Raw genomic sequence first — 55,881 nt, forward strand, 5'->3', positions numbered from 1 at the left:
AATCTGCGTGTCCCGGTCTCGGTCTTGAAATCTGGCGTTTCATTTCACTTTCTTCTTCTTCTGTAATCGGTGCAGCGCCCATGATTTTTGTCCAGTGAGTCCAATCTTTATTCTCTACAACGAGCGCGATAGGTGAACCGAGTGTCCGGCCATGCCGCACGCCGCTCGTGATCTTCGCTCTGTCCGTTTCAATCTGCATGCGGCGTCCGCGGCCGTGCCCTTTTTGACGTCTGGCAAGCTCAAAATTAATGTCTTCTTCAGTTATATAAAGCCCCGCAGGCACACCTTCTATAATTGTCGTCAGCTGCGGACCGTGTGATTCTCCGGCTGTTAAGTATCTCATTTCTTTCTTCTCCCTTCATCGCATTAACGCTTTTAAGTAAAACTATACCACAAGTTTTCATTAAATGTCTTCTATCTTTTTTGATAAAAAAATGTATCAGTGCTCTCAAGGCCGAATTTTTCCGGGCTGAAAATTTGCTCTGTACTGCCGACAAACAGAATTCCGTTCTTTTTCAGGCTGCCCGCCATTTTCACATACAGCTCCTCTTTTGCTTTTTCAGTAAAATAAATAAAGACGTTGCGGCAGACGATCAGGTCAAAATCCTGTTCATAGCTGTCGGCAAGCAGGTTGTGCCGCTTAAACCGGATGTTTTTCTGAATCTCTTGTTTTACTTGATAGCTGCTGTCAGCCTGCTTGGTGAAATAACGGCTTTTCACGGAAGCCGGCACCTCTTGCAGCGAGCGTTCCTGATAGATGCCCCGCTTGGCTTTGCTTAGCGCCTTTTCATCAATATCTGTCGCCAATATATCAAATCCGGCCAGTCCCGTCTGCTGATTGAGAATCATAGCCAAAGTATAGGGCTCCTCTCCCGTTGAACAGGCCGCACTCCATATTTTTAACGGTTTGTTATGCTTTATTAACGGAAGAATTGAGGTTTCAAGAACTTCCCACCGTTTATAATTTCGGTAAAATTCAGAAACATTGATCGTCATTCTGTCCAATGTTTCGTTTAATAAAAGCTTGTCCTTTTCCAAAGCGGCGGCAAATTCCTGAAAATCTCTGAACCCCTTCTTTTCATAAAGGGACGTCAGCCGCCTTTTCATCTGTGCTTCTTTGTATAAAGATAAATCAACGCCGGTTATTTGTTTCCACTTGGTGATAAAAATGTCGTAAGGCTCCATTGCTTCTCTCCCAATCTCGCTGTCTTTTGTCCTAGTATAGCCTGTTTTCTTTCTAATTTGTACGATTTCAATAAAAAAATCAGCCCGCAGGCTGATTTGTGAGAAATGAAAAGACAGGGCAGCGCAGCCTCTGTCTTTCATAAATGATGTAAACCTTTTCATAATACGAGAAAAAGAAAGGCTGACGGCTTAGTACACCCAGTCGGCCATTAATTTTTGATACGGTACAAGCTCTTCCTGTTTAAAGAAAATGTGAATTTCCCGCTCAGCGCTTTCTAAGGAGTCTGAACCGTGAATGATATTTTTGCCGACAAACATGCCGTAGTCACCGCGGATCGTGCCCGGCAGTGCATCTTTCGGGTTCGTTTTTCCGATCAGCTGTCTTGTGATCTCTACTACATTTTCCCCTTCCCATACCATTGCAAATACGGGTCCTGATGTAATGAATTCCACAAGCTCGCCGAAAAACGGCTTCCCTTTATGTTCAGCATAATGGTTTTCAGCCATCTGTTCTGAAACTTGCATCAGCTTGGCTCCTGCCAATTGTAAGCCCTTACGCTCAAATCTGGATAAAATCTCTCCGATCAGCTGGCGCTGTACGCCGTCCGGTTTTACCATGATAAAAGTTTTTTCCATAAGATTCTCCACCCCATCATTATGTATAGGCTTTCAAGTTGCACACCGAAATCGTAACATCTTTCTGACAATTAATCAATCCAGGGCGGAGAATGTTCACATCTTGTTCGTAAAAGGAATTTAAAATTTCCGTTTGCCGATATATTTGGCGATGGCGGCCAATGATGAGCGCGCACGTCCTCTCGGCAGTGTATTCAGTTTTTCAAACGCTTTTTTTAAGTACCTGTCACTGACGGCCATTGATTTTTCAATCGCGTCTGTGCGTTTAATATTTTCAATAATGGGGGCGAGCTGCTCCTGTGTTGTTTCACTGTTAATTAATTTCAGCTGATTTTTCAATTCAGGCTGACGGAGCGCGTACAAAACGGGCAGAGTGACATTTCCTTGCAGCAGATCCCCTCCGACCGGTTTTCCCAGTTCCTCTTCCGTTGAAGTGAAATCAAGAATGTCGTCAATAATCTGATAGGACATGCCCACGTAATAACCGAACCAATATAATGCTTTGTGAATCTTCTCATCAGCTCCCGAAGCGATGGCGCCGAGCTGGCAGCTGACGGCAATGAGAAGAGCCGTTTTCCGTTTGATGCGGCGCAAATAGGTTCTGAGGTTTTGTTCCATATTGTATTTATCTCTGATCTGTTCAATTTCTCCGAGGCATACTTCTACGATGGTTTTGGACAGGATCCGGTGGGCTTTCGGCTCATCCAATCTCGTCATCATCTCAAGTGAACCCGCAAGCATATAATCACCGGTATACATGGCGATGCGGTTGTCCCACTTGGCTTTGATGGTCGGTTTTCCCCTTCGCAGCTCGGCGTCATCAATGACGTCGTCATGCACGAGGGACGCCATATGAATCATTTCCAGCGTCACCGCAACATATTTTATTTTATTAATGTCATAGTCGCCGAACATGCCGGAAAGCAATACGAAAACAGGGCGGATCCGCTTGCCTCCCGCCTGGAGCAGATGGAGCCCGGCTTCACTCAGCAAGGGATAGTCTGACCGCACCGTTTGCTCAAGCTCCCTTTCGATCACATCAATATCGTCATTTAAAAAAGAATAGGCCATTTTAAATTTCATATCATTCACCCAAACATCTGTATATTCATCATTTCCAACCGATATGCGTAGCGGCCACTCCGCCGGTAAACGAATGGTATTTGACATTCGTCAGGCCCGCTTCTTCAAACAGACGCGCAAGTTCTTTCATACCGGGAAATTCTCTTGCCGATTCTTGAAGCCAAGAATATTCTTTATAGCTCTTCGCAAACATTTTTCCGAAGAAAGGCATGATGTATTTAAAATAAAGAAAATATGCCTGTCTGAACCCGAACATTTCCGGCTGGGATGTTTCCAGACATACGACCTGCCCGCCCGGTTTGACGACCCGCCGCATTTCTTTCAGCACGGTCAGATAGTCGGGAACGTTTCGCAGCCCGAAGCCGATGGTGACAAAATCAAAAGAATCATCAGCGAAAGGAAGCTCCATCGCATTTCCGTGCAAAAGCTCAATTTGGCTGTAACCGCCCTCTTTCACTTTTTTCTCACCGATGCTCAGCATATTTTTGCTGAAATCCAGTCCTTTGATTTCGCCGCTTTTTCCGGCCGCTTCTGCGAGGGCAATCGTCCAGTCAGCCGTTCCGCAGCAGACATCAAGCGCTTTTGCGCCTTCTTTAACATTCATGATCTGCATCGTTTTATCGCGCCATTTTTTATGCTGCTGAAAACTGATAACAGAGTTCATTTGGTCATAATTTTTATAGATTTTTTCAAACACGCCGTGTACGCGCTGTTCTTTTGACTCCTGCATGTTGATTACCCTTCTTCCACTTTCTGATGATATGTTTTGTCCTGGCTGATCGCCTTAAGCCGGTTCAGCATTAGGTTTTGGATTGGTGAATTAAGCGGCAGCAGCGTTTCAATGCTTTGCTTTGCCTTTCGGAAGCTATCTTCCATTATGTCAGCCTTTGATTTCCCTGACTTTACAATATTGCCGATGACATCGAGAAATATAGCATTGCCGTTCATCAGCCGCTTATATACAAAAAAATCACTCGCCAGCTCTTTCCAGCGCGGAAGATTAAAGTGGTCTGACACTCTGTGAAACAGGGCCGCTTCCACAATCGCCATGCTTTCGATCAATTGATTCAAGTCATTGACAGACCGATCGTACAGACGGATTTTATGCTCATTGATTTCTTTAATTGCCGTAGCGAGCGTCCGAATCATATAGATATCCTTCATTTCAGATAAAAGCGAATAATACAGTCCGCTGAAATAGTCGCCGGCAAGCACGGTGAGCTGCCGGTTTTTATTTTCGTCTCGCTTTAACGCTCTGGCTGTTGTCACTTCATCGTGGGTATCAAGGGCGCTTTGGACAAGCATCGCAGTTACTATGTAATTTTCTCTGTCGTTGTTCTTAATGTCCGCCTCTTCAAACAAAGCGTGAAAAAGAAGAAGCTTATCCTCATCGATTTTAGGCGCAGAAATATGTTTCGCTAAATAAGGATGAGACAGCTTTTGTTTTAATTTCGTATTTAGATTCGCTAAAGTTCCGTAGATGTCTTGCAAAAATATCACCCTTGTCCCCAAATTCACATTTATTCTAATATGTATGAGATTTACTCGTCATTATTATACGCAGGTATCATTATAGCATAAAAAAAAGAAATTGGCTGTATTCTCCCGCCGTTTGCGGGCATTTGGCAAAAGCGGGAAACAGCCGGCTTATTTTTTTTCGCTGTTCATTTCTCCGTAAGCGGTCTGGATGAGGGCGTTGCCTCTCACTTTGATGGCAGAGGTATGCTCAGTAAACTGAGCGATAATTACTTCGCCTTTGTCCAGTTTTTCGGAATGGTGAAATTTCGTATCCGTTCCTCTCGTTAAACCGATGACGTTCACGCCGTCCTCGACCGCTTTAATGACGACAAAATCACTTGAATGCTTTGAATTCATATCTGCACCCTCTATCATTATTAATCCGCACGTTTAATATGTTCTAACACTTCGGAACGCGCCGCTGCATCATCTTTAAAAATACCTCTTACAGCGGAAGTCACTGTTTTTGCACCCGGCTTTCTTACGCCCCTCATCGTCATGCACATATGCTCAGCTTCGACGACAACCATGACGCCGTGGGGATCTAAGGTCTCTACGATGCTTTCGGCAATCGTTGAAGTGATGCGCTCCTGCAGCTGCGGGCGTTTTGAGACGGCTTCCACCGCCCGCGCCAATTTACTCAGGCCCGTCACTTTGCCGCCGCGCGGAATGTAGGCAATATGCGCTTTTCCGTAAAAAGGAACAAGGTGATGTTCACACATGGAATGAAACGCGATATCTTTTACAAGAACAAGCTCCTCATGGTCTTCTCCGAAAACGGTTTTAAAGTGTTCTTTCGGGTCTTCATTTAATCCCGAGAATACTTCCGCGTACATTTTTGCCACGCGTTTCGGCGTATCTAAAAGCCCTTCCCGGTCCGGGTCTTCTCCAATCGCCTCTAAAATCTGGCGAACCGCCTGTTCAATCTGTTCTTTATTAACTTCTTTCATTGTCTGTGTCCTCCACCATTGAATACATTTAATTTCGATTCTAGCACATTTGCCGCGCCAAAAGCAAAACGAAAGTCCTGCCCGGTGACCGAGGCTGCTTAAATATGAAAAGCCCCTTTATCAAGGGGCTTTTCTGTGAAGAAACAAAGTGTATGTATCAGATGCATACACGATCTATATTCACAATTATTTTCCTGCAACAGCGTCTTTAAGAGCTTTACCTGGTTTGAAAGCAGGTACCTTGCTTGCAGGGATTTCGATTTCTTCACCTGTTTGCGGGTTACGTCCTTTACGTGCAGAGCGCTCGCGCACCTCAAAGTTACCGAAACCGATCAGTTGGATTTTATCACCGTTTTTAAGTGCATCTAAAATCGTATCAAAAACAGAATCAACTGCTTTTGTAGCGTCTTTTTTAGACAATTCGCTTGCTTCAGCAACCGCATTGATTAGTTCTGTCTTGTTCATGCCTTTCACCTCCTCCCAAAAGGGTATCAAATCAGCAGTTTATTATCATTTCTTCACAGTTCAGCCTGATTCTAAACCTGTCTGATAAAAAATCAAAGCAGGGAAGAACAGACAAGTAAACGGCTTTTCATAAGAAAACAGACACTTTGAGGAATGTTTGTCCAACAAAGTGAAGATTTTCTGTATGTAGAGTAACACATATAAAAAGCCATATCAAGCATTTTAAAGCCTCAATCCCTTGCTCGTCAAGGTTTTCACGTGTTTTACCGAACAAATATTCCTTTTTTTGCTTTTTTCCTCCTAATCCTTGATTGATTTCCAGTATCTAAAAAGAATAAAAAAAGACCCCCCGTTTCAGGAAGAGGTCCTTCAGCTTACAAAATAATGGCGATCAGGCCGCCTGAGCCTTCGTTAATAATTCTCTCCAGCGTTTCTTTCAGTTTATATCTCGCATTTTCCGGCATGAGTGACAGTTTTGCGGAGATTCCTTCTCTTACGATAGAGCTCAATGATCTGCCGAAAATATCGGAGTTCCAGATAGAAAGCGGATCATCTTCAAAGTCCTGCATTAAGTAGCGGACAAGCTCTTCACTTTGTTTTTCCGTCCCGATGATCGGCGCGAATTCACTTTCCACATCCACTTTGATCATATGAATGGACGGAGCGACCGCTTTGAGCCTTACTCCGAACCTTGATCCCTGTCTGATGATTTCCGGTTCATCAAGGCTCATATCGGTTAAGGCCGGGGCGGCAATGCCGTAGCCGGTCTGTTTCACCATTTTCAGCGCATCTGATACCTGATCATATTCTTTTTTCGCGTGGGCGAAGTCCTGCATTAATTCAAGCAGGTGGTCTTTCCCGCGGATTTCAACGCCGACCACTTCTTTTAAAATCTGGTCATATAAATGATCCGGCGCATACAAATCAATTTCTGCGACACCCTGGCCAAGTTCGATTCCGGCCAGACCGGCGCTTTCAATAAACTCAAATTCACTGAAGTGGCCGACAACCCGGTCGACATCGCGCAGGCGTTTAATATCTTTTACGGTTTCTTTCACTGATTCCTGGTAGCTCTCTCTGAGCCAGTGATTTTCCTTCAGCACCATGACCCAGCTCGGAAGGTTGACATTGACTTCCAGCACAGGGAACTCGTAAAGCGCTTCTCTGAGGACGCTTAACACATCTGTTTCCCGCATGCTTTCAACACTCATGGCGAGGACGGGAATATCATATTTCGCGCTTAATTCAGCTCTGAGCGCTTCTGTTTCCGGGTGGTACGGTTTTACCGAGTTGATGACCATAATAAACGGTTTGCCGACTTCCTTCAGCTCGTCGATGACTCTTTCTTCCGCTTCCACGTAATCGCCCCGCGCAATATCGCCGATTGAGCCGTCTGTCGTAATGACGACCCCGATTGTGGAGTGTTCCTGGATGACTTTTCTCGTACCGATTTCCGCTGCCTCATGAAAGGGAATCGGTTCTTCGTACCAAGGTGTATTGATCATTCTCGGGCCGTTTTCATCCTCATATCCCTTCGCCCCGGGAACCGTATATCCCACACAATCCACAAGCCGGATGTTGACATCAAGTCCTTCCGCGACATGAACGGACATGGCTTGATTCGGGACAAATTTTGGTTCTGTGGTCATTATCGTTTTTCCTGCTGCGCTTTGCGGAAGCTCATCCTGCGCCCGCGCTCGATCGGCCTCATTGCTGATATTCGGGAGCACCACGAGCTCCATAAATTTTTTAATGAATGTAGATTTCCCTGTACGGACAGCGCCAACGACTCCTAAGTATATATCGCCCCCTGTTCGTTCAGCGATATCCTTGAAAATATCGACCTTTTCCAAGTGATCCCCTCCCGGACTTCCTATCCTTATCATTTTTCATTCACCATTCTCCAATCAAATATAGGACACTATATGTGTATGACGTTGTCCTATTTCAATATGACATCTTTAGAAAATTTTCAGGCAGTCTTTTCTATCAAAATCAAAAAAACCTTTCTCCCTATTTGTATGCGCGGGAAAAAGGTTCATTCCTGTTTCGTTTGACTTTCTAAAAAAACGGGTTCCTGTTTTTCATTTACGGTGTATGTGACTGAAAAGGCCGGGACGAAAGGAGTCTCTTTCCATAAAATATCCTGAATTTCCGCGCCCGGTTTGATTTTCTTTTTGTTTTCCTTCAGGCAGCGGGCGAGATCGACGCGATAGTCGGCATAGATTTCTCCGTCAGCGCCGATTAAAAGCGGCAGAGACGTGCCTGAAACCGGACTTTTGACTGAAGGAAAGTCTTTCATGCCGAGCTTTTTTTTATTTAAAGTGAACAGCCCTTTTGAAACGGCGTCCTCATAGGGAGGATATGTATGCTTTTCCTGATACATTTTGACACGCAGCTTCATGTCGCGGATTGCTTCCGCCATTTGGAGATCGACCAGCTTGACGGTCGGCTTATTTTCCACATCGACAAGCACGTATTGGTACATTCCTCCGCTTTCATAAGCTGAGGCCGGCGGCTCCTCTATGTATCTGGGCGCGAGCCGCTTAAAATCTATCGGATATTTTTGATAGAGCGGTGTTTTCATATCTTTTGTCTGAATCGGCAGAAGTCCGCCGTTCGCCTTTTTAAATTCATCCACTGCCGCTTGCACCTGCTGAAGCTGATGTTTGTAAGATACTTTATTTTCAGTTTTTTTCGCTTCAGGGTACAGACAGCCGGACAGCAGAAGCACCGCCATTGCCGTTATGACGGCCATTTTTAACTTATGCATTCCGCGCCCCCTTTTTGCTTTATTCATTGACAGGCCCGCTGAAAACGACCATTAACACGATCAATCCCGAGATGACCATGCAGGCATAAGCGAGTGAAGAAACCGCTGCTTTTATCAGTTTGTTTTTCACTTTGTACCTGCTGACATAAATAGAGGCGACCGCAACAAACATTAATCCCATAGCACCAAGCGCAAACCACATTTTCATCAATGCCACACTCACGTTCGTGCCCCCCGTCCCATCATTGTAAGCGTTATATTTCATTTTAATATACAAATGTTGAAAAGATCAACAGGTTTTCCATCTATTGAAAAAACAAAAAAAACTGAAGCAAAGAGGGGGACTTTGCTTCAGTCAAGTTGACTATATTCACCTGTACGTCTGAGATACACTCTCTTGGACTTCGATGCTATAGTATGCGCAGATGCGTACGTCTGCATCCTCTTCTGCCTAAACCAGCAAATGTTTTAAGCGATTTCAGCCGGAGAGTTCTGCGTTTTGGACTTTCGTCACTTCAGAATATGCTGACGGCATGTTATTGTCACTTCACCCGGTTTTCCAATGTGTTGACCAAGTCTTCCATCTCATGGGTTTTCACTCTGGCCATTAAGGATTCTACGGCCGTTTCTACCTTCTGCCCGTTAAATAATACTTGGTGAAGCGCCTCTGTGATCGGCATTTTCACTTGGTATTTTTGAGACAGCTGATACGCAGCTTTTGTCGTCCGCACGCCTTCAACAACCATCCCCATCTTATCCAGGACAGCTTCCAGCTTATATCCTTTGCCGAGCAGGTTGCCGGCGCGCCAGTTTCGGGAATGAACGCTTGTACATGTCACGATTAAATCGCCTACGCCGGTCAGGCCGGAAAAGGTGAGCGGATTTCCGCCCATCTTTGTGCCGAGTCTGGCGATTTCAGCAAGACCTCGGGTGATTAAGGCCGCTTTTGCATTATCTCCGTATCCCAATCCGTCTGTAATCCCCGCTGCAAGAGCGATGATATTCTTTAACGCTCCCCCTATTTCAACACCGATCATATCCGGATTGGTATAGACGCGGAAATGCTGGTTCATGAATAAATCCTGAACCGCTTCTGCAGCCTTGATATTTTTTGAAGATGATGTAACAGTCGTCGGGTGTCTTAATCCGACTTCCTCAGCGTGGCTCGGCCCTGAAAGCACGACGATGTCTTTTCTGTACTCCTCAGGCAGCTCCTCTTCCATTAATTCTGAAATACGGAGAAGCGAATCCGGCTCAATTCCCTTGCTGACATGAACAAAAATCGATTGTTTCGGGATGTACGGCAGAGCCTTTTTCAGCACTTCCCGAATGGCTTTTGTCGGAACTGCCACAATGATAAAGTCCGCTCCTTTTAAAGCCTCGTTTAAATCAGCTGTACCGATGATAGAACTTGATAGCTCCACCCCCGGCAGGTAATCTTTGTTTTCATGCAGTTCGTTGATTTGATCGATCAATTCGGCACGGTGTCCCCACATCATAACTTGATGTCCGTTATCAGCCAGCACTAAAGAAAGTGCAGTGCCCCAGCTTCCCGCTCCAAGCATTGCCACTTTTTTCATCTCTGTATCACACCTTTTTATTTTCTTGCTCTTGCAAATATTTTAATTGGCGTACCTTCAAATCCGAAAGCGTCCCGGATTCGGTTTTCTAAAAAGCGTTCATAAGAAAAATGCATCAGTTCCGGATCGTTGACAAAAACAACGAAGCTCGGCGGCTTAACAGCGACTTGAGTCGCATAATAAATTTTCAGACGGGAGCCGTTGTGCGTCGGAGTCGGATTCATGGCGACCGCATCCATGATGACATCATTTAAGACATTTGTCTGCACGCGGAGAGAGTGGTTTTCACTCGCTTTAATAATCGCAGGCATGAGTGTATGAATCCGCTTTGTCGTCAGTGCCGACATAAACAGCACCGGCGCATAATCAAGAAATTGGAAATGTTCCCGAATATTTTGTTCAAATTCTTTCATCGTGCGCTCGTCTTTATCAACGGCATCCCATTTGTTTACGATAATGACGACGGCTTTCCCGGCTTCATGGGCGTATCCGGCGATCCGCTTGTCCTGCTCAAGGATGCCTTCTTCTGCATTCAGCACAACCCCGACGACGTCTGAGCGGTCAATGGCTTTTAACGCCCGAAGCACACTGTATTTTTCTGTTGTTTCATATACTTTACCCTTTTTTCTCATTCCCGCCGTGTCAACGATTACAAATTCCTGCTGATTGTAGGTGAACGCCGTATCCACAGCGTCTCTAGTCGTTCCGGCTACGTTGCTCACGATAACCCGCTCTTCGCCGAGCATCGCATTGACAAGGGATGATTTTCCGACATTCGGGCGGCCGATCAGGCAGAATTGAACGACATCATCACTGTACTTCGTCTCCGGAATGTTTTTAAAATGCTCGGCACAAGCATCGAGCAAATCTCCCAATCCTAAACCGTGTGTGCCCGAAATCGGATACGGTTCTCCAAAGCCGAGCGCATAAAAGTCATAGATGTTCGCTCTCATTTCGGTATTATCTAATTTATTAACGGCTAATACGACCGGTTTTTTCGTCCGGTACAGTATTTTTGCCACTTCTTCATCCGCAGACGTCACACCTTCGCGGCCGTTCACCATAAAGATGATCACATCAGCCTCGTCCATGGCGATTTCAGCCTGCTGGCGGATCTGTGTCAGAAACGGTTCGTCTCCGATATCAATTCCGCCCGTATCAATCAGGTTAAAATCATAATTCAGCCATTCCGCCGAACTGTATATCCGGTCCCGCGTCACTCCGGGGGTATCTTCTACTATTGAAATTCTTTCACCCGCAATCCGGTTAAAGATTGTGGATTTTCCCACATTCGGTCTTCCGACAATGGCTACGACAGGTTTACCCATAGTACCCTTCCTTTCAATCCAGCCGCTTACATTTTCACAAAAAATTGTTCAACCGGTTATTAAAAATCATCTTCGCTATGAAAAGAACCCTTCAAACAGAAGGGCTTAACTCATTTATTATATCAGTTTTCACTGAGATCACAATGTATTCTTCAAAATGTTTCGCATTCATGTAACAGTCTTCGTCTGTTTTCAAGACATTTTTGTCGCTCCTTTGCCCTGCTTTTTGCTTTTTTGGCTGATGCGCGCCGCAAGCTGTTCATATGTAGTCAGCCCGACGAGCAGAATCACTCCCGCCGAACAGCCTGAAAGCCATTTATAATCACCGACGGCTGCCGCACCCGCAATGTTGCGGATGACCGCAGCATACAATAGCTCCCCCTGGCACATGCCGAGAACAAAAAGACAAAGCCTCTCAGGGAACCGCCCCTCAACGGAAAGCGTAATAACGGTAAGCAGTATAACCGCCGCCCATTCAGGTTTTATGATAAACCAAACAGGGTCATATAATGCAAAAAGAAAAATAAAGCCGTATGCCGCAGACGCCGTCAGATGAATCACAATATGACGGAGCCGTTTATGCATGCCGAGGCTTCCCGCATAAACAAATGCCGCAGCAAAAAACATGACATATGCCGCATTCAGCGTAAAATAAGCCGTTATCTGATGTATGCTTGCCATCATATTAGTCAAAATAAAGACTGATACGTAAAACCGGCTTTTTGTTTTGGCAAAAATAAAAGTCGCAAGTATCCATAAAAACCACATTGACCAGTAATAATAAAACGGTTCCATAATCGCTCCTCCTCTGACCAGTATGGAGCGGGAACGCATTTTTTAAACCAATTATGCCTGAAAGGAGCGGATAAGGATGGGAAAAGACAGACAGGAGAAAAAACTGAAAGCCTCCCGCCGGGTGGAATCTGATCGCGATGATTCGATTCACCATAAAGGAGCGACAAGCCTTGAACAAAACGGTGAATTCCGAAAAAGAAAATCGTAAAAAACAGAAAAAGGCATGCGTGTTCGCATGCCTTTTAACGTCTGCTGAAACGGGATGTGTCAATTCCCCGTTCAGAAAGCCAGTGATGTGTGTCACCTTTTATGACCAAAGGCGCCTTTTGCAATTGGGCAACCGATTGGCATCCGAGGGCGGTCATAATCATTTTCAGCTCTTGTAAAAGCGCCGTCATCTCGTCAAACAGCCCCTCTTCTCCTTTGGAGGTGAGAGCTTTCAGGAAAGTGCCTGCCATTCCCGCGCTGGAAGCGCCGAGGGCAATCGATTTGGCGACATCCAGGGCACTTTGCAGCCCGCCGGATGCGATAATTGATTGATCAGCGGAGAGCGAGTGGATTTCCGCTAAGCTTGCGGCAGTGGAAATTCCCCACGTATTAAAAAATTGAAGCGCCTTCTCTCTGCGCATATTTTCAATCTTAGAGAAATTTGTACCGCCGTATCCGCCGGCATCAACTGCTGCCGCCCCGGCATCAAATAACTGCCGTGCCGATTCCCTGCTCATTCCGAAGCCGACTTCTTTGACAAAAACGGGAACTCCCGCTTCCGCCGCAATCCGCTCAATACGGCCGAGAGCGCCGGTAAAGCTTCTGTCTCCCTCTGGCATGACGATCTCCTGAATCACATTTAAATGAATCTGGAGGGCATCCGCTTGAATCATATCAATTGCCCTTTTCGCCTGCTCGGCATCCGCCTCGCTGCCTAAATTGGCAAATATCAGCCCGTCCGGATTCTCTTTTCTGACGATCTCGTAAGAATACCGTTCGGAGGGATCTTTTAAAGCTGACATTTGCGAACCGACAGCCAGCGGCATGCCGGCTTTGCGCGCGGCTCTTGCCAGCGATCTGTTAATTTCGTATGTAAGCTGTCCGCCGCCGCCTGTCATCGCATTGATAAAAATCGGCGAACTGCTTGTGAGTCCGCCGATTTTCGTTGATATATCCACTTTTTCCAATGCTAGGTTCGGTAGGCTGACATGAACAAACGTAATATCATCAAGCCCCGTTTCCCGGTTTTGACCGGTAGACAGCGCATGATTTATATGTTCTCTTTTTCGTTCTGCTCGTGTCACGTTTTATCACCAATTTATTTTAATTTATTAAGCTTGTCTCCGATTAAATCGCCAAGCTGGAAGCCGGTGCTCGGCTCTTCTTTCGCCTGGTATTGACGGAAGTCCTCCTGATCGGCTTTCGGCGCTTCTTCAAGCTCACGCATGCTTAAGGAAATGCGCTCTTCGCTTTCGTTCACGTCAAGCACTTTCACTTTAACAGTCTGTCCTTCTTCAAGCACTTCATGCGGCGTTCCGATATGTTTATTGGAAATTTGCGAAATGTGCACAAGTCCTTCCACGCCCGGAAGAATTTCAACGAAGGCGCCGAAGCTTACAAGGCGCTGCACTTTTCCTTCAAGCACATCTCCCTGTTTTACCTTTTCGCCGATCTGGCTCCAAGGTCCCGGCAGCGTTTCTTTAATAGATAAAGAAATACGCTCATTATCGCGGTCTACGGACAGCACTTTCACTTTTACGTCCTGACCTTCTTCCACCACGTCAGACGGTTTTTCGACGTGTGAATGAGACAGCTGCGAAATATGAACAAGCCCGTCAATTCCGCCGATGTCGACAAATGCGCCGAAATCAGTCAGACGCTGCACTTTTCCTTCAAGCACGCTTCCAACTTCAAGCGTTTGGAGAAAATCATGCTTTTTGGCTGTCTGTTCTTTTTCCACTACAGCCCGGTGCGACAGAATCACCCGGTTTTTATCACGGTCGAGTTCAACGACGATAAGAGAGAGGGTTTTCCCTTTATAGTCAGTGAAATCCTCGACGAAATGAGCTTCGACAAGTGATGCGGGAATGAAGCCGCGAACGCCGATATCAACGACGAGACCGCCTTTCACCACATCTTTCACTTCAGCTTCAAACACTTCTTTTGTGTCGAATTTTTTTTCAAGGTCTTCCCAAGCGCGGTCAGCATCAACGGCACGTTTAGATAAAATCAAAGCATCGTCTTCCACTTTTGTTACTTTCAGGTCAAGCTCGTCGTCAACTTTTACGACATCCGATGCTTTCTCTACATGAAGACTTGATAATTCACTGATTGGAATGATTCCGGACTGTTTGACATTGACAATTTCGACATCTACATGCTTGTCCTCTACCTTTGTCACAATCCCTTTTACTACATCTCCAACCTCTGGCACTTGAACATCAATTTGATTCATTTCCTCTGTCATTTGAATAACCTCCTTGGTCCAAACCTACACAGCTTAATTAATACGGTTTGAAAGCTGAACATGTGAATGTCCGCTTTTCAGCCGAATATGTATTAAAGAATCATCCAAAAAAGATTTTGAATGATCAATAAAAAGTTTTATTAGTATTAACTTCTAATAAATGGACTGGTTTGTCAAGCAATAACATCTTGTCTTTCGAAAAAAATTATAAAGCGCTCCGCCCGGGCTTAACGTGATTTCTGATCGACGATCTCCAGAATTTTTCCTGCGACTTCGGCAATGCTTAGTGACGTCGTATCGATTTCAATCGCGTCTTCCGCTTTGCGCAGCGGGGAAACTTCCCTCTCTGAATCGAGTTTGTCGCGTCTGGCAATTTCTTCAATGAGCGTCTCGTAATTCACGTCATAGCCTTTTTTCTTATTCTCTTCATATCGGCGCTTCGCTCTTTCCTCTACGGACGCGAGCAGAAAAATTTTCACTTCGGCATCAGGCAGCACATGAGTACCGATATCACGGCCGTCCATGACGACACCGCCTTTTTCTCCGAGCTGCTGCTGTCTTTTGACCATTTCTTCTCTGACGCCTTTATGCTTGGCGGCGATTGATACTTGGTTGCTGACTTCGTCTTTTCGGATTTCTTCTGTCACATCTTCTCCGTTTACCAGAACGATTTGTCCTTCCGGAGCGGATACAAGCTCAATTTCCGTACGCTTCAGCAGCTCTGTAAGCGCGGCTTCATCAGTTAAATCGGCATTCTGCTTGAGCGCCGTATATGTAATGGCACGATACATCGCTCCTGTATCAATGTACACATATGATTTTTTCTCAGCCACTATTTTAGCAACGGTGCTTTTTCCGGCAGCGGCCGGCCCGTCGATCGCAATTGATAATTTCTTGTCCATAATCTCTCTCCTTGCTCTTTACTCCTCTATGGATTGTATCATGAACTGCCGGAAAAGGGGCGAAAAAATTGAGCTGATTTACCGCTTTACCGTTTCAATCCATTCTTTTTTCTCCATTTTATCAACTCCCTCATATTTCACAGCTTTCGAAATATAAGGTTCAATAGGCTGATAATGAAGCAAAAACTGCACCGCGCCCAAAATGATAAGCTGAATGCAGACCAATTTGACCAGCAGACGTTCAAACGTTTTCATACACGCGCACCTCCATTAGAATTAGTATGGAAAAGTGCGCTGCTGTTTATTCCGACAGACTGTTTCTTCTCTGCTGCAGCTGCGCGCGCATACAATATTGGAGTAAAAGCTGCTGTGAAGCGGGAGCGATTTCTGCAAATTCAAGCGTCATTTTTTGTTTATCCGCCTTTTCATCATAAAAAATCCGCTGGATAACAGCCTCGGCCGTAATATCCGCCGTATTTTCCTTGCCGGGAAGAGAAAATGCGACATACAGCTTTTCACCTGGTTCCGCGGAAATATGCTCAGGCATCACAACAGCGATTCCGCCGGCGCTGATATTAGAGGAAACCGTTTGGAAAGCGGTTTTTTTCGCTTCCATTTTGACGGATACATCCAATACTGCGTCTGCACGGACGTATCGGCGTCTTTGAATCCGCTTCATTTCCTCCTGAGGGGGGATGTCCAATCCGATCATCGGGATGGGGTCTTTTTTCTTTCCTTTGATTATGCTTTTAAATTGATACGGCACTTGGCCATTCCCCATAAATTCCGCTGTTATTTCCAATCCTTTATGCAAAAAGACCGTCCGTCCCGAATCCAGATCGACGGGATATGAGATGTGCAGTTCGCCGTTTTCAACGCTTACTGCTTTGCTCCTCGCTTTTTTGGGCTCATTGTTCTCTATGTATTCAATCCAAATGTAATCTCCGACAGCTATCATGGGCCTTCACTCTTTCATTATTTATGCTTTTATTAAAGCATGTAACGAAAAAAAGGAAAAGACTTTTAGTCCTTTCCTCCTTTATTTTTATAGGTCTTTATATATAGGTTCTGCACTTTTTAACTTTTCTATTTTTTCCTCTTTTCCGTCGTCCGCATTGATGAACATTTGATACGTGTCTTTCCCGATCGTTCCGAGCATTTCGTAGCAAAGCACTTCCTGACCGAGTTCATTCGTGATCAGCGCCTGCCGGGTCTCCCGCACTTCAACATTTTTATTCAGCTTCGCTTTCGCTTCATCAGCTGACAAAGCGGGAGCCGGAATCGTTCTCGTGCGGTGCGCCGCCAGGTAATCACGCGCGGAAAAACCGACGACTTCACCATCATCCAGCGCCACTTTCATTCGGATGGCTTCCGGATAAATGCGGACATTTTTCTCTACTGGGATAAAAGAAAAGACGCCGATGTTATTATATTGCGCGCTTTCATCAATTTCGAGGCCTTTTGTTTCATATCCATTTTTCTTTAAAAACGCGACGGCCCGGTTAGATGCTTCATTGAGGCTGATCTTTTGTTTCTTCACGGCCCGTTTTTGAATCAAATAGACCGGATGTCCGCCTTTTTGGGTAATATCCATATAGATAAAAGACTTGTTGTCGGCGTCTTTCATGCGGATGCTGTATACGTCCCGATTCGTCTTCCTGCCGCTTTTGACCACTTTAATTGAATAATTATGATCAGGCGCAAACCGTTGTGCGATTTTGACCGCTTCTTTTTCTGTAATTTGTTTTCCTTTCAGATGCGTAAAACCTTTTCGTTCTGTATTTGCTCCCGTAAATGTGGGGCTGATGCTGTCTTCAGAAAAAGCGCCTACATTTTTTTCGACTGTTTTAAAGCTGTCGACAATTGTATTATCGCTTTGTTTTTTGTCAGAGGCGAGCGCCATCTCAACATCCATCCACCGTAAATTTTTGCTCATGACGAGATGCTGAACGCTGCGGAGCTGGTTTTGAATGTTCTCCGCCTGTTTGTACAGGCTGTTCAGTGTTGTATATTCTTTCTTATCAAGCGGTTTTTGATCTAAATCCCGGACGGATGTTTTATAGCTGAAATCTCCTATGTTTGATAAAAACTCCTCCGTCTTATTAAAAGGCATGAGAGTCAGCGGCAGCTGGCTCACATTGTTATGAGCTTCAGATGTTATTCTCCATACATCAATGAGCGCCGGAGACAGAGATTTTTTACTGTTCATCGCAAGCGTCGTCCCGATTTTGTCGTGAAGCTGATCTACATGGTACGTCAATTCATGAAAAGCCCTCTGATAATTATTTTCCGCATGCAGAAGGACCGCATCTTTTTCCTGATGTTCTTTATATCCCCAATATCCGGTTGCGGCGATCGCGACACCGAGAACAGCGATAATGATTCCTCTAATCATGTTAACACCTCATTTTGCGTACTTTTACTCACAGAAAATGTGTTTTCCGATTCTTTTTATCTGCGGACGTCCCCAAATCCATTTGCTTGTCGCCGTATCAGGATTGAAATAATAAATCGCGTTTTCAGAAGGGTCCCAGCCGTTGATCGCATCAAGAACCGCTTCTTTTGCTCTTTCATTCGGCTGCATGTATATTTGGCCGTCGGCAACGGCGGTAAACGCGAGCGGTTCGAAAATGACGCCGGCCACCGTATTCGGAAATAACGGACTTTTAATACGGTTTAAAATAACCGCGGCGATGGCAACCTGTCCTTCAAACGGCTCACCGCGCGCTTCCCCGTACACAGCCTGCGCCAGAAGATTGATGTCGTTGTTTGAGAAACCGCCAGGCATATTGGCCGCTGTCGTATTTTGCTTTTGATTTGACTGGCCGCCTATATTGTTTTGCGGCTTTTGAGCAGGCTTATTCGTTCCCGCCGGCTTCTGCGTTCCGGCTCTCGGTTTTGTTTGGTTTTCCAATGGGACGTTGCCATAATGAGTGAACGTATTCCCTTTTTGGATCTGCTCCATTACATATTCACGGTAATATTTTGATTTTGAAATCAGCACCTGTTTGGTTTTCGCCCCGACGAGGCCGTCAACCGGCTTCATGCCGAATTTCTCCTGAAAATTTCTCACGGCCCAGTATGTGGTCCAGCCGTAAACACCATCGATTTTCCCGTTATAAAATCCGTTATATTGAAGACGGGCCTGCAATTCTATAACATCATCACCCGTCGCGCCTCTTTGAATCACTTGATTTGAAAACGCATGAACCGTTTCATGATGATCGAAGAAAGCGGCGGCGAAAGAAAATAGAATGAGACATGCCATAAAGGCTCCTTTGCACTTCATCTCTTCAAGCCTCCTACTGCAAAATTTAAAGTGTACCCGTATTGTCTGTCACGCGGATATTTTTATACACCGTTTCCTTCTTATCCCTCATCAAGGCATAAAAAAAGAAACCGCACGCGACGCGCGGTTTCTTCACACTTGGATCATATTGACGGAGCGTGCTTTTTTTGCCTTTCGCAGCCCGAACCACCATAAAAACAGCATAAACGGCAGCATATAATATACCCAATGATTGAGGGCGGTAAGAATAAAATCGTACGAACCGTGCAGACATGAAGGCACGGCCAGCGAAATCACAAGCCATTTGACACGGGCTTTTTTCTGCGAAAAGCGGGCTTTTCCGAGATAAAACCCCATAATCACTCCGATCAGCGCATGGCAGGAGACCGGCAGAAGCGCCCTTATGAAAGCATGCTCAACGCCGTGGCCGAATAGATACAGAATATTTTCAAGCGTGGCAAATCCTAAAGACACACTGGCCCCGTAAACGATTCCGTCATAATGCTCATCAAAATGAGCATGCGGATACACACTGATCATCAGAACGAACCATTTCACCGATTCTTCCAGAAATCCCGAAGACAAAAACGAAACGAAAAAGCTTCCTCCCCCCACATGCTCTTTTTCAAGAACATATTGGATAAACATGGTCGGAAACACAAGGACAACCCCGAGAAAAAAAGACCTCAGCACCATATGTACGGGTTCATTGTCATACTGATCTTTTAAATAAAAATAGCTTAACAGCGCAATGCCGGGAGCAATTCCTGCAGAGATGATTGCAAACATCAGGCAACCTCTTTCCTTTATATTCCTATATCTATGGTACCATGTTGTTCATATTTTTACATCTTTCAATTTTTTTAAAAAAGAGCATATGAATGATCATATGCTCTCTCTACCCAGCCGTTTTGATATTTCGTTTGCGATCAAGCCGCCGTGAAAACGGCCGTTCTCGATAAAAATTTCATTGGCGTTATTTCCAGCCGCAATGACTCCGGCGATAAAAACACCGTCAACATTTGTTTCCATCGTTTCTTCCCGGAAAAACGGCCGGCCTGATTCAGCATCAATCCGCACACCGATTTTTTCGAGGAAACCGTGATCGGGATGGTATCCCGTCATGGCAAATACGAAATCGTTTTTCAGCCGGACCGTCTCATTTCGGCCGGAGCGGAAAATGATTTCATCTTCCGTCACTTCTTCAAGACAAGCGCCGAATTCCATCCGGATTGTGCCGTTTCTGACAAGGGCCTCAAACTCAGGCAGAATCCACGGCTTGATGCTCGGGGAGTACTCATGTCCTCTGTAGAGCACCGTGACGCGCGCACCGGACTTCACCAGTTCCAAAGCCGCATCCACACTTGAGTTTTTCCCGCCGATCACAGCAACATCTTTATCAAAATAAGGATGGCCTTCTTTAAAGTAATGAAATACCTTAGGAAGCTCTTCACCCGGGATGTTCATATAATTCGGATGATCATAATATCCTGTCGCAATGATACAAAACGGAGTGAGGTAGCGGTCTTTTGATGTTTCTACAAGAAAACGGCCGTCTTCCTGTTTCGTTACGCGCTCCACCGTTTCAAAGGCGTTTACGCGCAGCTCTTTTCTTCTGACAACCTCTCTGTAGTAAGAAAGAGCCTGTATTCGGACCGGTTTTCTGTTTTCCGTAATAAAGGCGACATCGCCGATCTCCAATTTTTCACTTGAACTGAAAAAAGTTTGGTGGGTCGGATAGTTATAAATGCTGTTTACGACATTCCCTTTTTCGATCACAAGCGCGTTCACGCCAATTTGCTTCAGATGTATAGCCGCCGATAATCCGCAAGGACCTCCGCCTATTATAATTGCTTTTTCTTCTGTCATGTCCTTCAACTCCTGCGATTGGCATTTCCATCATAAGTTTCCACTCATATAAAAAATCTCCTATATTATCATAGGAGATTTTTTTTGTTTATGCAAACGATTGGTTTATATCCAGCCTCTGAAACGCGAAGCCTCAGCCATTTTCCGCACGCCGACCATGTAAGCCGCAAGCCTCATGTCAATCCGGCGGTTTTGGGACATTTCATAAATATTATTAAACGATTTTATCATCATATTTTCCAGTTTTTCCTCGACTTCTTCTTCACTCCAGTAGAAGCCCTGGTTGTTTTGAACCCATTCGAAATAAGAAACCGTTACACCGCCGGCGCTCGCCAGAACATCGGGAACCAGCAGCGTTCCTTTGTCTGTCAGGATTTTCGTTCCTTCCAGTGTCGTCGGTCCGTTTGCCGCTTCTACCACAATTTTCGCTTTGATGCGGTCAGCGTTTTCTTCTGTAATTTGGTTTTCGATCGCCGCCGGGACAAGTATATCACAGTCCAGCTCAAGCAGCTCCTGATTCGTAATGGTGTCATTGAAAAGCTTCGTCACCGTTCCGAAGCTGTCTCTGCGGTCAAGCAGATAATCAATATCAAGACCGTCCGGATCGTAAAGGCCTCCGTACGCGTCAGAAATTCCGACAACTTTCGCGCCGGCGTCATGCATAAACTTAGCCAGATAGCTGCCCGCATTTCCGAAACCTTGTACGACGACGCGCGCGTTCTGAATATCGAGACCTTTTTTCTTGGCCGCTTCTTTTATGCAGATGGTGACGCCTTTTGCCGTCGCTGATTCCCTGCCGTGGGATCCGCCGAGTACAAGCGGTTTTCCCGTAATAAAGCCGGGTGAGTTAAATTCATCAATTCTTGAATATTCATCCATCATCCAAGCCATAATCTGTGAGTTTGTAAATACGTCAGGTGCCGGGACGTCTTTAGTCGGTCCGACAATCTGACTGATTGCTCTTACATATCCCCTGCTCAGCCTTTCAAGCTCTCTGAATGACATATTTCTCGGATCACAAACAATTCCGCCTTTACCACCGCCATAAGGAAGATCAATAATTCCGCATTTTAAACTCATCCAGATGGAAAGTGCTTTCACCTCTTTTTCAGTTACATTCGGGTGAAAACGAATACCGCCTTTTGTCGGACCTACGGAATCATTGTGCTGCGCACGATAGCCTGTAAATATTTTCACAGACCCGTCATCCATCCGAACAGGAATTTTAACCGTTAATAATCTGAGCGGCTCTTTCAGCAGTTCATACACTTCTTCTGGATACCCCAATTTTTCCAGAGCTTTATGTATTACGGTTTGGGTTGATTTTAATACATCATGTTTGTCTTCTTCATTATGACCGGTGAATCGATCGGCTGCCATTTGAGTTAACCTCCTAAAATCTTCTGTTTCTCTCATGCTCCCTTTCAGTGACTAGTATACACCTTCAATATCTCCGTGCATAGAAGAAAGACAATGATTTTTCCATTATTTCGCTTAAAAAAGACGGCCGCTGAAAACAGCTGCCGTTTCAAATCTTTTTTATGAAAAATGTTTCTGGATGGTCTCCACAGCATTGCCGTCCATGATGAGTTTTCCGTACTCATGGAGCCTGTAAATCGTAATCGTCGCCGGGTGTCCGTATTCAGCCAGCACCGCGATGACACCTTCGGCGGAACGGGAGCCGAGGTCTTCAAGGCTTACATAGTATTGGTTCTCATAGTGGTAGACGGTGCCGCCGGTAATCCCGATTCGGTGAAGGCTTCCGGCTAGCTGAATGATATCTTCAAACGAATGGAACTGATAAATAATATCCGGGCTTTCGTCAAGTTTGACCTGCATCTCGATATAATCATCGTCATATTCGTCATCTTCTGCATCCGCGTCATGATTTTTCGTTACAATCACAACCATACCTTGTGCCTGAAGAGAATATACTTCCACCGCGATCGGACCATTCGCTTCAAAGCCGAGCTCTGTATTTGCTTCATTCATCATATCTTTAAATAACTGGTGGACTTTAAACGAGTCCTTCCAGAGGTCTTCTTTTGTCAGTCCCCGATCAGTCAGATCGTCGAGGGTTAAAAAGATTTTAATCTTATTATAGTTCAGACGCTCAAGCCGCATAATGTTCCCTCCTGCCTCTTCTTGCACACAAATCATATAACACAGTATATGAATAAATGAGTCATAGGTTCTTAATTTGTTATCAGTTTACACCGTGTACAGCGGGAAGACAAGCAGAATGCCGTTTTTTATCACCGCGGCCGGGTTGTTTCAGGAAAACGGCTCATCCGGTCCGCACAGCGTAATCATATGCGTCTCCGGCTTCGCCCCGAGCCTCAGCGGAACTTTTGTCGTCCCGTAGCCGTTGCTGATCAGGTAATGCGCTTTTTTTACCGTTCCCGTCCCGCCCAATTCATACGGCCCGAACCGGCCGAAACGGATTTGGCCGCCATGCGTATGGCCGCTGAACACAGCGTCAATCCCGTCTGACTCCCTCATCTGCTCATGGATGTCAGGATTATGGCAAAGCAGGAGGTTTACTTTGTCAGCATCCGTATATCTGATTGCAGATTCGTAATCATCCATCATCATTCTGATATCATCCACCCCGCAGATCGTAACGGTTTCCCCTTTATAAGCAAACTGAACCGATTCATTTCTCAGCGGAATCACTTTGTATGCCCGTAAAAGTGAGAGCAATTTTTGCTGGCTGACCTCGTAATCATTATTTCCCCACACATAAATGACAGGCGCGAGAGCCGTCAGACGTTTGATGTTTTCTTCAATTCTGGCGTAAGGAACTCCGCCCTCCGCCAAATCACCGCCGAGCAAAACGGCATCCGGCTTATAAACTGCCGCTTCGCGGAGAAGCTTTTCATCAATTAAACGGCGGTGCACGTCAGATATAAAGAAGATGGTGAGCGGCTTCATCCCTTTCATTTTATCAAGCGTAAATGTATGTGTTTTCAAATGGCTGCCGTTTGCCGTTTTGTACATGACGGCCGCCATAACCGCAGCCGCTCCCGCCAATGTGCCGAGAATTCCCGCTGTAAGCTTCATAAACGCACTCTCCATTCTGTCATTGTCTTACATTAGACGGACAAACAAAAAAAGACGTTTCTATCCTTTCCGGAAAACGCCTCATTTTATTTGCTTTCAAAATAAAGATTGATATCATACCGATGTTTCATCAAGTGAAAAACAGATTCTCTCGCCCTCCATTTTTCAGGCTGGGGCCATAAATCCGTGCTTTTTTGGATAATTTCACATCTCAGTTTATGAAATTCACCCTCAGCTTTTTCTTCCTTTTTTTTAAAATAATAAGAAGTGCAGTACGCAAAAGCGGAAGCCATAATCCAGCACAAATAAACCGTATGGCCTAATATTTCCTGCAGAATCAGCTGCGGAGAGGCTTGGGGGGCATTAAAGCTTTTAAACATCAGCAGTATACACATCAGGGAAAAACAAACGAGGGACGCCCACTGCCATCTTCGGCATTGTGCGGCATAATTTTCGTATTTTAATTTCCGTTTCACCAGCGCCTGAAGCATTTGTTTCGTCGGTCCGTCAGCAAATCGGTCTAATTGCTTCCATAAAGAATCCATGCGCTTCACACCTTGTCCGTTTTCATTGGTACACTATATGAAAAACACGGTGAAAACATGCATTTATTTTAATCAGACAGCGGAATGTTCAGAACCTGGCCGGTGTACACGTCGTTTCCGTTTAATCCGTTGTAGCTGCGGATTTTCTCTTCGCCCGCCCGGCTTTTATAATATTTCATTGAAATGCGGTAAAGCGTTTCTTTCGGCTGTACAGTATGCTGTACGGTTCGCACATTTTTCGGGACAGTCCCGGCTTGATCACTCGCGGCAGCCGGAGCCGCTTTTTCACGGACAGCCGGCGGAGACTGCTGTTTTGTCTCCGCGTATTCGGTGTCTGTCGGCTTTACTTGTTTTTCTGAGGGCGTTTCCGTTTTTTCAGGTGTTTTTTCACTTGGTTTTTCTTTTGTTTTTTCAGATGTAGCCGCTTCTTTCTTATCTTTGTCGTCAGACTTTTTTTTCGGTTGTTCTAAAAGAGCGGTTTCTGACGTTTCTTTCTGAGCGCCTTTCGGAATAACGGCAGGCGCGCTTTCACTGTGGTCAATGAAGACATCTTCATAGTCCTTCGGGTCAAATCTGCTGCTGTTCGTCATATAAAGAAGACCGAAAAAGACACCGATTGTTACGATAATGAACAGGACGGTCAGAAAAGTGAACAGCGGCGTTTTTGTTTTGGTTTTTTCCTTCACCTGCTCTTCCTTTTTTTTACGCTCCTCTTTTACAGATTGTCTTGTCGGGAGGCTGTCTTCAAGATATTCAATTTGTTCATCCGCGGCCGCGGCAACCTGCTGCTCGGCACGCAGCTGAGCTTTTCTTCTTTCAACTCTTGACATTTCCGTCATAGAAACCCCTCCTAACATATTGAAAACGGATCTGACAGGCAAATACCGCATCAATAATAAAATGCGCTGTAACCGGAACGAATAAATTGCCGGTCCATTCATAGATAAGCCCCAGCAAAAGACTGATGCCCGCAACCATCATAAACAGAAGCCACTTCGCCAAGTATCTGAAATGAAGCACGGTAAAAATGAAGCTGGCGGCCCATAAGCCGATATGTGTCTGCAGAACGCCTCTGAACAAAATCTCTTCGCTGAACGAAATGAGAAGCGTCAAAAACAAAATGTGCAAAACCGGCCTGTTCTTAAAAAGCAATACATTAATGCCGCCGTCATCATATAAATGCGAAGGACACCATTTCATCACCGCAAGATCGGCAAAAATGACAAGTACGGCAAGAGTTACACCGTACCATATGATATTATCGTCACGTATATGCCACAGCTTTAAAAAATCGTGAATGTCGGTGAAAAAGAAAAAGCCAATAACAGCTGAAACCGCCAATATGAGCAATTGGGTGGCATACAGCTGCATCACAATCTCCCGGTCTGAGAGCTGCCGGATCAATTCGCTTTGCCGTCTCAGCTGAACTCACCCGCAGACTCTGAACCGAAAATCCGGCCTAATTCCAGCTTCCAATCTTCAAACCGTTCCATGTTTTTACGTTCTCCTTTTTGCTCGTACGGAGCCAGATCAAGTCCGCAGCTGCTGCAGCATTGTCCGGTTTGACCTTCAGGCTCATACGGTTCATCAAAATAAGACAGCAGCGCTTCTCTTATACATTCTTTCCGCTCTAATAACGCCGAAAAACGATTCATTTTACGCAGCTTCTTTTCCACGCGGTATGTCAGTTCTTCCTGCAGCTGCTCTTTTGTGGTTTTTCCTTGCAGATACAGATGGACGGCCGTTCGCGCCTGTGTTTCCTGGACGCCCTTATTGATCAGAACGTCCCGAAGCTTTCGCTCATCACCCGTACCGGCATCCCGTATGACGGCCAGAATGGCTCCCAGGTCATAATCAGACAGGCTTTCCGTCTGAATAATCTGCTGCTGAAGCTCGGTATCGCCGGGCGCCCTCAGCAAAATACTGACACTCGGGCTGCCGTCGCGTCCCGCTCTGCCGATTTCCTGCATAAAGGCCTCGGCCGTTTGGGGAGGATAAAAGTGAATGACAAAGCGGATATCTGACTTATCCACACCCATGCCGAACGCATTGGTGCAGCAGATGCAATCAAGCTGGTTATGGATAAATTGCTGCTGGATCAAGATTCTGTCCCCTGTATCCATTCCGCCGTGATAATAATCCGTCCGCTTTCCCGTTTTTTCATTCAGCTCAGCCGCAAGCTCTTCCGCCCATTTTCTGGTCGGACAATATATGATACCCGGGCCTTCAAGCTTTTCGGCAAGCTCCGTGAGCCTGCTTATTTTCTCGGCATTATCCGCCAAATGTTCTGCCGCCAGGAGAATATTCGGCCGGTTGACTGAATAAAGATGACGCACCGCATGCTCAAGTCCGAGCACATCCGTCACGTCTCTGAGCGTTTCTTTTGTCGCTGTTGCGGTCAGCGCCAATACAGGCGGCTTTCCGAGTGCCTGCCTGAAAGGCCCGAGCTTCGAATAATCAGGCCTGAAATCATGTCCCCATTCTGATATGCAATGAGCCTCATCAATAACAAATAAACTGACCGGGACATTTTTCAAACGGTTCAGCACATAAGGTGAAGAAAGGGCTTCGGGAGACATATAGAGAAATTTATACCGGCTGATGTTGCTGAGAATAAAATGCCGCTCTGCGGAATTCAGCATGCTGTTTAATGCCGCAACCCGCTTTTCCCCTTTCGCTTTCAGCTGCTGCACCTGATCTTCCATTAATGAAAGAAGCGGTGAAATAATCAGCACCAGCCCGTCCATCATGTAACCCGGGAGCTGATAGCATAATGATTTTCCCCCGCCGGTCGGAAGCATGGCGATCGTATCTTTTTTTTGGAGCACGCTAGTCATAATCTCTTCCTGCCCTTTTTTAAAGGAATGCAAACCAAAATACCTGGATAAAGCTTTATGCAGCTCAGTCATGCTGATTCACCGTCTTTGCCAGCGCCAGCCTGATCTGAAAATAGCTGAAGCGCATCTGCATTCCTTCGCGAATCCGTTTAATTTTATTCGTTTGATGCTGTTTTGCAAATGCCGTTATCATACGCTGTTCCTCTTCAGAAAGATACTGTTCTATAAAAAATGCAGGCTGGTGCAATGATATTTCTACGATATGATCTTCGATTGTGGCGGTTTTTAAATTTCTGACCGCGGCGATCCGTTCAATCGGAAACCCTTTTTCCAACAGCTCAAAGGTTTTTCTGGCAGACTGTGTCAGCGCGCTTTCCGCCTGCAGATCGGACAGCAGCTCGCGCAGAGCGGGATATGCACATTGCGGAAGCGATTGAATAACATAATGTACCGCTCCCCAAAACTGGACGGACACATACCATTCATCTTCGTTCAGCTGGAGAGCGAGCTGCTTATTCGTTTTGCCGATTCTGTTGAATGAAGTTAAAGAATAGACAAAAATAAGCGCCTGCCGTTCACTTACGCCTTGCAGAAGCTGAAACAGCGCGTCATGCATTTGGACGGAAAGCTCTTTAGCATCTCTGTTTTTCCGCATGAACCGTTTGATCCATCTCAGCGTCTGCACATCGTTGGTAACCGGGATATATTGACTACATTGATGCTCTTTGTTTGACAGGACTTGAATGAGCAGGGAAAGCCGCCTCCACAGGGTGCCAGCAGGCGTTTGATAATTCGCGCCGTGGCAGTCCTTCGGCCAAGGCCGCTCGGCAAACGCCCGTTCAAGCCTTTGAACGCCGCGCGCAGTCACTTTCCACGTTCCCTCTTCTTTTCCGGCTGTAATGTATGAGTTCTCGGTGAGTTTATGCAAAGAAGCCGTAATATCGCCGCGTTCACACTGTGAAGCCATGCCGAAATATTTAGCGATCTGAAATAAGCCGGCATCCTGAATGGTTTGAGACGACTTTTTTCCTTTTAATAAATGAAACACAGCACTCGGAGTCCGTTCGCCGTCTATTTTGTCCAGACAGTCGAGAACCACGGTATCAAAGTAGTTTATCGCCAATCTAAACACACCTACATTTCTTCTGTGACAAGTTTCGTTTTTTGGTTCTTTTTATTTTAACAGATTTTCATATAAATTTGACGTTTAAAGTCATCTTTTAGGGGGAAGTGCTAAAGAGAATCCCTTATGTGATAAGCATTCTCAATCATTTTTCTGTTGAAATTTGACACTAACATCATTACAATAAGTAAGAGGAATAGGTGTTATATTTAAAAATATATAAGGTAAACCATTTGTTCCAACACGAACAATCTGGGAGGTTTTATTCATGGCAAAGTACACAATTGTAGATAAAGATACGTGTATTGCATGCGGCGCCTGCGGAGCTGCGGCACCAGACATTTATGATTATGATGATGAAGGCATTGCGTTCGTTACGCTTGACGAAAATAAAGGCGTCGTCGAAGTTCCGGAAGTTCTGGAAGAAGATATGATTGACGCATTTGAAGGATGCCCTACTGATTCAATCAAAGTTGCGGATGAACCGTTCGAAGGCGACCCGCTGAAATACGAATAAAAAAGCCCTCCCCGTGAGAGGAGCTTTTTCGTCCTGAATAAGACTCCGGCTGTTATCGGCCGGAGTCTTATTTTTTGCGATCAGCATAAACAAAAAAGCGTCCGGCTGTTTTCACAGAGCGGACGCTTTAAGCCTTTATTGTGTTTGGATGCTGCGTTTTTGTTCAATCCAAGGTTTCAGCTTCGTAAAGATGAACGTAAAGACGATGGTGATGATAATGCCTTTTACAATGTTAAACGGCAGAATTCCTGCGACAACCGCCGTTTTTAACTGGCTGTTTGACAGTGCCGGTGAATGTAAAAACCAAGTATACGCGGGCAGGATAAGAATATAGTTCAAAATACTCATCAGCACGGTCATCGCCGCGGTTCCGGCCAGAAGGCTCACCGCAAGACCTTTTGCAGAATTGAGCTTTTTAAACATAAACGCTGTCGGCAGAATAAACAGCGTTCCCGCGATAAAATTGGCTGCCTGCCCGACAGGCACGCCGGCCATGCTTCCTTGAATGATATACTGCAGAATATTTTTAATCGCTTCAACCGCAATCCCCGCCGCAGGCCCGTAAACCAAAATGGCGATAATTGCAGGAACGTCACTGAAATCAATTTTCAAGTAATCCGGCAGACCCGGAAACGGGAAATTTAACAGCATAAGCACAAAAGCAATACTGCTAAGCATACTGATGACAACTAATTTTTTTACTTTCACAATGCTCTCTCCTTTTCGATCAAATCTCTCGAAAAGTGGAAAGGTTCTTTGCGCCCCAATAAAAAAACCGCTTTTGTTAAAAAGCGGGAGCTTACTAAGGATTGGCAAAGAAACGTTTGATATAAGCATCAAAACGTCTGCTGAACCTCCATCTTCTCCCATCCAGACTATACTGTCGGCTCCGGAATCTCACCGGATCCTGCCGCCGAAGCAGCTCGCGGGCTTAGAGCATGATGCTCATCACCGCCGGTAGGGAATTTCACCCTGCCCCGAAGATTGATCTTATGAATTTATTCACATTATATATGATCAAATTGCAATTGTATAGAGAACTGCTCAAATTTAAATAAAATATTGGGGAAGCCCCATTTTCAGCTGATTCCGCGGTTTCCTTTTCTCCTTTACTGCGTCAATACACATTGACACTCTATTGAGAATATGATAAATTATCAGATATTTAGTCAGCTAAACTAGGAGGAAATCTAACAATGTTTCGAGTTTTGGTCTCAGATAAGATGAGCAATGACGGCTTAAAGCCGCTGATGGAATCAGACTTTATAGAAATTGTTCAAAAAAACGTCGCGGATGCAGAAGATGAATTACATACCTTTGATGCCCTGTTAGTCCGCAGTGCCACGAAAGTAACCGAAGATTTGTTTAAAAAAATGACTTCTTTAAAAATCGTCGGCAGAGCCGGTGTCGGCGTAGACAACATCGACATCGATGAGGCCACAAAACATGGAGTTATCGTGATAAACGCGCCGAATGGAAACACCATTTCAACGGCAGAGCATACATTCGCGATGATTTCTTCATTAATGAGACACATTCCGCAAGCCAATATCTCAGTAAAATCAAGAGAATGGAACCGGACGGCTTTTGTCGGGGCGGAGCTCTACGGAAAGACTTTAGGCATTGTCGGTCTGGGCCGGATCGGAAGCGAGATTGCCCAGCGCGCCAGAGCGTTCGGTATGACGGTTCATGTATTCGATCCTTTCTTAACCGAAGAGAGAGCCGGCAAAATCGGCGTAAACAGCCGGACATTCGAAGAAGTGCTTGAAAGCGCGGATATCATTACCGTCCACACGCCTTTAACAAAGGAAACAAAAGGACTGCTTAACAGAGAAACCATTGCCAAAACGAAAAAAGGCGTCCGCCTTATCAACTGCGCAAGAGGCGGAATTATTGATGAAGCTGCGCTTTTGGAAGCGCTGGAAAGCGGCCATGTCGCAGGCGCTGCCCTTGACGTGTTTGAAGTGGAACCGCCAGTTGAATCAAAGCTTCCCGACCATCCGCTGGTGATCGCCACACCTCACTTAGGCGCTTCAACGAAAGAAGCACAGCTGAATGTCGCGGCACAGGTTTCTGAAGAAGTGCTGCAGTTTGCAAAAGGTCTGCCTGTCATGTCAGCGATCAATCTGCCTGCGATGACGAAAGATGAATTCAAAAAAATCCAGCCTTATCACCAAATTGCCGATAAAATCGGAAGTCTCGTGTCACAATGTATGAAGGAACCCGTCAAAGATGTTGCGATTCAATATGAAGGCACCATCGCCAAACTTGAAACATCATTTATTACAAAAAGCCTGCTGTCCGGTTTCTTAAAACCGCGTGTAGACTCAACGGTCAATGAAGTGAACGCCGGCGGTGTAGCAAAAGAACGCGGAATCAGCTTCAGCGAGAAGATTTCCTCCAATGAATCAGGATATGATAACTGCATCAGCGTAAAAGTAACCGGAGACCGGAGCACATTTACGTTAACGGCTACGTATATCCCTCACTTCGGTGAACGAATCGTTGAACTGAACGGCTTTAATATTGACTTAAATCCTGCCGGCCACCTCGTTTATATCCAGCACCAGGATACGACTGGTGTAATCGGACGCGTCGGACGCATCCTCGGCGATAACGATATCAATATCGCTACCATGCAGGTAGGCCGTAAAGAAAAAGGCGGAGAAGCCATTATGATGCTTTCTTTTGATAAACATTTAGATGATAAAGTCGTCAATGAGCTGACTTCAGTTCAGGATATTGTTTCCGTTAAACTGATTGACCTTCCGTAACCAACAAAAAACCCAAAACATTCATATGTTTTGGGTTTTTTTACGTTTAATGGCTTGGAAGCGGATTAGGCGCGGCAGGCACAGCGATAGGTTTTGTCACATCATAATTACCGATTTTCTTTGTATGCGCATGTGTGAACAGCACCTCAGAATAACCGAATTCCTTCGCAGTTAACAGAAGCCCTTCGATCATTAAAATCCCTTCCAGCGAATCTTCAACCGTATGTTTTTCGGACAATTGAATCCGCAGCTGCTCGCCGTCTTCCCTTTCCGATACCGATGCAATCGCATCTGCTTCTATAATGCTCGCGGTCTGTGAGCCTCCGTCTGTTGTCTTCATCCCGTCAATAGCCTGATATACTGAATAATAGGTTTGTTCAGACGGGATGAGATACTCTTGTCCCAGACTGTCGCTGTAAGAAAAATACGCCCGGTTTGTCTGTTTATGTACGGACATCTCAGCGGAAATGCCATAAGATTTATAAAAATCCTGTCCGGCTCCGTTTTGAACCTTTTTCAATTTAATCCGCTCGTAAGGACTCCATGTCAAAGTCTCTTTCAGCATCTTTTTCAATAAGTCAGCATCGGCAACTGATTCGATAGAAAGCCGTCCGTTTACCTGCACAAGCAAATCCTTCTTATCCGCCGTTACCTGCACACCGTCCAAAAGGTTCGGCACAGACAGGAAGGATTCGGGCACTTCTAGGTTTTCCGCTTCGGATAAAGCCTCTGAAACCGATTCATCCGGCTTCTTTTTTTCAAAACTGACCGGAATGACGGCGGATGTTTCTGAATCGGCAAATGCCAAAGTAATGTAATTGTTTTTGTTTTGGTTTGAGACGACGAACGTCTTCTGATCCGGCGGCTTGACAGAAGCTGACTGACTGGCTTTTTCAGTCTGGCGGCTGTCAGCGGTCAGATCACCGGAAGATTTGTTTGTCATCAGGTGAGGAGATATAATCAGAGCGATGCACAATGCGCAGACGCCGGCTGCGGCGGGGCCGATCCAGCTTCGGGCCGGCTTTTTCCTGTACGGTTTACCCGTTTCAATATTCCGGTAAATGGCCTCGGGTGAACGATGATCTCTAACCGCCGGAAGTTGTCTTAACAACTCCTCTACTCTTTCTTCGTTCCAATATGACTTCATCATCCATTAGCTCCTCCCTCAAAAGCTCCATCTGTTTCCGAAGTATTTTGAGCCCTCTGTGTTGGGTCGTTTTGACTTTGCTTTCCGAGAAGCGGAGAGCGGCGGCTGTTTCCTGAATGGAATATCCCTGAATAAATCTCAAGATAATAACAGCTCTTTGATCAATGGTGCAATGATCAAGCGCGGTATAAATTTCCCGGACGTTTTCATGCTGTACGGCGAGTTCGTCCGGAAGCAAATGCTGATCTCTGACATCTTGTGTATCCCAATCAAACGTACCCATAATACGCTGTCTGAGCGTCTGCTGCTTGCGGAACCAGTCAATCGCCACATGGCGTGCGATGGACAACAGCCATGTTTTTTCACTGCTTCTTCCTTCAAATGTATGATAGGAATTCAAGACGCGGATATACACTTCCTGCGCCAAATCTTCAGCCTGCGACTTATCTTTTACCATATAAAATAAAAATTGATATAAATCTTGATGGTATGCATCATATAATATCTGAAAGGTTTCTTCCATGGGAAACCCCTCCGTTCACTTTTTTGTCGTAAAAATGCGTTGAAAAGTTACATTACAACTATATTACGAGAAACTGGAATTTGGAAGGGAATTTATATTAACATATTCTTAAATTTTTAAAGGAGAAACAAATAAAAAACACCCGCAGAACATGCGGGTGTTTCGTATGGAACAAGATTGTTCGTCAATTTCAGACGTCATCCTGCACTTTTGTCGGAATATAAAATGTAAACGTCGTCCCTTTGTCGATGCTGCTGTGAACCGCAATTGAGCCGCCGTGGGCTTCCACGATATTTTTTACGATGGCGAGCCCGAGCCCGGTCCCCGCCCTGCCTCTTGTTCTTGCTTTGTCCGCTTTATAAAAACGTTCAAAAATAAAAGGCAGGTCCTCTTCCGGTATTCCCGAGCCGGAATCTTTGATATCGATTTTCAGTCCGTCTTTTACGGTCTGAGCCGCGATATGAACGCTTCCGCCTGACTCCGTGTGGCGCAGCGCATTATCTATAAGGTTGGTAAACACCTGTTCCATTTTATCTTCGTCAAAGACACACTCCGGCTGAGACACCGAGATGTCTTCTGTGAGCGAAACGCCTTTTTCCTTCGCTACCCCGGAAAATTTGCGGGAGATCTTCTCCAGAAATTCATGCAGGTTTACCGTTTCATAGTGCAGGCCCGTATGTCCGGATTCCATTCTGGCCAAATCCAGCAAATCATTGACGAGCCGGCCCATGCGAAGAGATTCATCATAAATGATCTGCGCGATTTCTTTTTTCTCCTCTTCGGTGCTTGCAATGTCGTCCACTATTGCTTCGCTGTATCCCTGCAGCATAGAAATCGGGGTTCTGAGCTCATGACTGACATTGGCAATGAAGTCTTCACGCAATTTATCGAGCCTGCGCTCTTCGGTCATATCACGGAGCACGGCCACGGCGCCGCGGACGTGTGATTCCGCATAAAGAGGCGACATCAATAAAACCCATGACCTTCCTTGAAGCGTCATTTCAATCATTTGCTCTTTTTCCGTGTTCACTGCATTTTGAAATAGCTCTTTTGCTTCAGGGGGAAGGTTGTCTCCTTCTTTAATGTTCATGTTCTGCTCATAATACCATGCCTGCAGAAAACGTTCGGCCGGCGGGTTGGTCACCAAAATGGTGCCGTCGATATTAATGGTAATGACACCGTCTGCCATACTGCTTAAAATATTGGACAGCTGTTCTTTTTCCTGATTCAGCGCGTTAATATGGAAATTGAGCTGCCGTCCCATCTGATTAAAGGCAATAGCCAGTTCCCCGATTTCATCTTGGGTCAGAATCGGAATTTTTGTATCAAACTTTCCTTTCGCCAAGTCTTGGGCGCCTTCCCGCATTTTCCGAAGGGGATATGTCACCCTGCTGGATAAAAAGAACGCGAAAAACGTTGTCAGGACGATGGCAATGCCCGCCGCAAGAAAAATATAGCGGGTTGTATGTTTCGTCGTATCTTTGACGGCAAGCAGCGATTGGGATAAAAAGACCATGCCTTTTTTGCCGTCTTTTTCATACGGCACTCCGACGATCAGCCGTTCGTTATCCGAACCGGCATTGTTGGGCACCGCACGTTTGCTTACTTTTTTGCGGTCTGTCAGCGCCTTGTGCAGATCCCGGTCATGTTTGATCTGCTCTAATGTAATAGAGGATAAATGATTATCGTCATTGGGCGAATACCAGACATGCTTATCATCCTGAATGATCGCGATGCTCGTTAAATTGTCCGCCAGTTCCCACGTGATGGATCTGGCAAGCGGCTGGTCTTCATGATTTTCTATTATGACCGCAATTTTATCGGCAAGCTGCGTTAAATCTTTTTCCGCTTCTTCAACGTGGTAATTTTCTATAAATTCCAGAAGCAGCACCGTTAAAATAAATAAAACAATTAACACGAGTGAAAGAATGGTAAACCAAAGCTTACCTACTACGCTTTTCCAAAACTTCATTCAGCGCCTACCTCAAATTTGTATCCGACTCCCCATACGGTGACGATTTTTTTCGCCGCTCCCGGGGATACTTTATTTAATTTTTCACGGAGCCGTTTGACATGGGTGTCCACCGTTCTGAGGTCTCCGAAAAATTCATACTGCCACACTTCTTTTAAAAGCTTTTCCCTGTCGTACACTTTGTCCGGTGTTTTCGCCAGGAAGTACAGCAGTTCATATTCCTTCGGCGTCAGGCTCACCTCTGTGCCGTCGGCAGTCACCCTGTGAGCATCGTGATCAATAGATAGATGCGAAAAGACGAGCACATTTTTTGTCGGGGTATTGGCTGTCAGATAAGATGTTTGGGAAGCCCTTCTTAAAAGCGCCTTTACCCGAAGCACCACTTCTCTCGGGCTGAAAGGCTTGACGATATAATCGTCCGTACCCGCTTCAAACCCCTGGACGCGGTTGGCTTCTTCCCCTTTTGCCGTCAGCATGATAATCGGCGTCGCTTTTTTTTCTCTGAGCTGCCGGCATACTTCGATTCCGTCCGTTCCCGGCATCATTAAATCCAAGAGCACCAGATCATAATCTGATGCCAGCCCCATTTTAATGGCCTCGTCGCCGTTTTCCGCTTCTTCAATCACATAGTTTTCCCGTTCAAGGTACATTCTTAAAAGGCGTCGAATTCTGGCTTCATCATCTACTACTAATATTTTAGTTTCATTTGTTTGATCCATCGTTTTCCCCCTGCTTTCCTTCTGTTACTTTCATTTTAACAAACTGTGCGGCAGCTTGAGAACTGTATCGGCTTTTTGCATCTATGCGTACGAATGAAGTCCGGCAAGCACGAGATTCACAAAAATCAAGTTAAACATAATAATGGCGAAGCCGATGACGGCAAGCCACGCGGACTTTTCGCCATGCCAGCCTCTTGACAGCCGCAAGTGCAAATACGCTGCGTAAAATAAAAAGGTGATCAGCGCCCATACTTCCTTCGGGTCCCAGCCCCAAAAACGCGTCCATGCAAGCTGCGCCCAAATCATCGCAAACACAAGCGCGCCGAGTGTGAATACCGGAAAACCGATAGAAACAGCGCGGTAGCCGACTTCATCGACCAAGTCCAGATTCACATTTTTGACGAGCGGGCTGATAAGAGCGCTGATTCTCTTTCTGAATATCAGCCTGAGCGCACCGTATAAAACGAGACCTGCGCCAAACGACCAGATCACCGTATTGACCTTTCTGCCTGAAAAAATGGCCGGAAGCTCAATAAGCGGCTTCATTGCGCCTTCCGTAAGCAGTTCTCCGTCATGCGGGCCGACAAGCGCAGGCATATCATATATCATGACGCTTTTGGCCTCTTTTTTATCCACCCAATTAAATTCAGCTTTGTAGTCAGCCAGCCGGAATGCCGACGTGACGGCGATAAATGCCACGGTCGTCACGAGTATAAACATGATGACTTCAAGCCAGAACGTTTTTTTGCCCGGTCTGGATTGGTCGACATGCTTTAACAGGAAAATGACGCCGGCTACAAAACTGATCGCAAGAATCGCCTGCCCGAGCGCCGCCGTTGTGACGTGAATGTACAGCCAATTGCTCTGCAGTGACGGAATAAGCGGCGTGATGTCTGTCGGAAACATGCTTGCATATGCGATAAGCAAAAGCGCGATAGACAATGTGAACATGCCTAATGAAGGCAGTCTGTAAATAAAGTAAATAATAATAAAAGCGAGAACAAGCATCATGCCGAATGACGTCGTAAATTCAAACATATTGCTGACAGGCGCATGTCCGCTTGCCGACCATCTCGCAATGAAGTAGCCGAGATGACAAAGAAATCCGAAAATGGTTAACGTGATTCCGATAGCCGACCAGCGGCCCTTACCGTCCTTAGCACCTTTTGTTCCCCGGATGGCGCCGCCGAAAACCGGGACGGCAATTAAATAAATCAAAAAGGCAGCATAAAGAAAATTTGCGCTCAGCTCCGCCATGACACCACTCCTTTTTCACTAGGTCTGATTTTTGGCCAATTCTTTTTGATCGGCCGGCTCTTGAATCCCGGTCCCGCTAAGAACAAATTCGATATCTTTTTTCAGACCGAACCAGTTTTTGTTCGTATGTCCCGCCACAAGCACTTCATGATCACCTGTTTTGATCCAGATCCTTCTGTGCTGCCAGTACATTCCTTGAATGACGCCGATCATAAAGATCGCGCCGCCGACGGCAAGCACCCATAAGGTTAAGTCTTTTCTGACGGTGAGTCCTGTAATGTTTTTCGTTTCCACATGGTCGAATTTTAATTTGTACTTGTTACTTTCGGAACCTTCAACAGTCTGCTGAATCGCAACAAAACTTTTCTCCCCTTTCGGCTTGTCAGGAGCCGTGATTTTAAAGACAAAAGCCGGATTGTTAGGAACCTTCGTTTTCGTGCTCGGTTCTCCGTCCTTGTTAAAATAAAAATCAGGAAGATAACTGGCGATCTGCACTTTGTAACCGTTACCAAGATCATAGTCCGTGTCGGGATCAAGAAGATTGATCTTCAGTTTGCCGAATGACTGTTTTGTTTTTTGGTCGATCAGCTGAAATACCATCTGATCGAGCTGGTTTTCTTTATAGTCCACCTGATACACAGAATAGGAGTCAAAGCGCAGCGGTTCATTGACGCGGATATTGTTTTCTTTGACTCTTTTAAGCTTCGGCTTTTCACCGAATACAATGTCGCCTTCCCTCTTGTACAAAACCGCGTCCGTTGTGAAGGATTTGGCGACTTTGCCGTTTCCGGCTCTGTCAATGGCGTCGGCGAATACTTTTTTCTCAGTGTCTTTGTTATATGTCTGCATCGTGAACCGATTGTTTTTTAAGTAATACTTGCCGTCAGTGCCGGGGATCTGGGCGGTTTCGCCTTCACGGACCCAGAGCGTTTCATCGACATACATACCGGGTACAAATCTCAGCATGGCTCCGATCAGAAAAATGATCAGGCCGATATGATTGACGTAGGGCCCCCACCTTGAAAAACGGCCTTTTTCCGCCAGAATGCTTCCCTCTTGTTCTCGCACTCTATAATGCTTTTTTTTCAATCGTGTTCTGAGGCTATCAGCCGCATCCCCGCTCAGCTCGGTTTCTGTCCGGCTGTATAGACGCTGCCTCTTCAAAAAGACCGGATTCCGCCGAACTCCTTGATTTTTCAGTGCCCTGTACAAAGGAATCACCCGATCCAGGCTGCAGATGACCAGTGATATGCCAATGGATGCGATCAGGAGCATATACCACCATGAGCCGTACAGCTGATGAAATCCCAGCAGATAATACAGTTGACCGATTATGCCGTACTGCTGTTCATAATATGTATCCGGCTGGGCGCCCGGCGGCAGATAAGCTTCCTGCGGAAAAACCGTGCCGAAAGCAGACGCCGCCAGAGTAATGACGATCAGCCATATTCCGACTTTTACGGAAGAAAAGAAGTTCCATACCTTATCTACGATTGTTTTGTTATATGTTTGCGAACGCCTTGCGCTGCCGTCGTACCGCATATCCGCAAGCGGCGATTTTTGATCATCAAGCGGCTTCCCGCACGACTCGCACAAAACCGTCCCTGCTGGATTCACGTGCCCGCATTCACATTTGACCTTTTTCATGAAGACGCCTCCGGCTTAATTAAATTCATATAGTCATGAACCATGCGTTCTGTCATCGTGCCGGTCACCACTTTCACAACGTTTCCGTCGGGATTGATCAAAAATGTCGTCGGAATAGGTGATACGCCGTACGCGTCCAGCACTTGCCGGTCAGTATCGAGCGCAACCGGGAAATTGACGCCGTATGTTTTCATAAAATTATGTACTGCAATTTTTGATTCGCCGACATTTACCGCAACCACCTCGACACCGAGGTCTTTAAAATGCTTGTATTGATTCTCCATGTAGGGAAATTCCTTCTTGCACGGCTCGCACCACGTTCCCCAGAAATTCAGAAAAACACCTTTTCCTTTTAACTGACTCAGTTCTATGAGTCTGCCCTCTGTATCTTTCAGCGCGAAATTCGGGGCTTTGGACCCCTCAGATATACGCTCACCGTTTGTGTATACGGCATTATAGATGGTATATCCGAGCGCGCAGAGTAAGATGAGAAGGATGCCGGTCCGAATGAATAAACGCCGCCGTTTTTTGTTCATTGTACACTGCTCCCCTCCCCTGCCTGCAAATCCATTCAATTATATCATCAACACGTTTTGTAATTTTTGAAGGTTATGTGAAAATTAGAAAGCGTTTTTACCGTGTTCAGCTAAAGCCCGCAGCCTTTTCACCTCATGCGGCGACAATTCTCTTGCGTCTCCTGTGCGCAGGCCTCTTAAATCTAAAAATGCGTATTCTTCACGTTTTAGTTTCAGCACGTCATGACCGATCGCCTCGAACATGCGGCGGACCTGTCTGTTCCGGCCTTCATGAATCGTCAGCTGAATGATGCTCGTCTGCTTTCTTTTGTCCAGGGAAAGCATTTTCGCTCTGGCCGGCGCCGTCTTGCCTTCTTCAAGCTGAATGCCGCGCTCAAGCTTTCTCAGAAGTTCCTTGGAAGGAATCCCCTTCACTTTGGCGACGTATGTCTTATCAATTTCGTATTTCGGATGCATGAGTTTGTTGGCAAACTCGCCGTCATTTGTCAGCAATAAAAGTCCGCTCGTATCATAATCAAGCCTGCCGATCGGATAAATGCGCTGCGGCACTTCTTTGAAAAAGTCGGTCACCACTTTCCGCCCTTTGTCGTCATCAGCTGCTGAGATCACTCCTCTCGGTTTATAAAGCAGAAAGTACACGGGTTCTTCCCGCTCCACCTTTAATCCGTTTACTTCAATCTGATCAGAACCGGTCACTTTTACGCCGAGCTCTGTTATTACTTTTCCATTCACCTTTACTTTTCCTTCTTTTATCAGCTCTTCCGCCTTTCTGCGTGATGCCACGCCGGCATGAGCAATAACTTTTTGCAGTCTTTCCATGTCGTTCACCTCAAGTATAATCTTACTTTTTTCCCCTTGAACAAACAAGCTTTTTCAGGGAGAGTTATTCTGATATATAAAAAGCGCCTGATTTCAGGCGCTTCCAAATAATAACGTAACTATGATGATTGATGCAACCACCCCGATCAAATCAGCAAGAAGACCAACCTTTAAAGCATCCCCCATTTTTTTGATGCCGACCGCCCCGAAATACACCGTCAGGACATACAGCGTCGTGTCAGTCGATCCCTGCATGACCGAGGCCAGTCTGCCGATAAATGAATCAGGCCCGTACACGGCGATCAGATCTGTCGTCATGCCGAGCGCCGCCGTTCCCGAAATCGGGCGGATCAGAGCAAGCGGCACAACTTCTGCGGGAATGCCGATCGTTGTAAAGAAAGGCTTGCACAGCCCCATGACAAAATCCAGCGCGCCTGAGGCCCGGAATACGGTAATCGCCACCAGCATCCCGACCAAATACGGAATGATGGAAAACGCAATCTCAATTCCTTCTTTTCCGCCTTCAACGAATGATTCATACGTCGGCACTTTTTTGATCGTGCCGTATATCAATATACCGGCGATAATAATCGGAATCATGGCTAAAGACAGCCAATTCACCATTTCCATTCGCTTACCTCCCTTTTCTTTTGCGGCGGTACCAGAAGTAGCGGTCAATGAAAATCGCGCCGATCCCCGAAATTAAAGTCGCTAGGATGGTCGGCCCGACGATATCGGTCGGTGATTTCGCCGAGTAAGCCATGCGCACGGCAATGACGGTTGTCGGTATCAATGTAATACTCGAAGTATTTACCGCCAAAAAGGTAATCATGGAACGGCTGGCCTCAGACTTACCTCCATTCAGCTTTTTCATCTGCTCCATGGCTTTAATGCCGAGCGGTGTCGCCGCATTTCCCAGTCCGAAAAAGTTTGCCATGAGATTTGATAAGATGTATCCCATCGCCGGATGATCAGGGGGAATATCGGGAAACAGCTTAGAAATAAACGGGCGGCACATTCTGCTGAATATATCCAAAAGGCCGGACTGCTCGGCTATTTTCATCAGGCCGAGCCAGAACACGAGAACGCTCATTAATCCGAACGAGATCGTAACCGCTTCTTTCGCTCCTTTAAAAACGGCTTCATTCACATCCTGCAAGGTACCGTTAAACATCGCAAAGACAAGTCCGATTACCGTCAGACATACCCAGATTAAATTGACCATGACGAACCGCCCGCCGCGCTCATAAACAGGCTCGTAAACGTCTCAATGAAATGCTTTTTCGGTTTTTTATGGCGCTCATTTTCATAATAGACTGGGATCTTGGCGATCACTTTCCCATCATGCATAACAGTCATCCGGCCGACGACATCAGGAATGAGAGAGGCGTCCTTTTTCCAGGCTTTTTTCGGTTTTATTAAGGTTGTGCTGATTTTTACATCGTCGATTTCATCCTCTTTTAACAAATATTTGACATCCCGGGCAATAAAAGCGCGCTTTCCGTAAAACGTCTTTTTCAGCTTCGGAATGCCGCCTTTTTTAGCGACGACATAGGTTTTATAGTGATCAAAGACATAATTAAACATATTCATATGGTCATCCCAGTCATCCGGATCATTTATGGTGACCGCGATGAGATCCGTACCGTCTTTTGAGGCCGTCGAGACGAGCGTCCGTTTCGCGATTTTTGTGTAACCCGTTTTTCCGCCTGTGCTGTAACGGTAGAGCCCAGTCAGAAGCTTGTTTTTATTTTTCCATACCCGGTCCATCGTTTCCGCCTTATACACTTTTGTGCCTGAAACGGTCCGGTATTCCTTGATTTTCATCGCATATTTAGTCAAAAGCGCCATGTCATACGCCGTTGAATATAAATTTTCATGGTCGTCCAGCCCGTGCGGATTTTGAAATTTTGTATTTTTCATCCCGATTTGCTCGGCTTTTTTGTTCATCATAAATACAAAACCGTCAAGGCTTCCGCCGACATATTCCGCTATTGCCGCAGCGGCGTCATTTCCTGATCTCAGCATAAGCCCGTATACGAGATCTTTCAGCTTTACTTTTTGTCCCGGCTGAAGATAAATGGCTGAACCTTCCGTTTTTACGGCATTCGGGGAAACCGTCACGGTCTCTTCCATTTTCCCTGATTCAATCGCCAGCACCGCCGTCATGATTTTCGTAATGCTTGCAATCCGTCGCTTATGATGTTCATCCTTGGCGAATAACACCCGGCCAGATGCTCCGTCGATTATAATCGCGCTTTTTGCGCTGACATGTATTTGGGCATGTGCCGTATTGCCGTCTGTAATGGAAAAAAGAATAACAAAAGTCAAAAGAAATACGGCAGCTTTTTTGAGAAAGCGCATGAATGCTCACGTCCTTGTTGTGGGTTTGTACAAGTTTATGCGCATGTCCATGACTTATGAATACCAATTGCATCACTTTCACATAAAAAAACTCTCCCAAAAGGAAGAGTTTTTATCTGACTGGTGCCATATTTGAGCCTGATGCTTCATATTGCGCCAATTCTTCCCGCATGCGCAGAAATTCACTGCTGAGCGAAAGCAGAAGGCTCCGCAGCGAATCCGGCACTTGCTGGTAGAATTCAATCGCGCTTTGGCCTGTATAAGCGGCGCGGCTGTTTTCGTACCATGTATCCTTTTTCGGCATGAAAAATTCTTCCACGCACTGATGATACACTTTATACAGCGTTTTTTCCGCTCTCACCTCATGAAACGGCTCCTGCATTAAGAGCCGGCGGCAGGCTTCCTGGGCGCCTTCGCAAAAGACGGTCATCCTCCTCAGCACACTGAGCACGTCGCGGCAGTATGCCTCATCCGCCTCTCCTTGAGCCCGCATCTCCGGCAATGTTGTATGATTTAAATAGCTGCTGACCATCGTGACAACCTCGGCTAAAAATTCACCAGTTTCTTCAGTATGGGCCCTCACAATCGAATTTCCCATTTCCGTCCGTTTCCTTCCTCTCTTTTACTTCGTCATTTGCGTCATTCATCAATGGCCTTTCCCTACTATCGTATGATGAAAAACGATTATTATTTAATATCCTCAAAAGTTTGGTTGAAGTTTTCAAAGAATAAATCGGCTTCCTCCTGGAGAACGTCTTCCTCCGCATTTTCAGGAAGCGGCGGGAGCTCCTCCAATGTTTTTAAGCCGAATTGTTCAAGAAATACCGGTGTCGTGCCGTATAAAATCGCCCGGCCGGGACCGTCGGCGCGGCCCACCTCACACAGCAGCGCTTTTGACACGAGGCTGTGCAGAATCCGCTCAGACTTCACGCCCCGGATGTCTTCAATTTCCGCCCGTGTGATCGGCTGCTTGTACGAAACGATCGCCAGCACTTCCAAAGAAGCCTGTGACAGCCCTTTTGACGGCACTTCGATTAGTTTTTTCAAATAAGGCACGAATTCTTTTTTCGTTCCAAGCATATACGTATCCGCATATTCGGTAAGCTCAATGCCCCTGTCATCTTCCTTGTACTGAGCGGCCACTTCTTCCATGATTCCGGTCAGTTCCGCTTCTTCTATTTCAAGCACCGTCACCAATTGCTTTTTGGTCAGCCCTTCATCACCCGCCGCATACAGCAGGGCTTCCACAATCGCTTTCCAATTCACGATATCAAGCGCCATGAATGGATTCACTCCCCGTAATGTATATATCTGAAAAGTTTTCTTCCTGTTCAATAATAATCTGCTGATTTTTCATCAGTTCCAGGACTGCTAAAAACGTCACGACGAGATGGTCCTTTTGCCGAGAAGGAAAAAGCTCCGTGAAGTTTATTCTTCTCCCCGCCGTTTTTAAGCTTTTTACGATTTCGTTCATTCTGTCTTCAATCGGTATTTCCTGTCTTGTAATGGTCGTTTCTTTCGGCCGCGTGATTTTTTTACGCTGAAGCACCTTTTGAAACGCGCCGATCATGTCATAAACGGTCACCGACAGTTTCTGCTCGGTCTGTTTGATTTCTTTTGCATACTCACTTAAATCACTCGGCGGCTTGGTAAATGACTTTTGTCTTTCTTCTTCCCGCTCTTTTAAATCCTTCGCAGCGGTTTTATACTTTCTATACTCAATCAGCTTTTCAATCAGCTCGTCCCGAGGGTCTTCTTCTTCAAGCATTTCGTCTTCAAACAGCTCTTCCTCTTGTTTCGGAAGCAGCATTCTGCTTTTAATGCTGAGAAGCGTCGCCGCCATGACCAGATATTCACTGGCGACATCAAGTTCAAGCTCTTGCATTGTATGTACATATAATAAATATTGTTCAGTAATGGTTGCCACGGGTATGTCGTATATGTCGATTTCAAGACGGTTAATCAGATGAAGCAGCAGGTCCAATGGGCCTTCAAACGCATCAATTTTCACTTGATATTCTACCATTATCTCACCATTTTCAATATCACTCTCATTGCCGGAAAAACTGGCTACCCTTTAGTATAATCCACCGAAATGCTCTCGTCCAATACTTTTATACACGTCCTCCGTTATTTAGAAAATACTGAAAAAGAAGATATACGCCTATACCTTTAAAGGCGGATGCACATATGATAGCCGTGTAAACTTGAAACAAAGGGAGGCTGATTTCACATGAGCGGAGCTTGTTTCGGCGGAGGTTTTGCATTAATTGTCGTTCTGTTTATTTTGCTCGTTGTCGTAGGAGCATCTTACATCTGCTAGTTCCTCAGGCTTCGGACACCAAGCCGCTCTTTTTTCCTTTTCATAACGCTGTGGTACACTGGTTTTAGCATAAAAGGAGGAAGCGGCTTGTATCCTAAAGCTTATATCGGCTTTTTGGCCGAATTTCACGCATCAAGAGATTATTTTGAGTGTCATGAACTGTTAGAGGAATATTGGAAAGAAAGCCCGGCTGAAAAGCGGAGCATTCATTGGGTCGGCCTGATTCAGCTTGCCGTCGCTCTGTATCACCAGCGCAGGGGAAATGAAGCCGGGGCGAAACGGCTGATTGCCAACAGCTTACGTATTCTCCAGTCTGAAAAGCAGGCGGTCTGTTCTCTCGGTCTCAGCCATCCGAAGCTGATTGAGCTGATAGAAACGCTGGCAGACGATATAGAAGCGGGCCAGCCTTATAAAAGTGTTATGCTGCCGATTACAGATGAAGCCCTGAAAGAAGCATGTCTTGCCGAATGCCGCCGAAAGGGCTATACATGGGGGCAAGAAGGCGTATCAGATACCTTTCTTATTCATAAACACCGCCTGCGGGACAGGACGGATGTCATTAAGGAACGCGAACGGGAAATTGAGAGAAGAAAAAAAAGCAGAGGCTGACGGTCAGCCCTGCTTTTTCTATATCAAAACAGCTCCCGAAACCGTGAAGATTCCGGGAGCATTTGTCAGTTATTATATGAGATATCCTGATCTTTTTGATGTTGACAGCGTTCAAAAAAGCTTTGCGTTAATTCATTCGGAACGAGTGCCTCCGTTTTGAACAGACGTTTTAAGGCGTCCATCATTTGCTTTCCGATTCCTTGATGGCGGTGAGAAGGATTCACGCTGATATGCCGGATTTCAACTTCTGAGTCCTTTTTTTCGACTCCGATCGCTCCGACGATATCTTCATCCTCTTTCCAAAGAAAGAGCTGGCGGCCAGTATCCGTTTCATAGTCCTTTATTGTCTGCTGAAGCTGCTTGAGATCTTTTTCATTCGGCATAAATGACAGAAGACCCATCGCAATCTTTTCAAACGATTTTTTATAACGAATTAACATAAAAACCCCTCTATATCCAAAATGTCCATTCATGTCCTATCAAACGGATACATAAAGGCGATCCGTTTCCTCACATTATATCATTTTCGCCGCTGTTTTAAACGCTTTTCAACAAATTATTCAAATGAGCGGTTTAAATTTGCCATTTCAATGGCAGATACTGCGCAATCCGCTCCCTTATTTCCGGCTTTTGTTCCGGCTCGTTCGATGGCCTGCTCAATGGTTTCAGTCGTCACGATGCCGAAGATAACCGGGACGCCCGTCGCCGTTCCCGCCTGGGCGATGCCTTTTGCCGCTTCATTGCAGACATAGTCGTAATGCGTTGTCGCTCCTCTGATAACCGTGCCGAGCGTAATGACGGCATCGTATTTTTTCGTTTCCGCCATTTTCTTTGCCGCAAACGGGATTTCAAACGCTCCCGGCACCCAAGCGACGTCAATGTCGTTTGATTCTACACCGTGGCGAAGCAGCGTGTCTTCCGCTCCGCTTAACAGCTTGCTCGTTATAAATTCATTAAATCTGCCGACGACGATTCCGATTTTAAGTCCTGTTCCTACTAGGTTTCCTTGTATGATATTCATATGTTATCCATCCTTTTTTGTGAGATTTGTTTTTAGAAATGAAGCAGATGTCCAAGTTTTTTCATTTTGGTCTGTAAATACTGTTTGTTATGCTCACTCGCTTCCATTTGAAGCGGCACCCGTTCTGAAATGCTGAGACCGTATCCTTCGAGGCCGGCGATTTTCCGGGGGTTATTGGTTAAAAGTTTCATATGCTGAACCCCTAAGTCGCGGAGAATCTGGGCGCCGATGCCGTAGTTGCGCAGATCAGGCAGAAAGCCGAGCGCTTCGTTCGCTTCAACCGTGTCGTACCCTTGTTCCTGCAATCGGTACGCCTTCAGCTTATTGATTAAACCGATTCCTCTGCCTTCCTGGCGCAAATACAATAGAACGCCGCGGCCTTCTTCAGCAATTTGCGCAAGCGCGGCATGAAGCTGAGGTCCGCAATCACAGCGATGGGATGCAAACACATCGCCCGTCAGGCATTCTGAGTGCACTCTGACAAGAACGGGTTCGCTGTTAAACGGGACATCCCCCATGACAAAGGCGAGATGTTCTTTTCCGTCAACCTCGTTTGTATATCCGTAAACCCTAAACGTGCCGAAGTCAGTCGGCAGCGTAATATCAACTTCTCTGTTCACAAGTGTCGTAATGTTGTAACGGTACTCTATTAAGTCTTTTATCGTAATCATTTTCAGCTGGTGGCGTTCGGCGATTTCGGCTAACTCCGGCACTCTGGCCATTGTGCCGTCTTCATTCATAATTTCACAAATGACGCCCGCTCCCTGAGATCCGCAGGCTTTTGCAAGGTCAACGGCTGCTTCCGTATGGCCGGCCCGCTTCAGGACGCCTCCTTTTTTTGCGATTAAGGGGAAAATGTGGCCCGGACGCTGAAAATCGTCAGACACAGATTCTTCGTTCAACAGCGCCTGAATGGTAAAGGATCGTTCCTGCGCGCTGATGCCCGTTTTTGTCAGCCTGTGGTCAATACTGACCGTAAACGCGGTCTCATGTGAGTCCGTATTATGATCGACCATCGGGTGAAGATCCAGCCGGCCGGCGATGTCTTCAGACAGCGGCGTGCAGATCAGGCCTCTCCCATGGGTCGCCATAAAATTAACCACTTCCGGCGTGGCATGCTCAGCCAGCGCTACGAAATCTCCTTCGTTTTCTCTGTCTTCATCATCGACAACAATGATGACTTCACCTTTTTTCAGCGCCTCTAACGCCTCTTCTATCGGATGAAACATATCGATCTTCCTTTCTAAAAGCCGTTCTCGCTTAAAAAGGCTTCCGTGATAGTTTGATTGCTTTTCGTTTGTTCTGTTTTGTGCAAAAAGCGGTATAAGTATTTACCGATCATGTCACACTCAATATTTACGGTCGATCCGACTGTTTTCGTCTGAAAAATCGTTTCTGAGATGGTATGCGGAATGATGGATACCGTCACGCTTTCGTCTGATAGACCGAAAATCGTCAGGCTCACGCCGTCTACCGTAATTGAACCTTTCAATACGAGCGTTTTTGTCAATTCCGGCGAAAGTTTTAAATCGTAATAGACCGCGTTGCTTTTTTTCTCGATCCGCGTAATTTCCGCCGTTCCGTCCACATGCCCTGATACAAAGTGGCCGCCGAACCGTCCGTTGGCGGACATCGCTCTTTCCAGGTTTACTTTACTGCCTTTTGACAAGCCGTTCAGCGAAGTGGCTTTCACTGTTTCCGGCATGACATCAACCGTAAATTGATTGTCAGAAAATCCGGTTACGGTCAGGCAGATGCCGTTTACCGCAATGCTGTCGCCAAGCTTCACATCACTTGTCACTTTTGAAGCGGCGATGGTTAATGCCATGGGAAGGCCTGTCTTTTTGATTGCTTGGATCGTGCCTGTTTCTTCAACGATTCCTGTAAACATCGTCACCATCCTTTCCATCTTTATGTATGGCCGTCAGTTTTATATCCGGCCCGATTTGGGTGATTTGTGTGAATTGTAAATGGGGGACATCTTTCATTGATTGAAAACCTTCACCGGAGATCAAGCTGGGAGCAAGCGTTCCTCCGATTAATTTAGGGGCGAAATAGAAATGAAGCTCTTGAAAACAGCCTTCCTTGATAAAACTTCCGTGTACGGATGCTCCGCCTTCCACATAAACGGACATTATGCCGTTTTCAGCGAGAATGCTGAGCACCTCAGGGACGTGAATGCGGTCTGTTTCCAGCGGAATAACTTTTATTCCGAGTGCGGTCAGCCGGTCTTTCTTTTGCACGTCTGCATCTTTGGCCGTAAATATCCATGTCGGCGCAGCGCCGTCAGTGAGCACATTTGCCGTTTCAGGAATGGTCAGCTTTGTATCGAGAATCACTCTGACCGGCTGCTTCACTGCATCAGGAAGCCTGCAGGTCAGGCTCGGATTATCGGCTTTGACTGTGCCTGCTCCGACAAGAATGCTTTGATGCGATTTCCTGTATTGCTGGGCATCAAGCCTTGCCGCCTCTGATGTAATCCATTTGCTGTCACCGGTTTCAGTCGCTGTTTTCCCGTCAAGGCTCGCAGCCGCTTTCAAGGTGACATACGGAAGTCCGGTCCGCATGAAGTGAAGAAACATTTTATTCAGCTCTTCTGCCTGCTGCCTGAGAAGTCCGGTTTTCACTTCGATGCCCGCTGCTTCCAGCATTCCGATGCCTTTTCCGGCTACAAGCGGATTCGGATCTTTCACAGCAATGAACACCCTTTTTATCCCCGACTTTATTATCAGTTCGGCGCATGGCGGTGTTTTTCCGTAATGGCTGCAAGGCTCCAGCGTCACATACAAATCGGCGCCTTTTGCGTGTCTGCCGGCCATATGAATCGCGTGAACCTCGGCATGCGCTTCTCCGTATTGCAAATGGGCGCCCATTCCGACGACCTGTCCGTTTTTGACGACGACAGCGCCGACAAGAGGATTGGACTGTGTCTGTCCTTCACCGCGTCTGGCAAGTTCTATTGCCGTATTCATATAATATTCTTCCATCGTTATCCCTCCCTTCTTCCACGCAATTTGGCGTCAAAAAAGCCCCGAATGTTTACACAGTTCGGGGCTTTGCCAGTTTTAATCCATAGGAAATAAGACTATACAGTAAGTTTATTTTTTGCATAGCTTCTCTCATCCTTCTCCCATCCAGACTTTCACTGTCGGCTTCAGCTTTTCACTGAATCCACCGTATACAGATGCATACGGGTCACGGGCTGTAAAGCGCAAAGCGCCTTATTACCGCCGGTCGGGATTTTCACCCAGCCCCGAAGGATACAATCAATATTTTTTTGTCCTTATCCGCTATTATAACATCCTTTGCGGCAGGCGCAATGAATTTGCACCTAATTATTCAGAAAAATAAAAAGCGCCCTTTTCCCATAAAAGGCGCCTTTATTTATTCGTTCACTTTGACGACCTTCAATAAGCCGTCAATCCGGTTTGATTTGCTGAAATACGCTTTAATCTTATCACCTTTTTTCACATCGGAGAGATCCTGCTTCAGCTTGTCGCCGTTAAAAATAATTTTTGTGCCGTTCGCTGCCGTACCGTGGTACTCAGTTCCTTCGATTTTCGTAATTTTATATGTTTTGACTGTATATTCTTCTTTTTCCTGGGACAGGGTTTGTCCGATTGCAGTCGGCACGTCTTTCAGTTCAATATCGTTTATGACCATATAACCGCCCGCTAATAACAGCAGCAGTACAAGTAAAATGGCTGCTTTTGTTTTAATTCTTCCCATTTTTCTACCTCCAGCCCGTATCAATCTATTCATTACTATGTCATATTCCTTTTTTTCATGAATAGAAAACCGTTCTTCCCTGCGTGAGTTATTCATATAACGTTTCATAAAGGGAAGATGTTTCATGTATCTGTAAAACTTTCTATCTATTAAATAGATATACGAATTTATGTTCTGTTTTTGAGGGTGGAAAGATAAATTTATATAAAAAAGCAGTTTTCTTATAAGAAAACTGCCTGTACGGTTTATTTCGTCTTGCGAATTTCATTAAACGGGAAGAAGACGAATTTTGATGTGCCCGCTATTTGTTTTTTCGTAAAGAGACCGAGGCCGTTGCGGCTGTCCATAGATTCTCTGCGGTTATCACCCATGACGAAATATTTGTCGTCCGGCACCTTCACCGGGCCGAAGTCTTCTGTCAGCCGGTCAAAGCCGCCTTGCTTCGCCTTGTGCTTGTTTGCCGCTAAATACGGTTCGGACACTTTTTTGCCGTTGATGTACAGCTGATCGTTTTTCATTTGCACCGTGTCGCCGGGAAGTCCGATAATCCGTTTGACATAGTGCTCGTTTTCTCCGTTCAGAACGACGATCTGGCCGCGTTTGAAGTCGCTTATGTATTTGACCGTCATATTGACAAAGATTCTCTCGCGGTCATGCAGCGTCGGATCCATTGATTCGCCGTCAACGAGATAAGGGGCAAATAAAAAGTTTCGGATGAGCAGTGCCAGAACGACAGCGATGATAATGGCTTTCGCCCAATCAAGTACGGCGCTTTTTTTAGAAGTTTTTTCTTTTTCTGATTTCAAGTGATTTCCTCCCATTAGCCATGGTCGTTTTTATTTTACCATGAATCCCTGCACAGAGGGCAAATAAGCCCCGCACCTCATCCATTTTTTTCATTTTATAAGCCGGATCTGCTGATTTTACGGTATTTCACGAAGCTTCCGATCCGCCAAATGCACAAATACACAAAAGCAAGTTCCATCGTTAAAACGGCGAATTCCGCCGCGTCAATGTTTTTGAAATATTGGCTGAGCACGATACGGATCGCAATAATCGCGATAATGACATATTTAAAGTTTTTATTCCGCTTGGAGTAGACAAAGCCGTCTTCCCGAATTTCATAGGCGGTTTGCGACAGCATAATGACGCCGAATACCGCGCCTAACAGTCCGGCGATGGCGAGCTCCCAAAGAGCGGGAAAATGAAACTGCTTTCCCGGGATATTCATGAGCTGGCTGATACTGAATGTGAAAATGACGGCGATAATCAAAAGCGGGAGAATGATGCCGAAGCCGCCGCCTTTAATCGGCCTGTTTCCCTTTTTCACCCTGAACCAAATCATAAGTGCGAGAATGATAATGACAAATAAAACGGTTGCCAATTGAACCAACGTTTCTACCTCTTTTCATTGTTGTAATCGGTCTTTTTCACTATACCAGAATGATCACCGATGTTCATATATGTATTTTTTCATGATTTACACATGAGAATTTTCATATACATAAAAAAACCCGCCTGAAAAAGGCGGGTTTTCTGTCATTATCCTTCTACACGGATTTCTTTCATTTTGTCTCCGTTAGACATGTTTTTCGCATGCTCTAAACCGCTTGTCACTTTTCCGAATACAGTATGAACGCCGTTTAAATGCGGCTGCGGCTCATGTACGATGAAGAATTGGCTTGAACCCGTGTCTTTACCGGCATGCGCCATTGATAAAGAACCGGCTTCGTGTTTATGCGGATTGCCTTCTGTTTCACATTTGATCGTTTTTCCGCTTCCGCCCATGCCTGTCCCAGTCGGATCTCCGCCTTGGCTGACAAAGCCCGGAATCACGCGGTGGAAAATAACGCCGTCATAAAAGCCCGTATTCGCCAGATTTTCAAAGTTAGCGACTGTATTAGGCGCTTCATTCGGATAAAGTTCAAATTCGATTCTGCTGCCGTTTTCCATTTCGATGTAACCAGTTTTCATTCTCATTCCTACTTCCGTATTGTTTTTTGTCAAAGCCTTCTTCAATATGAATTTCAATTGTAAGCCGGCTTTCTTTTTGATATTCTTTTGAAGGAAGAGGCCTCTGCTCTTCTTTTCGCGGCTATTATACCACACCTTCAGCCGGAAAACGAATCTCCCCGCTTCCGCAGAAAGAAAATGAAACCAGAACAGCTTCACAGCCGTCTATGTATCGGAACTGCTTCACGCAGGTCCTCACAAACCGCTTCAAAACGGCATTTGTGAAAAGAAGGAGGTTAACCGCTTTGAAAAAAATGTGGATTGGATTGCTGGCGGCGGCCGTTGTATTGTGCACAATACCGAAAATCAGCCTGGCCGATGCCGCAGTCGGAGATGTCATCGTCACACTGGGGGCGGATCTGTCAAACGAAAACCGTCAGAAAGTGCTTGACGAATTAAATGTCCCTGATAACGCGACAAAAGTGACGGTCACAAATAAAGAAGAACATGAATATCTGGGAAAATATATATCGAACGCCCAAATCGGCACAAGAGCCATCTCTTCGTCATCCATTACGGTGGCAAAGAAAGGGTCCGGGCTTGACGTTAAGACCCATAATATCGATTCCATCACGGATGAAATGTACTTAAACGCCCTGATGACAGCAGGAGTGAAAGATGCGAAAGTATACGTGACGGCGCCGTTTGAGGTATCAGGCACCGCAGCATTAACGGGAATCATCAAGGCATATGAAGTCTCATCAGACAAAGCGATTTCAGAAGATGTAAAACAGGTCGCCAACCAAGAGCTTGTCACCACTTCAAATCTCGGGGATAAAATCGGGGATAAAAACGCCTCCGCGCTCATCGCAAACATTAAAGATGATTTCGCGAAAAACGGTGTGCCCGATACAAAAGAAGGAATCGAGAAAAAGGTCGATGATGCGGCTTCAAACCTTAACATTACACTGACTGACGCTCAAAAAGACCAGCTCGTTTCATTGTTTAATAAAATGAAAAATGCCAAGATTGATTGGGGCCAAGTCGGCAGCCAGCTCGATAAGGCAAAAGACAAAATCACGAAGTTCATTCAATCCGATGAAGGCAAAAGCTTTGTTCAAAAAGTCATTGATTTCTTCGCTTCGATTTGGAATGCGATCGTGTCTGTATTTACAGGAGACAGCGGATCAAGTTCTAACAGCTGAATGCAAAAAGAGACCGGACGCCATTGTTCCGGTCTCTTTTTTATTTATTGTTTGACCCCCGTCTTAAACGGCAGATCCAGTTTTACAATGTCTTCATAAGTTTCCCTTCTAATGACAAGATGCGCTTCGCCGTCTTCCACAAAAACGACGGCGGGACGCGGAATGCGGTTGTAGTTGTTAGCCATGCTGTATCCGTATGCTCCCGTGCAGAAAACGGCTAGAAGATCGCCTTCTTTCACTTCCGGAAGGTCTATATCCCAAATGAGCATATCACCGCTTTCACAGCACTTACCCGCGATGGATACCGTTTTATCGTGGTGTTCTCCGATTCTGTTTGCCGATACGGCTTCATATTTCGCCTGATACAGCGCAGGACGGATATTATCGCTCATGCCCCCGTCAACCGCTGCATATTTACGGGTGCCGGGCACTTCTTTTTGCGAACCGATGGTATAAAGCGTCGTTCCGGCGTCTCCGACGAGCGAGCGTCCCGGTTCAATCCAGATCTCCGGAATGTCAAAAGCGTGCAGCGCTGCGTTTTCTTTTACCGCTTCGATAATTTTTTCCACATAAACGGCGGGATGAAGAGGTTCATCCTCCTCCGTGTAGCGGATGCCGAAGCCGCCCCCTAAATTCAGCACTTCAGAGACAAAGCCGAATGATTCTCTCCATTCATTCAGTTTTGTGAAGATTTTTTCTGCGGCCAGCACAAAGCCCGCCGTATCAAAAATTTGCGATCCGATGTGGCAGTGAACGCCGAGAAGGCGGATATGGTCTGACTGTAATACTTGTTCAATCGCCTTTTCTATTTGCCCGTTATGCAGATCAAAACCGAATTTGGAATCTTCCTGTCCCGTCGTAATATAATCATGCGTATGCGCCTCTACCCCCGGAGTGATCCGCAGAAGCACATCCATTGTGCGCCCTGATTTGCGGCACAGTTCCGCGAGTAAGGATATTTCATAAAAATTATCAACGACAATGCAGCCGATTTGATGATCGAGCGCCATTTTCAACTCTTCTTCGCTTTTGTTATTGCCGTGAAAATGAATCCTGTCAGCCGGAAAACCAGCCGCAACCGCCGTAAACAGCTCTCCGCCGGATACAACGTCCAATGAGAGCCCCTCCTGCTCAGCGAGCTGTATCATCGCAACAGAAGAAAACGCCTTGCTCGCGTACGCGACCTGCGCCTTTAAATCCGCGTCAATGAATGCCTGTTTAAAGCTTTTAGCGCGCTCACGTATTAAAGCCACATCGTAAACATAAAGAGGCGTGCCGTAATGCTCCGCTAAATACAGCGCGTCCACACCTCCGATTTCCAAATGACCTAGTTTGTTTTGTCTGCTTGTGCCATGTAAGAACAATGCTCATTCCCTCTTTCTGATCCGCATATGGGTGAAAAGGACAGCTTCTTTTGAGCTGTCCTTATACAAGTCCCGCATAAGTTAAGACATACAATATCATAATCTTCTGTCGGTTTCAATGCGATTATGAACCGCTTGGCTGTCTTTGACGGTCTTTCGGGTGAACAATGCTCGGTCTGACTTTGGCTCCCGGCACTGTCGTCCGGACGAGCACCTGCCACAGCGCCTTGCCGTTAAACGGTAAAAACGGCCATAAATACGGCGTATGAAACGAGCGGATATTCGCCATTATGATCAGCAGCAATGTAAAGCCTATCACAAAGCCTTTTACTTGGAAAATGGCCACGAGCACCATTAAGATGAGGCGTATCATTTTATTGGCGAGGCTGAGCTCATAGCTCGGCGTGGTAAATGATCCGATGGCGGCGATCGATACGTACAGAATCACTTCTGCTGAAAACAGCCCCACCGCTATGGCGATTTGACCGATCAGCACCGCCGCAATCAGACCCATGGCGGTGGATAAAGCGGTCGGCGTATGGATCGCGGCCATCCTGAGAAACTCAATCCCCAAATCGGCCAAAAAGATTTGCAGAATGATCGGGATATGCGTATTTTTATTTAAACCGATAAAATCCAATCTTTCAGGCAGAAGAGACGGTTCAAGAACAAAGAGGAACCAGATCGGAAGCAGAACAGTTGAAGCGATAATACCGAAGAACCTGATCCATCTTAAAAATGTTCCCACTGAAGGCGCCTGCCTGTATTCTTCCGCATGCTGAACATGGTGAAAAATCGTGGTCGGCGTTATGATCACGCTCGGTGACGTATCAACGACGATGATGACGTGCCCTTCTAAAATGTGATTGGCGGCCACATCCGGCCGCTCCGTGTATCTGACCATCGGAAACGGGTTGTAGCCCTGTTTGACGATGAATTCCTCCACCGTTTTATCAGCCATCGTCAATCCGTCAATGTCAATCGCATTCACTTCGTTTTCGACGAT

At 45.9% G+C, this 55,881-nt stretch carries 64 protein-coding genes and 2 riboswitches (2 of these 66 only partly in view); of the genes, 6 read left to right on the forward strand and 58 right to left on the reverse strand.

Translation table 11 applies throughout. The features are described from left to right. The 15 genes from aroC to NYE38_RS11125 all read right to left on the reverse strand — a co-directional run. Positions 1 to 343 carry the beginning of a chorismate synthase gene (gene aroC, locus NYE38_RS11055; RefSeq protein ID WP_029973644.1) on the reverse strand. 830 nt of this gene lie to the left of the window's left edge, so only the first 343 of its 1,173 coding nucleotides appear in the window; the start codon lies at positions 341 to 343; the stop codon falls past the left edge of the window. A 71-nt stretch (positions 344 to 414) separates the two neighbouring features. Beyond that, positions 415 to 1,185, reverse strand: a complete 771-nt coding sequence (locus NYE38_RS11060; RefSeq protein ID WP_021494243.1) for a protein-glutamate O-methyltransferase — start codon at positions 1,183 to 1,185, stop codon at positions 415 to 417. 189 nt (positions 1,186 to 1,374) lie between these two features. Continuing rightward, positions 1,375 to 1,821: a nucleoside-diphosphate kinase gene (ndk, locus tag NYE38_RS11065; protein ID WP_007409456.1), complete on the reverse strand. Its 447-nt coding sequence runs from the start codon at positions 1,819 to 1,821 to the stop codon at positions 1,375 to 1,377. 120 nt (positions 1,822 to 1,941) lie between these two features. Next, on the reverse strand, positions 1,942 to 2,904 hold the full coding sequence (hepT, locus tag NYE38_RS11070) for a heptaprenyl diphosphate synthase component II (RefSeq protein ID WP_003153454.1): 963 nt from the start codon (positions 2,902 to 2,904) through the stop codon (positions 1,942 to 1,944). A 28-nt stretch (positions 2,905 to 2,932) separates the two neighbouring features. Further along, positions 2,933 to 3,634 carry a demethylmenaquinone methyltransferase gene (gene menG, locus NYE38_RS11075; RefSeq protein ID WP_003153453.1) on the reverse strand — a complete coding sequence of 234 codons (702 nt, stop codon included), beginning with the start codon at positions 3,632 to 3,634 and terminating at the stop codon, positions 2,933 to 2,935. Positions 3,635 to 3,639: 5 nt separating this feature from the next. Beyond that, a complete protein-coding gene (hepS, locus tag NYE38_RS11080; protein ID WP_007409455.1) occupies positions 3,640 to 4,395 on the reverse strand; it encodes a heptaprenyl diphosphate synthase component 1 in 756 nt (251 codons plus the stop codon). 156 nt (positions 4,396 to 4,551) lie between these two features. Further along, on the reverse strand, positions 4,552 to 4,779 hold the full coding sequence (gene mtrB / locus NYE38_RS11085) for a trp RNA-binding attenuation protein MtrB (protein ID WP_003153449.1): 228 nt from the start codon (positions 4,777 to 4,779) through the stop codon (positions 4,552 to 4,554). A 20-nt stretch (positions 4,780 to 4,799) separates the two neighbouring features. Further along, entirely contained in the window at positions 4,800 to 5,372 is a 573-nt protein-coding gene (folE, locus tag NYE38_RS11090; RefSeq protein ID WP_003153448.1) for a GTP cyclohydrolase I FolE, read from the reverse strand. A gap of 186 nt (positions 5,373 to 5,558) precedes the next feature. Next, on the reverse strand, positions 5,559 to 5,837 hold the full coding sequence (gene hbs / locus NYE38_RS11095) for a non-specific DNA-binding protein Hbs (RefSeq protein WP_003153447.1): 279 nt from the start codon (positions 5,835 to 5,837) through the stop codon (positions 5,559 to 5,561). A gap of 374 nt (positions 5,838 to 6,211) precedes the next feature. Then, positions 6,212 to 7,690 carry a stage IV sporulation protein A gene (spoIVA, locus tag NYE38_RS11100; protein WP_003153438.1) on the reverse strand — a complete coding sequence of 493 codons (1,479 nt, stop codon included), beginning with the start codon at positions 7,688 to 7,690 and terminating at the stop codon, positions 6,212 to 6,214. Positions 7,691 to 7,875: 185 nt separating this feature from the next. Further along, entirely contained in the window at positions 7,876 to 8,610 is a 735-nt protein-coding gene (locus tag NYE38_RS11105) for a hypothetical protein (protein WP_065180582.1), read from the reverse strand. Between the two features lie 19 nt (positions 8,611 to 8,629). Beyond that, complete coding sequence (locus tag NYE38_RS11110) at positions 8,630 to 8,833, reverse strand: DUF2768 domain-containing protein (protein ID WP_003153435.1); 204 nt, start codon at positions 8,831 to 8,833, stop codon at positions 8,630 to 8,632. A gap of 319 nt (positions 8,834 to 9,152) precedes the next feature. Further along, positions 9,153 to 10,190 (reverse strand): NAD(P)H-dependent glycerol-3-phosphate dehydrogenase, encoded by a 1,038-nt coding sequence (locus NYE38_RS11115; RefSeq protein WP_326116925.1) that lies wholly within the window; start codon positions 10,188 to 10,190, stop codon positions 9,153 to 9,155. Between the two features lie 17 nt (positions 10,191 to 10,207). Beyond that, entirely contained in the window at positions 10,208 to 11,518 is a 1,311-nt protein-coding gene (gene engA, locus NYE38_RS11120) for a ribosome-associated GTPase EngA (protein WP_003153433.1), read from the reverse strand. 192 nt (positions 11,519 to 11,710) lie between these two features. Beyond that, on the reverse strand, positions 11,711 to 12,313 hold the full coding sequence (locus NYE38_RS11125; protein WP_017418044.1) for a hypothetical protein: 603 nt from the start codon (positions 12,311 to 12,313) through the stop codon (positions 11,711 to 11,713). Between the two features lie 76 nt (positions 12,314 to 12,389). On the opposite strand from NYE38_RS11125, the gene NYE38_RS11130 reads away from it, so the two are divergent. Beyond that, positions 12,390 to 12,521 (forward strand): YpzI family protein, encoded by a 132-nt coding sequence (locus NYE38_RS11130; protein ID WP_003153429.1) that lies wholly within the window; start codon positions 12,390 to 12,392, stop codon positions 12,519 to 12,521. A 34-nt stretch (positions 12,522 to 12,555) separates the two neighbouring features. On the opposite strand, the gene fni is transcribed toward NYE38_RS11130, so the two are convergent. From fni to NYE38_RS11215, 17 genes are all read right to left on the reverse strand, one after another. Continuing rightward, positions 12,556 to 13,605 (reverse strand): type 2 isopentenyl-diphosphate Delta-isomerase, encoded by a 1,050-nt coding sequence (gene fni / locus NYE38_RS11135; RefSeq protein WP_025649799.1) that lies wholly within the window; start codon positions 13,603 to 13,605, stop codon positions 12,556 to 12,558. 14 nt (positions 13,606 to 13,619) lie between these two features. After that, on the reverse strand, positions 13,620 to 14,768 hold the full coding sequence (gene rpsA, locus NYE38_RS11140; RefSeq protein WP_003153426.1) for a 30S ribosomal protein S1: 1,149 nt from the start codon (positions 14,766 to 14,768) through the stop codon (positions 13,620 to 13,622). Positions 14,769 to 14,995: 227 nt separating this feature from the next. Beyond that, positions 14,996 to 15,670, reverse strand: a complete 675-nt coding sequence (gene cmk / locus NYE38_RS11145; protein ID WP_017418046.1) for a (d)CMP kinase — start codon at positions 15,668 to 15,670, stop codon at positions 14,996 to 14,998. 78 nt (positions 15,671 to 15,748) lie between these two features. Next, the gene (locus NYE38_RS11150) at positions 15,749 to 15,925 is read right to left on the reverse strand and encodes a YpfB family protein (RefSeq protein WP_003153420.1); all 177 of its coding nucleotides are present in this window, start codon (positions 15,923 to 15,925) and stop codon (positions 15,749 to 15,751) included. Between the two features lie 46 nt (positions 15,926 to 15,971). After that, positions 15,972 to 16,628, reverse strand: coding sequence for a flagellar brake domain-containing protein (locus NYE38_RS11155; RefSeq protein WP_017418047.1), 657 nt, complete (start codon positions 16,626 to 16,628; stop codon positions 15,972 to 15,974). Between the two features lie 87 nt (positions 16,629 to 16,715). Beyond that, the gene (gene ypeB, locus NYE38_RS11160; RefSeq protein WP_007409448.1) at positions 16,716 to 18,065 is read right to left on the reverse strand and encodes a germination protein YpeB; all 1,350 of its coding nucleotides are present in this window, start codon (positions 18,063 to 18,065) and stop codon (positions 16,716 to 16,718) included. Positions 18,066 to 18,089: 24 nt separating this feature from the next. Then, positions 18,090 to 18,959 (reverse strand): spore cortex-lytic enzyme, encoded by an 870-nt coding sequence (sleB, locus tag NYE38_RS11165; RefSeq protein WP_340802541.1) that lies wholly within the window; start codon positions 18,957 to 18,959, stop codon positions 18,090 to 18,092. Positions 18,960 to 19,091: 132 nt separating this feature from the next. Further along, positions 19,092 to 19,748, reverse strand: a complete 657-nt coding sequence (prsW, locus tag NYE38_RS11170; RefSeq protein ID WP_003153415.1) for a glutamic-type intramembrane protease PrsW — start codon at positions 19,746 to 19,748, stop codon at positions 19,092 to 19,094. 96 nt (positions 19,749 to 19,844) lie between these two features. Further along, positions 19,845 to 20,828: a YpdA family putative bacillithiol disulfide reductase gene (locus NYE38_RS11175; RefSeq protein WP_007612270.1), complete on the reverse strand. Its 984-nt coding sequence runs from the start codon at positions 20,826 to 20,828 to the stop codon at positions 19,845 to 19,847. A gap of 105 nt (positions 20,829 to 20,933) precedes the next feature. Next, a complete protein-coding gene (gene gudB / locus NYE38_RS11180; RefSeq protein WP_003153413.1) occupies positions 20,934 to 22,208 on the reverse strand; it encodes an NAD-specific glutamate dehydrogenase in 1,275 nt (424 codons plus the stop codon). Between the two features lie 159 nt (positions 22,209 to 22,367). Then, a complete protein-coding gene (locus NYE38_RS11185; protein ID WP_003153412.1) occupies positions 22,368 to 22,952 on the reverse strand; it encodes a genetic competence negative regulator in 585 nt (194 codons plus the stop codon). Between the two features lie 150 nt (positions 22,953 to 23,102). Then, a complete protein-coding gene (locus tag NYE38_RS11190) occupies positions 23,103 to 23,891 on the reverse strand; it encodes a metallophosphoesterase (protein ID WP_017418049.1) in 789 nt (262 codons plus the stop codon). A gap of 86 nt (positions 23,892 to 23,977) precedes the next feature. After that, entirely contained in the window at positions 23,978 to 24,436 is a 459-nt protein-coding gene (locus NYE38_RS11195) for a YpbF family protein (RefSeq protein ID WP_007409443.1), read from the reverse strand. Between the two features lie 68 nt (positions 24,437 to 24,504). Beyond that, positions 24,505 to 25,275: a LysM peptidoglycan-binding domain-containing protein gene (locus NYE38_RS11200; RefSeq protein WP_017418050.1), complete on the reverse strand. Its 771-nt coding sequence runs from the start codon at positions 25,273 to 25,275 to the stop codon at positions 24,505 to 24,507. After that, positions 25,253 to 25,840 carry a CPBP family intramembrane glutamic endopeptidase gene (locus NYE38_RS11205; RefSeq protein WP_017418051.1) on the reverse strand — a complete coding sequence of 196 codons (588 nt, stop codon included), beginning with the start codon at positions 25,838 to 25,840 and terminating at the stop codon, positions 25,253 to 25,255. Before NYE38_RS11205 ends, NYE38_RS11200 begins: the two co-directional genes overlap by 23 nt. Positions 25,841 to 25,854: 14 nt before the next feature. Continuing rightward, complete coding sequence (locus tag NYE38_RS11210; protein WP_017418052.1) at positions 25,855 to 27,345, reverse strand: ATP-dependent DNA helicase RecQ; 1,491 nt, start codon at positions 27,343 to 27,345, stop codon at positions 25,855 to 25,857. Next, complete coding sequence (locus tag NYE38_RS11215; protein WP_017418053.1) at positions 27,338 to 28,396, reverse strand: helix-turn-helix domain-containing protein; 1,059 nt, start codon at positions 28,394 to 28,396, stop codon at positions 27,338 to 27,340. Before NYE38_RS11215 ends, NYE38_RS11210 begins: the two co-directional genes overlap by 8 nt. Before the next feature lie 268 nt (positions 28,397 to 28,664). Here NYE38_RS11215 and NYE38_RS11220 point away from each other — a divergent pair, with 268 nt between their 5' ends. Continuing rightward, positions 28,665 to 28,913: a ferredoxin gene (locus NYE38_RS11220; protein WP_003153403.1), complete on the forward strand. Its 249-nt coding sequence runs from the start codon at positions 28,665 to 28,667 to the stop codon at positions 28,911 to 28,913. A 135-nt stretch (positions 28,914 to 29,048) separates the two neighbouring features. Here NYE38_RS11220 and NYE38_RS11225 read toward each other — a convergent pair whose 3' ends face one another. After that, on the reverse strand, positions 29,049 to 29,621 hold the full coding sequence (locus NYE38_RS11225; protein ID WP_003153402.1) for an ECF transporter S component: 573 nt from the start codon (positions 29,619 to 29,621) through the stop codon (positions 29,049 to 29,051). Between the two features lie 146 nt (positions 29,622 to 29,767). Beyond that, a riboswitch (FMN riboswitch) is annotated at positions 29,768 to 29,902 on the reverse strand. A 207-nt stretch (positions 29,903 to 30,109) separates the two neighbouring features. Here NYE38_RS11225 and serA point away from each other — a divergent pair. After that, positions 30,110 to 31,687, forward strand: coding sequence for a phosphoglycerate dehydrogenase (serA, locus tag NYE38_RS11230; protein ID WP_017418054.1), 1,578 nt, complete (start codon positions 30,110 to 30,112; stop codon positions 31,685 to 31,687). Between the two features lie 46 nt (positions 31,688 to 31,733). On the opposite strand, the gene NYE38_RS11235 is transcribed toward serA, so the two are convergent. From NYE38_RS11235 to NYE38_RS11300, 14 genes are all read right to left on the reverse strand, one after another. Beyond that, the gene (locus tag NYE38_RS11235) at positions 31,734 to 32,798 is read right to left on the reverse strand and encodes a hypothetical protein (protein WP_063636685.1); all 1,065 of its coding nucleotides are present in this window, start codon (positions 32,796 to 32,798) and stop codon (positions 31,734 to 31,736) included. After that, positions 32,773 to 33,357 (reverse strand): RNA polymerase sigma factor SigX, encoded by a 585-nt coding sequence (gene sigX, locus NYE38_RS11240; RefSeq protein WP_340802534.1) that lies wholly within the window; start codon positions 33,355 to 33,357, stop codon positions 32,773 to 32,775. The genes NYE38_RS11235 and sigX overlap by 26 nt, the downstream gene beginning before the upstream one ends. A 190-nt stretch (positions 33,358 to 33,547) precedes the next feature. Next, entirely contained in the window at positions 33,548 to 35,329 is a 1,782-nt protein-coding gene (locus tag NYE38_RS11245) for an ATP-binding protein (protein WP_007409435.1), read from the reverse strand. Continuing rightward, positions 35,326 to 36,048, reverse strand: a complete 723-nt coding sequence (gene resD / locus NYE38_RS11250; RefSeq protein WP_003153397.1) for a DNA-binding response regulator ResD — start codon at positions 36,046 to 36,048, stop codon at positions 35,326 to 35,328. The genes NYE38_RS11245 and resD overlap by 4 nt, the downstream gene beginning before the upstream one ends. 81 nt (positions 36,049 to 36,129) lie before the next feature. Then, positions 36,130 to 37,305: a c-type cytochrome biogenesis protein CcsB gene (gene ccsB / locus NYE38_RS11255; protein ID WP_003153395.1), complete on the reverse strand. Its 1,176-nt coding sequence runs from the start codon at positions 37,303 to 37,305 to the stop codon at positions 36,130 to 36,132. A gap of 18 nt (positions 37,306 to 37,323) precedes the next feature. After that, positions 37,324 to 38,952, reverse strand: a complete 1,629-nt coding sequence (locus tag NYE38_RS11260; RefSeq protein WP_025649803.1) for a cytochrome c biogenesis protein ResB — start codon at positions 38,950 to 38,952, stop codon at positions 37,324 to 37,326. Then, entirely contained in the window at positions 38,949 to 39,488 is a 540-nt protein-coding gene (locus NYE38_RS11265; protein ID WP_017418058.1) for a thiol-disulfide oxidoreductase ResA, read from the reverse strand. The genes NYE38_RS11260 and NYE38_RS11265 overlap by 4 nt, the downstream gene beginning before the upstream one ends. Positions 39,489 to 39,572: 84 nt before the next feature. Continuing rightward, the gene (gene rluB, locus NYE38_RS11270) at positions 39,573 to 40,307 is read right to left on the reverse strand and encodes a 23S rRNA pseudouridine(2605) synthase RluB (RefSeq protein ID WP_007612296.1); all 735 of its coding nucleotides are present in this window, start codon (positions 40,305 to 40,307) and stop codon (positions 39,573 to 39,575) included. A 93-nt stretch (positions 40,308 to 40,400) separates the two neighbouring features. After that, positions 40,401 to 40,937, reverse strand: a complete 537-nt coding sequence (spmB, locus tag NYE38_RS11275) for a spore maturation protein SpmB (RefSeq protein WP_025649804.1) — start codon at positions 40,935 to 40,937, stop codon at positions 40,401 to 40,403. A 4-nt stretch (positions 40,938 to 40,941) separates the two neighbouring features. Beyond that, on the reverse strand, positions 40,942 to 41,532 hold the full coding sequence (locus tag NYE38_RS11280) for a nucleoside recognition domain-containing protein (protein WP_003153385.1): 591 nt from the start codon (positions 41,530 to 41,532) through the stop codon (positions 40,942 to 40,944). Next, entirely contained in the window at positions 41,520 to 42,671 is a 1,152-nt protein-coding gene (locus NYE38_RS11285) for a D-alanyl-D-alanine carboxypeptidase family protein (RefSeq protein WP_025649806.1), read from the reverse strand. The genes NYE38_RS11280 and NYE38_RS11285 overlap by 13 nt, the downstream gene beginning before the upstream one ends. 112 nt (positions 42,672 to 42,783) lie before the next feature. Then, a complete protein-coding gene (locus NYE38_RS11290; protein WP_017418059.1) occupies positions 42,784 to 43,269 on the reverse strand; it encodes a DUF3907 family protein in 486 nt (161 codons plus the stop codon). 89 nt (positions 43,270 to 43,358) lie between these two features. Then, positions 43,359 to 43,952 (reverse strand): SMC-Scp complex subunit ScpB, encoded by a 594-nt coding sequence (scpB, locus tag NYE38_RS11295; RefSeq protein WP_017418060.1) that lies wholly within the window; start codon positions 43,950 to 43,952, stop codon positions 43,359 to 43,361. After that, positions 43,942 to 44,697: a segregation/condensation protein A gene (locus NYE38_RS11300; RefSeq protein ID WP_017418061.1), complete on the reverse strand. Its 756-nt coding sequence runs from the start codon at positions 44,695 to 44,697 to the stop codon at positions 43,942 to 43,944. Before NYE38_RS11300 ends, scpB begins: the two co-directional genes overlap by 11 nt. Positions 44,698 to 44,904: 207 nt before the next feature. Between NYE38_RS11300 and NYE38_RS11305 the strand changes: the two genes are divergently transcribed. Next, on the forward strand, positions 44,905 to 44,994 hold the full coding sequence (locus NYE38_RS11305) for a YjcZ family sporulation protein (protein WP_003153376.1): 90 nt from the start codon (positions 44,905 to 44,907) through the stop codon (positions 44,992 to 44,994). Positions 44,995 to 45,081: 87 nt separating this feature from the next. Then, positions 45,082 to 45,603, forward strand: coding sequence for a DUF309 domain-containing protein (locus NYE38_RS11310; RefSeq protein ID WP_021494254.1), 522 nt, complete (start codon positions 45,082 to 45,084; stop codon positions 45,601 to 45,603). A 65-nt stretch (positions 45,604 to 45,668) separates the two neighbouring features. Here NYE38_RS11310 and ribT read toward each other — a convergent pair whose 3' ends face one another. The 9 genes from ribT to NYE38_RS11355 form a co-directional block, all read right to left on the reverse strand. After that, complete coding sequence (gene ribT / locus NYE38_RS11315; protein ID WP_003153373.1) at positions 45,669 to 46,043, reverse strand: GNAT family N-acetyltransferase RibT; 375 nt, start codon at positions 46,041 to 46,043, stop codon at positions 45,669 to 45,671. Positions 46,044 to 46,159: 116 nt separating this feature from the next. After that, positions 46,160 to 46,624, reverse strand: coding sequence for a 6,7-dimethyl-8-ribityllumazine synthase (gene ribE, locus NYE38_RS11320; protein ID WP_003153372.1), 465 nt, complete (start codon positions 46,622 to 46,624; stop codon positions 46,160 to 46,162). A gap of 32 nt (positions 46,625 to 46,656) precedes the next feature. Next, positions 46,657 to 47,853: a bifunctional 3,4-dihydroxy-2-butanone-4-phosphate synthase/GTP cyclohydrolase II gene (locus NYE38_RS11325; RefSeq protein WP_003153371.1), complete on the reverse strand. Its 1,197-nt coding sequence runs from the start codon at positions 47,851 to 47,853 to the stop codon at positions 46,657 to 46,659. A gap of 14 nt (positions 47,854 to 47,867) precedes the next feature. Further along, a complete protein-coding gene (ribE, locus tag NYE38_RS11330; RefSeq protein WP_029973636.1) occupies positions 47,868 to 48,515 on the reverse strand; it encodes a riboflavin synthase in 648 nt (215 codons plus the stop codon). Further along, positions 48,496 to 49,611 (reverse strand): bifunctional diaminohydroxyphosphoribosylaminopyrimidine deaminase/5-amino-6-(5-phosphoribosylamino)uracil reductase RibD, encoded by a 1,116-nt coding sequence (gene ribD / locus NYE38_RS11335; protein ID WP_326116921.1) that lies wholly within the window; start codon positions 49,609 to 49,611, stop codon positions 48,496 to 48,498. The genes ribE (NYE38_RS11330) and ribD overlap by 20 nt, the downstream gene beginning before the upstream one ends. A gap of 131 nt (positions 49,612 to 49,742) precedes the next feature. Further along, positions 49,743 to 49,889: riboswitch (FMN riboswitch) on the reverse strand. Positions 49,890 to 50,008: 119 nt separating this feature from the next. Further along, positions 50,009 to 50,353, reverse strand: a complete 345-nt coding sequence (locus NYE38_RS11340; RefSeq protein WP_003153366.1) for a hypothetical protein — start codon at positions 50,351 to 50,353, stop codon at positions 50,009 to 50,011. A 245-nt stretch (positions 50,354 to 50,598) separates the two neighbouring features. Continuing rightward, the gene (gene lepB, locus NYE38_RS11345) at positions 50,599 to 51,174 is read right to left on the reverse strand and encodes a signal peptidase I (RefSeq protein ID WP_039063276.1); all 576 of its coding nucleotides are present in this window, start codon (positions 51,172 to 51,174) and stop codon (positions 50,599 to 50,601) included. 80 nt (positions 51,175 to 51,254) lie between these two features. Beyond that, entirely contained in the window at positions 51,255 to 51,746 is a 492-nt protein-coding gene (locus tag NYE38_RS11350) for a CcdC protein domain-containing protein (RefSeq protein ID WP_071181820.1), read from the reverse strand. 149 nt (positions 51,747 to 51,895) lie between these two features. Then, on the reverse strand, positions 51,896 to 52,327 hold the full coding sequence (locus NYE38_RS11355) for a peptidylprolyl isomerase (protein WP_003153363.1): 432 nt from the start codon (positions 52,325 to 52,327) through the stop codon (positions 51,896 to 51,898). 284 nt (positions 52,328 to 52,611) lie between these two features. Between NYE38_RS11355 and NYE38_RS11360 the strand changes: the two genes are divergently transcribed. Next, a complete protein-coding gene (locus NYE38_RS11360; RefSeq protein WP_014418285.1) occupies positions 52,612 to 53,511 on the forward strand; it encodes a DUF1002 domain-containing protein in 900 nt (299 codons plus the stop codon). Between the two features lie 44 nt (positions 53,512 to 53,555). Here the strand turns inward: NYE38_RS11360 and lysA are convergent, their stop codons facing one another. Together lysA and NYE38_RS11370 are read right to left on the reverse strand one after the other, a co-directional pair. Then, positions 53,556 to 54,875: a diaminopimelate decarboxylase gene (gene lysA / locus NYE38_RS11365; RefSeq protein WP_025649809.1), complete on the reverse strand. Its 1,320-nt coding sequence runs from the start codon at positions 54,873 to 54,875 to the stop codon at positions 53,556 to 53,558. A gap of 124 nt (positions 54,876 to 54,999) precedes the next feature. Further along, positions 55,000 to 55,881: the 3' portion of a spore germination protein gene (locus tag NYE38_RS11370; protein WP_017418066.1), read on the reverse strand. The gene runs 600 nt beyond the window's last position; 882 of the gene's 1,482 nt are visible here — the last part of the coding sequence; its start codon lies beyond the right edge, outside the window; the stop codon is at positions 55,000 to 55,002.

Origin of the sequence: Bacillus sp. EU63, from assembly GCF_038592915.1 — a bacterium.
In the GTDB taxonomy this organism is placed as follows: domain Bacteria; phylum Bacillota; class Bacilli; order Bacillales; family Bacillaceae; genus Bacillus; species Bacillus velezensis.

What these genes read in the sequence shown, in the direction of transcription:
- NYE38_RS11060 (WP_021494243.1), bottom strand. Translation starts at nt 1,185, where the DNA reads ATGGAGCCTTACGACATTTTTATCACCAAGTGGAAACAAATAACCGGC.
- ndk (WP_007409456.1), bottom strand. Translation starts at nt 1,821, where the DNA reads ATGGAAAAAACTTTTATCATGGTAAAACCGGACGGCGTACAGCGCCAG.
- hepT (WP_003153454.1), bottom strand. Translation starts at nt 2,904, where the DNA reads ATGAAATTTAAAATGGCCTATTCTTTTTTAAATGACGATATTGATGTG.
- menG (WP_003153453.1), bottom strand. Translation starts at nt 3,634, where the DNA reads ATGCAGGAGTCAAAAGAACAGCGCGTACACGGCGTGTTTGAAAAAATC.
- mtrB (WP_003153449.1), bottom strand. Translation starts at nt 4,779, where the DNA reads ATGAATTCAAAGCATTCAAGTGATTTTGTCGTCATTAAAGCGGTCGAG.
- folE (WP_003153448.1), bottom strand. Translation starts at nt 5,372, where the DNA reads ATGAAAGAAGTTAATAAAGAACAGATTGAACAGGCGGTTCGCCAGATT.
- hbs (WP_003153447.1), bottom strand. Translation starts at nt 5,837, where the DNA reads ATGAACAAGACAGAACTAATCAATGCGGTTGCTGAAGCAAGCGAATTG.
- NYE38_RS11105 (WP_065180582.1), bottom strand. Translation starts at nt 8,610, where the DNA reads ATGCATAAGTTAAAAATGGCCGTCATAACGGCAATGGCGGTGCTTCTG.
- NYE38_RS11115 (WP_326116925.1), bottom strand. Translation starts at nt 10,190, where the DNA reads ATGAAAAAAGTGGCAATGCTTGGAGCGGGAAGCTGGGGCACTGCACTT.
- engA (WP_003153433.1), bottom strand. Translation starts at nt 11,518, where the DNA reads ATGGGTAAACCTGTCGTAGCCATTGTCGGAAGACCGAATGTGGGAAAA.
- NYE38_RS11125 (WP_017418044.1), bottom strand. Translation starts at nt 12,313, where the DNA reads ATGGAACCGTTTTATTATTACTGGTCAATGTGGTTTTTATGGATACTT.
- NYE38_RS11130 (WP_003153429.1), top strand. Translation starts at nt 12,390, where the DNA reads ATGGGAAAAGACAGACAGGAGAAAAAACTGAAAGCCTCCCGCCGGGTG.
- rpsA (WP_003153426.1), bottom strand. Translation starts at nt 14,768, where the DNA reads ATGACAGAGGAAATGAATCAAATTGATGTTCAAGTGCCAGAGGTTGGA.
- cmk (WP_017418046.1), bottom strand. Translation starts at nt 15,670, where the DNA reads ATGGACAAGAAATTATCAATTGCGATCGACGGGCCGGCCGCTGCCGGA.
- NYE38_RS11150 (WP_003153420.1), bottom strand. Translation starts at nt 15,925, where the DNA reads ATGAAAACGTTTGAACGTCTGCTGGTCAAATTGGTCTGCATTCAGCTT.
- NYE38_RS11155 (WP_017418047.1), bottom strand. Translation starts at nt 16,628, where the DNA reads ATGATAGCTGTCGGAGATTACATTTGGATTGAATACATAGAGAACAAT.
- ypeB (WP_007409448.1), bottom strand. Translation starts at nt 18,065, where the DNA reads ATGATTAGAGGAATCATTATCGCTGTTCTCGGTGTCGCGATCGCCGCA.
- sleB (WP_340802541.1), bottom strand. Translation starts at nt 18,959, where the DNA reads ATGAAGTGCAAAGGAGCCTTTATGGCATGTCTCATTCTATTTTCTTTC.
- prsW (WP_003153415.1), bottom strand. Translation starts at nt 19,748, where the DNA reads ATGTTTGCAATCATCTCTGCAGGAATTGCTCCCGGCATTGCGCTGTTA.
- NYE38_RS11175 (WP_007612270.1), bottom strand. Translation starts at nt 20,828, where the DNA reads ATGACAGAAGAAAAAGCAATTATAATAGGCGGAGGTCCTTGCGGATTA.
- gudB (WP_003153413.1), bottom strand. Translation starts at nt 22,208, where the DNA reads ATGGCAGCCGATCGATTCACCGGTCATAATGAAGAAGACAAACATGAT.
- NYE38_RS11185 (WP_003153412.1), bottom strand. Translation starts at nt 22,952, where the DNA reads ATGCGGCTTGAGCGTCTGAACTATAATAAGATTAAAATCTTTTTAACC.
- NYE38_RS11190 (WP_017418049.1), bottom strand. Translation starts at nt 23,891, where the DNA reads ATGAAGCTTACAGCGGGAATTCTCGGCACATTGGCGGGAGCGGCTGCG.
- NYE38_RS11195 (WP_007409443.1), bottom strand. Translation starts at nt 24,436, where the DNA reads ATGGATTCTTTATGGAAGCAATTAGACCGATTTGCTGACGGACCGACG.
- NYE38_RS11200 (WP_017418050.1), bottom strand. Translation starts at nt 25,275, where the DNA reads ATGACGGAAATGTCAAGAGTTGAAAGAAGAAAAGCTCAGCTGCGTGCC.
- NYE38_RS11210 (WP_017418052.1), bottom strand. Translation starts at nt 27,345, where the DNA reads ATGACTGAGCTGCATAAAGCTTTATCCAGGTATTTTGGTTTGCATTCC.
- NYE38_RS11220 (WP_003153403.1), top strand. Translation starts at nt 28,665, where the DNA reads ATGGCAAAGTACACAATTGTAGATAAAGATACGTGTATTGCATGCGGC.
- serA (WP_017418054.1), top strand. Translation starts at nt 30,110, where the DNA reads ATGTTTCGAGTTTTGGTCTCAGATAAGATGAGCAATGACGGCTTAAAG.
- sigX (WP_340802534.1), bottom strand. Translation starts at nt 33,357, where the DNA reads ATGGAAGAAACCTTTCAGATATTATATGATGCATACCATCAAGATTTA.
- NYE38_RS11245 (WP_007409435.1), bottom strand. Translation starts at nt 35,329, where the DNA reads ATGAAGTTTTGGAAAAGCGTAGTAGGTAAGCTTTGGTTTACCATTCTT.
- resD (WP_003153397.1), bottom strand. Translation starts at nt 36,048, where the DNA reads ATGGATCAAACAAATGAAACTAAAATATTAGTAGTAGATGATGAAGCC.
- ccsB (WP_003153395.1), bottom strand. Translation starts at nt 37,305, where the DNA reads ATGGCGGAGCTGAGCGCAAATTTTCTTTATGCTGCCTTTTTGATTTAT.
- NYE38_RS11260 (WP_025649803.1), bottom strand. Translation starts at nt 38,952, where the DNA reads ATGAAAAAGGTCAAATGTGAATGCGGGCACGTGAATCCAGCAGGGACG.
- NYE38_RS11265 (WP_017418058.1), bottom strand. Translation starts at nt 39,488, where the DNA reads ATGAACAAAAAACGGCGGCGTTTATTCATTCGGACCGGCATCCTTCTC.
- rluB (WP_007612296.1), bottom strand. Translation starts at nt 40,307, where the DNA reads ATGGAAAGACTGCAAAAAGTTATTGCTCATGCCGGCGTGGCATCACGC.
- spmB (WP_025649804.1), bottom strand. Translation starts at nt 40,937, where the DNA reads ATGGAAATGGTGAATTGGCTGTCTTTAGCCATGATTCCGATTATTATC.
- NYE38_RS11280 (WP_003153385.1), bottom strand. Translation starts at nt 41,532, where the DNA reads ATGGTCAATTTAATCTGGGTATGTCTGACGGTAATCGGACTTGTCTTT.
- NYE38_RS11285 (WP_025649806.1), bottom strand. Translation starts at nt 42,671, where the DNA reads ATGCGCTTTCTCAAAAAAGCTGCCGTATTTCTTTTGACTTTTGTTATT.
- NYE38_RS11290 (WP_017418059.1), bottom strand. Translation starts at nt 43,269, where the DNA reads ATGGGAAATTCGATTGTGAGGGCCCATACTGAAGAAACTGGTGAATTT.
- scpB (WP_017418060.1), bottom strand. Translation starts at nt 43,952, where the DNA reads ATGGCGCTTGATATCGTGAATTGGAAAGCGATTGTGGAAGCCCTGCTG.
- NYE38_RS11300 (WP_017418061.1), bottom strand. Translation starts at nt 44,697, where the DNA reads ATGGTAGAATATCAAGTGAAAATTGATGCGTTTGAAGGCCCATTGGAC.
- NYE38_RS11305 (WP_003153376.1), top strand. Translation starts at nt 44,905, where the DNA reads ATGAGCGGAGCTTGTTTCGGCGGAGGTTTTGCATTAATTGTCGTTCTG.
- ribT (WP_003153373.1), bottom strand. Translation starts at nt 46,043, where the DNA reads ATGTTAATTCGTTATAAAAAATCGTTTGAAAAGATTGCGATGGGTCTT.
- ribE (WP_003153372.1), bottom strand. Translation starts at nt 46,624, where the DNA reads ATGAATATCATACAAGGAAACCTAGTAGGAACAGGACTTAAAATCGGA.
- NYE38_RS11325 (WP_003153371.1), bottom strand. Translation starts at nt 47,853, where the DNA reads ATGTTTCATCCGATAGAAGAGGCGTTAGAGGCGCTGAAAAAAGGTGAA.
- ribE (WP_029973636.1), bottom strand. Translation starts at nt 48,515, where the DNA reads ATGTTTACAGGAATCGTTGAAGAAACAGGCACGATCCAAGCAATCAAA.
- ribD (WP_326116921.1), bottom strand. Translation starts at nt 49,611, where the DNA reads ATGGAAGAATATTATATGAATACGGCAATAGAACTTGCCAGACGCGGT.
- NYE38_RS11340 (WP_003153366.1), bottom strand. Translation starts at nt 50,353, where the DNA reads ATGGGAAGAATTAAAACAAAAGCAGCCATTTTACTTGTACTGCTGCTG.
- lepB (WP_039063276.1), bottom strand. Translation starts at nt 51,174, where the DNA reads ATGGGAGGAAATCACTTGAAATCAGAAAAAGAAAAAACTTCTAAAAAA.
- NYE38_RS11355 (WP_003153363.1), bottom strand. Translation starts at nt 52,327, where the DNA reads ATGAAAACTGGTTACATCGAAATGGAAAACGGCAGCAGAATCGAATTT.